General features: G+C 72.7%; 43 protein-coding genes (1 of these 43 only partly in view). 22 read left to right on the plus strand and 21 right to left on the minus strand.

Annotated features, from left to right (window positions below; genetic code table 11):
- Positions 1 to 111: 111 nt before the first annotated feature.
- Complete coding sequence (locus NMK44_RS28855; protein ID WP_254748497.1) at positions 112 to 1761, plus strand: PucR family transcriptional regulator; 1650 nt, start codon at positions 112 to 114, stop codon at positions 1759 to 1761.
- Here NMK44_RS28855 and NMK44_RS42465 read toward each other — a convergent pair.
- The 8 genes from NMK44_RS42465 to NMK44_RS28895 form a co-directional block, all read right to left on the minus strand.
- Complete coding sequence (locus NMK44_RS42465) at positions 1735 to 2973, minus strand: cytochrome P450 (protein WP_254748499.1); 1239 nt, start codon at positions 2971 to 2973, stop codon at positions 1735 to 1737. The genes NMK44_RS28855 and NMK44_RS42465 overlap by 27 nt on opposite strands.
- Positions 2970 to 3755 (minus strand): hypothetical protein, encoded by a 786-nt coding sequence (locus tag NMK44_RS28865; protein WP_254748501.1) that lies wholly within the window; start codon positions 3753 to 3755, stop codon positions 2970 to 2972. Before NMK44_RS28865 ends, NMK44_RS42465 begins: the two co-directional genes overlap by 4 nt.
- Positions 3752 to 4432, minus strand: a complete 681-nt coding sequence (locus NMK44_RS28870) for a helix-turn-helix transcriptional regulator (RefSeq protein WP_374215360.1) — start codon at positions 4430 to 4432, stop codon at positions 3752 to 3754. Before NMK44_RS28870 ends, NMK44_RS28865 begins: the two co-directional genes overlap by 4 nt.
- 245 nt (positions 4433 to 4677) lie before the next feature.
- Positions 4678 to 7497 (minus strand): ATP-binding protein, encoded by a 2820-nt coding sequence (locus NMK44_RS28875; protein ID WP_254748505.1) that lies wholly within the window; start codon positions 7495 to 7497, stop codon positions 4678 to 4680.
- Positions 7487 to 10243 (minus strand): AAA family ATPase, encoded by a 2757-nt coding sequence (locus NMK44_RS28880; protein ID WP_254748507.1) that lies wholly within the window; start codon positions 10241 to 10243, stop codon positions 7487 to 7489. Before NMK44_RS28880 ends, NMK44_RS28875 begins: the two co-directional genes overlap by 11 nt.
- Before the next feature lie 58 nt (positions 10244 to 10301).
- Positions 10302 to 13202, minus strand: coding sequence for a helix-turn-helix transcriptional regulator (locus NMK44_RS28885; protein ID WP_308358599.1), 2901 nt, complete (start codon positions 13200 to 13202; stop codon positions 10302 to 10304).
- A 287-nt stretch (positions 13203 to 13489) separates the two neighbouring features.
- Positions 13490 to 14044, minus strand: coding sequence for an ATP-binding protein (locus NMK44_RS28890; protein WP_254748509.1), 555 nt, complete (start codon positions 14042 to 14044; stop codon positions 13490 to 13492).
- Positions 14044 to 14235: a DUF5999 family protein gene (locus tag NMK44_RS28895; RefSeq protein WP_254748512.1), complete on the minus strand. Its 192-nt coding sequence runs from the start codon at positions 14233 to 14235 to the stop codon at positions 14044 to 14046. The genes NMK44_RS28890 and NMK44_RS28895 overlap by 1 nt, the downstream gene beginning before the upstream one ends.
- A 323-nt stretch (positions 14236 to 14558) precedes the next feature.
- On the opposite strand from NMK44_RS28895, the gene NMK44_RS28900 reads away from it, so the two are divergent.
- Positions 14559 to 16940 (plus strand): ATP-binding protein, encoded by a 2382-nt coding sequence (locus NMK44_RS28900; RefSeq protein WP_254748641.1) that lies wholly within the window; start codon positions 14559 to 14561, stop codon positions 16938 to 16940.
- A 162-nt stretch (positions 16941 to 17102) separates the two neighbouring features.
- Positions 17103 to 18995, plus strand: coding sequence for a pyridoxal phosphate-dependent aminotransferase (locus NMK44_RS28905; protein ID WP_308358600.1), 1893 nt, complete (start codon positions 17103 to 17105; stop codon positions 18993 to 18995).
- 34 nt (positions 18996 to 19029) lie between these two features.
- Here NMK44_RS28905 and NMK44_RS28910 read toward each other — a convergent pair whose 3' ends face one another.
- Complete coding sequence (locus tag NMK44_RS28910) at positions 19030 to 19494, minus strand: hypothetical protein (protein ID WP_254748514.1); 465 nt, start codon at positions 19492 to 19494, stop codon at positions 19030 to 19032.
- Between the two features lie 248 nt (positions 19495 to 19742).
- Here NMK44_RS28910 and NMK44_RS28915 point away from each other — a divergent pair, with 248 nt between their 5' ends.
- From NMK44_RS28915 to NMK44_RS28925, 3 genes are read left to right on the plus strand one after another with little or no spacing between them, the layout of a single operon-like run.
- Positions 19743 to 20603, plus strand: a complete 861-nt coding sequence (locus NMK44_RS28915) for a Sco1979 family transcriptional regulator (protein WP_254748517.1) — start codon at positions 19743 to 19745, stop codon at positions 20601 to 20603.
- Between the two features lie 5 nt (positions 20604 to 20608).
- Positions 20609 to 20845, plus strand: coding sequence for a DUF397 domain-containing protein (locus NMK44_RS28920; RefSeq protein WP_254748536.1), 237 nt, complete (start codon positions 20609 to 20611; stop codon positions 20843 to 20845).
- A gap of 60 nt (positions 20846 to 20905) precedes the next feature.
- Complete coding sequence (locus NMK44_RS28925) at positions 20906 to 21715, plus strand: SAM-dependent methyltransferase (protein WP_254748539.1); 810 nt, start codon at positions 20906 to 20908, stop codon at positions 21713 to 21715.
- A 45-nt stretch (positions 21716 to 21760) separates the two neighbouring features.
- Here the strand turns inward: NMK44_RS28925 and NMK44_RS28930 are convergent, their stop codons facing one another.
- Together NMK44_RS28930 and NMK44_RS28935 are read right to left on the minus strand one after the other, a co-directional pair.
- Complete coding sequence (locus tag NMK44_RS28930) at positions 21761 to 22921, minus strand: M20 family metallopeptidase (protein WP_254748542.1); 1161 nt, start codon at positions 22919 to 22921, stop codon at positions 21761 to 21763.
- A gap of 158 nt (positions 22922 to 23079) precedes the next feature.
- Positions 23080 to 23916 (minus strand): MOSC domain-containing protein, encoded by an 837-nt coding sequence (locus tag NMK44_RS28935; RefSeq protein ID WP_254748545.1) that lies wholly within the window; start codon positions 23914 to 23916, stop codon positions 23080 to 23082.
- 1598 nt (positions 23917 to 25514) lie between these two features.
- Here NMK44_RS28935 and NMK44_RS28940 point away from each other — a divergent pair.
- Complete coding sequence (locus NMK44_RS28940; RefSeq protein ID WP_254748547.1) at positions 25515 to 26744, plus strand: transglycosylase family protein; 1230 nt, start codon at positions 25515 to 25517, stop codon at positions 26742 to 26744.
- 141 nt (positions 26745 to 26885) lie between these two features.
- Here NMK44_RS28940 and NMK44_RS28945 read toward each other — a convergent pair whose 3' ends face one another.
- Positions 26886 to 27614 (minus strand): DUF429 domain-containing protein, encoded by a 729-nt coding sequence (locus tag NMK44_RS28945; RefSeq protein WP_254748549.1) that lies wholly within the window; start codon positions 27612 to 27614, stop codon positions 26886 to 26888.
- A gap of 115 nt (positions 27615 to 27729) precedes the next feature.
- Between NMK44_RS28945 and NMK44_RS28950 the strand changes: the two genes are divergently transcribed.
- Positions 27730 to 28356 carry a DUF4291 domain-containing protein gene (locus NMK44_RS28950; protein ID WP_254748551.1) on the plus strand — a complete coding sequence of 209 codons (627 nt, stop codon included), beginning with the start codon at positions 27730 to 27732 and terminating at the stop codon, positions 28354 to 28356.
- Here the strand turns inward: NMK44_RS28950 and NMK44_RS28955 are convergent.
- Complete coding sequence (locus NMK44_RS28955; RefSeq protein ID WP_254748553.1) at positions 28353 to 29357, minus strand: ArsR/SmtB family transcription factor; 1005 nt, start codon at positions 29355 to 29357, stop codon at positions 28353 to 28355. The two genes, NMK44_RS28950 and NMK44_RS28955, sit on opposite strands and share 4 nt — an antisense overlap.
- 152 nt (positions 29358 to 29509) lie before the next feature.
- On the opposite strand from NMK44_RS28955, the gene NMK44_RS28960 reads away from it, so the two are divergent.
- From NMK44_RS28960 to NMK44_RS28970, 3 genes are all read left to right on the plus strand, one after another.
- A complete protein-coding gene (locus tag NMK44_RS28960; protein WP_254748555.1) occupies positions 29510 to 30769 on the plus strand; it encodes an alpha/beta hydrolase family protein in 1260 nt (419 codons plus the stop codon).
- Positions 30770 to 30843: 74 nt separating this feature from the next.
- Entirely contained in the window at positions 30844 to 31269 is a 426-nt protein-coding gene (locus NMK44_RS28965) for a YchJ family protein (RefSeq protein WP_254748557.1), read from the plus strand.
- A gap of 148 nt (positions 31270 to 31417) precedes the next feature.
- Complete coding sequence (locus tag NMK44_RS28970) at positions 31418 to 34948, plus strand: phosphodiester glycosidase family protein (protein WP_254748559.1); 3531 nt, start codon at positions 31418 to 31420, stop codon at positions 34946 to 34948.
- A gap of 54 nt (positions 34949 to 35002) precedes the next feature.
- On the opposite strand, the gene NMK44_RS28975 is transcribed toward NMK44_RS28970, so the two are convergent.
- Complete coding sequence (locus tag NMK44_RS28975) at positions 35003 to 35542, minus strand: tyrosine-type recombinase/integrase (RefSeq protein WP_254748561.1); 540 nt, start codon at positions 35540 to 35542, stop codon at positions 35003 to 35005.
- A 112-nt stretch (positions 35543 to 35654) separates the two neighbouring features.
- Here NMK44_RS28975 and NMK44_RS28980 point away from each other — a divergent pair, with 112 nt between their 5' ends.
- The 5 genes from NMK44_RS28980 (at position 35655) to gndA (ending at position 40586) form a co-directional block, all read left to right on the plus strand.
- A complete protein-coding gene (locus NMK44_RS28980) occupies positions 35655 to 36161 on the plus strand; it encodes a metallophosphoesterase family protein (protein ID WP_254748563.1) in 507 nt (168 codons plus the stop codon).
- Positions 36162 to 36284: 123 nt separating this feature from the next.
- A complete protein-coding gene (locus tag NMK44_RS28985) occupies positions 36285 to 37691 on the plus strand; it encodes an MFS transporter (protein ID WP_254748565.1) in 1407 nt (468 codons plus the stop codon).
- A 69-nt stretch (positions 37692 to 37760) separates the two neighbouring features.
- A complete protein-coding gene (locus NMK44_RS28990; protein WP_254748567.1) occupies positions 37761 to 38333 on the plus strand; it encodes a DoxX family protein in 573 nt (190 codons plus the stop codon).
- A 131-nt stretch (positions 38334 to 38464) separates the two neighbouring features.
- The gene (locus NMK44_RS28995) at positions 38465 to 38965 is read left to right on the plus strand and encodes a hypothetical protein (RefSeq protein ID WP_308358602.1); all 501 of its coding nucleotides are present in this window, start codon (positions 38465 to 38467) and stop codon (positions 38963 to 38965) included.
- Between the two features lie 184 nt (positions 38966 to 39149).
- Positions 39150 to 40586, plus strand: a complete 1437-nt coding sequence (gene gndA, locus NMK44_RS29000) for an NADP-dependent phosphogluconate dehydrogenase (RefSeq protein WP_254748569.1) — start codon at positions 39150 to 39152, stop codon at positions 40584 to 40586.
- Positions 40587 to 40641: 55 nt separating this feature from the next.
- Here the strand turns inward: gndA and NMK44_RS29005 are convergent, their stop codons facing one another.
- Positions 40642 to 42000, minus strand: a complete 1359-nt coding sequence (locus NMK44_RS29005) for an MFS transporter (RefSeq protein ID WP_254748571.1) — start codon at positions 41998 to 42000, stop codon at positions 40642 to 40644.
- A gap of 104 nt (positions 42001 to 42104) precedes the next feature.
- The gene (locus tag NMK44_RS29010) at positions 42105 to 43256 is read right to left on the minus strand and encodes an XdhC family protein (RefSeq protein ID WP_254748573.1); all 1152 of its coding nucleotides are present in this window, start codon (positions 43254 to 43256) and stop codon (positions 42105 to 42107) included.
- A gap of 50 nt (positions 43257 to 43306) precedes the next feature.
- Between NMK44_RS29010 and NMK44_RS29015 the strand changes: the two genes are divergently transcribed.
- The 5 genes from NMK44_RS29015 (at position 43307) to NMK44_RS29035 (ending at position 48850) form a co-directional block, all read left to right on the plus strand.
- Positions 43307 to 43900: a 2Fe-2S iron-sulfur cluster-binding protein gene (locus NMK44_RS29015; protein WP_254748575.1), complete on the plus strand. Its 594-nt coding sequence runs from the start codon at positions 43307 to 43309 to the stop codon at positions 43898 to 43900.
- Entirely contained in the window at positions 43897 to 44898 is a 1002-nt protein-coding gene (locus tag NMK44_RS29020) for an FAD binding domain-containing protein (RefSeq protein WP_254748577.1), read from the plus strand. Before NMK44_RS29015 ends, NMK44_RS29020 begins: the two co-directional genes overlap by 4 nt.
- Positions 44895 to 47051, plus strand: coding sequence for a xanthine dehydrogenase family protein molybdopterin-binding subunit (locus tag NMK44_RS29025; protein WP_254748579.1), 2157 nt, complete (start codon positions 44895 to 44897; stop codon positions 47049 to 47051). The genes NMK44_RS29020 and NMK44_RS29025 overlap by 4 nt, the downstream gene beginning before the upstream one ends.
- Before the next feature lie 10 nt (positions 47052 to 47061).
- The gene (locus tag NMK44_RS29030) at positions 47062 to 47709 is read left to right on the plus strand and encodes a TetR/AcrR family transcriptional regulator (protein ID WP_254748581.1); all 648 of its coding nucleotides are present in this window, start codon (positions 47062 to 47064) and stop codon (positions 47707 to 47709) included.
- A gap of 250 nt (positions 47710 to 47959) precedes the next feature.
- Entirely contained in the window at positions 47960 to 48850 is an 891-nt protein-coding gene (locus NMK44_RS29035) for a lysozyme (RefSeq protein WP_254748583.1), read from the plus strand.
- Between the two features lie 67 nt (positions 48851 to 48917).
- Here NMK44_RS29035 and NMK44_RS29040 read toward each other — a convergent pair whose 3' ends face one another.
- The 3 genes from NMK44_RS29040 to NMK44_RS29050 form a co-directional block, all read right to left on the minus strand.
- A complete protein-coding gene (locus tag NMK44_RS29040) occupies positions 48918 to 49535 on the minus strand; it encodes an extensin (protein ID WP_254748585.1) in 618 nt (205 codons plus the stop codon).
- A 228-nt stretch (positions 49536 to 49763) separates the two neighbouring features.
- Positions 49764 to 51011: an acyltransferase family protein gene (locus NMK44_RS29045; protein ID WP_254748587.1), complete on the minus strand. Its 1248-nt coding sequence runs from the start codon at positions 51009 to 51011 to the stop codon at positions 49764 to 49766.
- On the minus strand, positions 51008 to 53302 hold the full coding sequence (locus tag NMK44_RS29050; RefSeq protein ID WP_254748589.1) for a glycosyltransferase: 2295 nt from the start codon (positions 53300 to 53302) through the stop codon (positions 51008 to 51010). Before NMK44_RS29050 ends, NMK44_RS29045 begins: the two co-directional genes overlap by 4 nt.
- A gap of 774 nt (positions 53303 to 54076) precedes the next feature.
- On the opposite strand from NMK44_RS29050, the gene NMK44_RS29055 reads away from it, so the two are divergent.
- The gene (locus NMK44_RS29055; RefSeq protein WP_254748591.1) at positions 54077 to 55261 is read left to right on the plus strand and encodes an FAD-dependent monooxygenase; all 1185 of its coding nucleotides are present in this window, start codon (positions 54077 to 54079) and stop codon (positions 55259 to 55261) included.
- Positions 55262 to 55322: 61 nt separating this feature from the next.
- On the opposite strand, the gene NMK44_RS29060 is transcribed toward NMK44_RS29055, so the two are convergent.
- On the minus strand, positions 55323 to 56177 hold the full coding sequence (locus tag NMK44_RS29060) for an ABC transporter permease (RefSeq protein WP_254748593.1): 855 nt from the start codon (positions 56175 to 56177) through the stop codon (positions 55323 to 55325).
- Positions 56174 to 57671, minus strand: partial view of a CocE/NonD family hydrolase gene (locus NMK44_RS29065; protein WP_254748595.1) — the 3' portion only. The gene runs 1283 nt beyond the window's last position; 1498 of the gene's 2781 nt are visible here — the last part of the coding sequence; its start codon lies beyond the right edge, outside the window — the gene reads right to left on this strand; it ends in the stop codon at positions 56174 to 56176. The genes NMK44_RS29060 and NMK44_RS29065 overlap by 4 nt, the downstream gene beginning before the upstream one ends.

Raw genomic sequence — 57671 nt, forward strand, 5'->3', positions numbered from 1 at the left:
GTTCTGTCGCTCCCTGGTGATCGGTATGGACGATCTGTCAACGACTCCTCCCCGGCCCGGCGTCAAGGGGGCCCGTTGCGCACGGGACCGGAGCTTGTCAGAGTGACCCGCATGGACGGCTCCGGCGGGATCACGTACGAGGCCGGCGCGCCGCTCACGCTCGACGCCGCGCTGCGGCTGCCGGTGCTGGCCGCGGGGCTACCGGAGGTGGTGTCCGGCCAGGGGAAGCTGTCCCGCCCGGTGCGCTGGGTGCACATCACCGAACTGCTCGATCCGGCGTCGTTCCTCAAGGGCGGGGAGCTGGTGCTCACCACCGGTATGCCACTGCCGGAGGGGGATCCCTCGCGAGTGCGGCGCTATGTGGAGGAGCTGGCGGACATCGGTGCGGCAGGGCTGGTGATAGAGCTGGTCCGGCGCTACCACCGGCCGCCGAACGAGCTGGTGCGCGCCTGTCTGGACCGGGACTTCCCGCTGGTGGTGCTCTCCCGGAGCGTGAACTTCGTGGAGGTCACCCAGATCGTCCACTCCATGATCATCGGCAGTCAGATCGAGAGCCTGCGCAGGGCCCATGACGTCCACGACGCCTTCACCGCGCTGACCCTGCGCGGCGCCGAGCCCGATGAGGTGGTGGGCATGGCGGCCGAGCTGAGCGGGCATCCGGTGGTGCTGGAGAACCTGGTGCACCAGGCGGTGATCTGCGGCCCCCCGGGGCCGGGCGTCGAGGCGGCGCTGACCGGCTGGGAGCGGCGTTCCCGCGCCACCCCCTCCCCGGACCGCACCGAGCTGAGCGGTCCGGAGCAGTGGCTGGTGACGGCGGTGGAGTACCGGGGTGAGCGCTGGGGACGGCTGCTGATGCTCCCGGACACCTCCGGCAACCCGGCCACCGGCCCCGAGCACGCGATGGTCCTGGAGCGCACGGCCACCGCCCTGACCATCGCCCGGCTGACCCAGCACACCCGCTGGGAGCGGCGGGCGCAGCGCACCCTGCTGCTGGACCTGGTCGAACGGCGCTGCCGGTCCGCCGGGGAGGCCAGGGCGCGGGCCGAGGCCCTGGGCACACCGGTGCAGGGCCGCCGGTTCATCGTCGTCCTGGTCACGCTCGCCCGGGGGCCGGACGCCCAGGAGCGGGCGGCCCTGGAGGACCGGCTGACCGCCGAGCTGGCGACGGGCGGGACGTCCGTCCTGGTCGGAGCGGTGCCCGGGGATCACATCGGGGTGCTGCTGGCCTTCGAGCCGTCCGTCCCCTGGCGACCGCTGGCGGAGCGGCTGAGCCGTGCGGTGCGGCAGTCACGGCCGGACGCGGTGGTCAGCGTGGGCTCGGAGGTGGCGGATCTGTCCCAGCTGGCGCACTCCTTCCAGCAGGCGGCCCGGGTCGCGGACGCCGCCGTCCCCGGCACCCCCGACAAACCCTTCCACGAGCTGTGCGATATCGGGCTGCGGCAGCTGCTGTACGCGCTGCGCGGGGACGTGCGGATACAGGAGTACGTGGAACGGCAGCTGGGACGGCTGGTCCACTACGACGAGCGGCACGGCACCGATCTGCTGTCGACCCTGCGCGCCTATCTGGACGCGGCGGGCAACAAGACCGTGGCGGCGAAACGGGCCAACCTGTCCCGCCAGGCGTTCTACCAGCGGCTGCGTTCGATCGAACGGCTCCTCGGCTGCGATCTGGAGTCCGGCGGGCAGCGCACCGAACTCCATGTCGCGCTCACCGCCTTCCAGGTGCTGCGGCTGTCACACGGCACCTCCTCCGCATCCTGAGCGTTCCGCCGGCCGTACGCGGTCCGCGTCACCGGGCGGACCCCAGCGGACGGTGAGCCGTTCCGGGGGCCGTTCGGCGGAGCCCGCGCGCGGCACCACCTCCTGCGATGCCATCGCCAGCCGCAGCCCGGGGAGCCGGGTGGCCAGACAGCGCAGGGCCGTCTCCAGCTCCACCCGGGCCAGCCGGGCACCGGGGCAGTAGTGCGCGCCGTGACCGAAGCTGAGGTGGCGCGGGGTGCGGCCGGGCAGCAGCCGGTCCGGCTCGGTGAAGACGGTCTCGTCGCGGTTGGCGGAGGCGAGGGAGACCAGCACCACGTCTCCGGCGGGCACCACCACCCCGCCCACGGTGACATCGGTGGTCGCCCGGCGGGAGCGCAGCGCGTCACCGAAGGTGCCCAGCCGCAGCAGCTCCTCGATCAGCGCCCGGGGGTCGGCGGGCCAGGGCGTGGGCAGCCCGCCCCGGATGAGCAGGGTCAGCGCCGCGTTGGCGACCGCGGCGACCATCGTCTCGTACCCGGTGACCAGGAAGGTGGCGGCCAGCGAGACGGCGGTGGCGTCGTCGCCGTCCCGGGCGAGCGCCGAGACCAGGTCGTCCGAGGGCACCGCGGTACGTGCGGTGACCAGCGCCGCGGTGTACGCCATGAGGTCGCGCTGGGCACGCTCGACGTCCTCCGGGGCGTGCCCGTCGACCGCGAGCACCGTCTCGGCCCAGTGCGCGAACCGGTCGCGGTCGCCCAGCGGAACGCCCAGCAGCATGCACATCACCCGCATGGCGAACGGACGGGCGAAGTCGGCCACGAGGTCGGCCTCGGCGCGGGCGGCGAAGCCGTCCACGAGCTCTTCCGCGATCTCGGCGACCGCCGCGCGCAGCCCGCCGGTCCGGGTACGGGTCAGGGCCGCCGTGGCCCGGATGCGCAGCGCGGTGTGCTCGGGCGGGTCGGTGGTGAACAGCAGACCGGGCGGCAGGGTCCCGGGCCGGATACGGGGCGCGCCGGGTTCGGTGAGCGCGGCCTTGCTCAACCGGCGGTCGGAGAGCGCGAACCGGGCGTCCCGGTACCGGCTGACCAGCCAGCCGAGGTCACCGGACGGCATCCGCACCCGGCTGACCGGACACTCCCGGCGCACCCACGCGTAGGCGGCCGGCGGTTCGGCGGGACGGTCGGCCGGGAACGGCAGCCGGGGCGGCCGGGCGGGGGCGCGGACATCGCTCACGGGATCTCCCCCGACGCGTCGAGCCCCGGCTGCCCGGCCGCCACGCCCGCGGTCCCCGCCCCGGCCGTGCCCAGGGCCTCCCGGAGGGTGATCGCCCATCCGGTCCGCAGCAGCCGCCGCGCGGTCTCGTCGGCCACCGTGTCCAGCCGCCCGGTGAAGACCGCGACGCCGACGGCGGCCGGGCCCAGAGGTAACGGCGGGGTGACCGCGGTGGCCCCGAAGACGGGCGCGGGAGGTCCGGGGGTGAGTCCGGTGAACGCGATCCGCCGCAGCCGGGAGCGCACGCTCCACCACAGACAGGCGGCGTGGGCCAGCGCCGTGGCGATCTCGCTGCCGCGCCGTCGCGGCTCCACGATCTGCCGGGCGAACATCAGCAGTTCACCGTCGCCGAGCGTCTCCTCCAGCGAACCGAAGTCCTCGTAGAGCTCGCCCTCCCCGGCCCGGCCGACGGTGACGCGCAGGGCGCCGACCGCCGTATCGCCTTCCGTGCAGAGCAGATGGACGGCGCGCTCGTCGTCCTCGTCCCAGACCGGGACGCCGAGCCGGTCCAGCGTCCGCCCGTGGTGGGCCCGGCGCAGATGGAGGACATCGGCCCGGCGCGGGGTGGTGCGGGCGATCCGCACCGTACGGACGACACCGCCGCGGGTGTAGTCGGCGACCGGCGGGTCGAGTTCGGCGAGGGCGCGGTCCGCCTCGTGGGTCCTGGAGTGGCGGCGCGGCCACAGCCGGTCGGCATCGGACCGGCTGTGGCCGCGTGTCGCCCGCTCCTCGGGCGGTATCACTTGACGAAGTCCTGGACGACCTTCGGGGGCCAGGAGCCCACATTGAGGACGCCCAGCGAGTAGGCGCGGGAGACCAGGGCCGCGCGGTTGGGCACGCGCAGCTTACGGAGCAGCCGGGTCACGTGGTACTCGACGCCCTGGCGGCTGAGGTAGAGCCGCGCGGCCAGGGGAATCGTGGACAGTCCGGCCGCGATCCCCTCCAGGATGCGCGCCTCGATCTCGGTGAGCAGCTTCTTGCGTTCGGTGACCATGTCCACCTCGCCGCCGCCCGCGGTGGGGCGCATCAGGACGAGTATGGACGCCACATGGGAGCGGCCTTCGCGCACCGCCACCGCCGTGAGCACGCTGGTGAAGGCCGAACCCTCGGGTCCGACGAGCACCGTGTGGGCGGCGAAGCGATGACGGGAGCCGTCGACGAGCCCGGTGAACTGGCGTCGCAGGGTCTGCTGGACGCTGGGGTGCACCAGATCGCAGAAGCTGCGGCCGCAAACCTCGGCCGACGCATCGTCGAACTGGCGGAAGAACTCCCGATTCGCCTGCAGGACCGTCAGGGACGGGTCGAGACATACGACACACACCCCTGGCTGGTCGAACTGGCGCAGGAGATCGGCGTACTCGGCCTGTTCACATCCGAGCTCGTGGGGGGTTGGCCGAGCCGTATCTGCTAGTGCGGACATTGCCAAGGGACTGCCATCCCTTCCTGAATTCTGAATTTTCCGGGGAAATTGCGCGCGCAATTTTTTTCGAATGTGATTTCAGAATGGAGACTAGGGAGGAGTGGCTGATCCAGTCAACGTCAACTGCGGTCCCGCCGCCCAATCCCGTGGTCGGCGGGGGGTGGGGGTTCGGTCCGCACCCCCGGGTTTCGGTGGTTCGGTTCGGTGGTTCATCCGGTGCGCCGATCGTCGCTGAATTACCGCCGTTAACCGCGGTTTTGCGGTTGAAGGCGGGGCAGCAGACGGATGAGTTCGCGGCGTCCGGAGACCTCCAGCTTGCGGTAGGCATGGGTCAGGTGCTTCTCCACGGCACGTGTGGTCACGCCGAGTTCACCGGCGATCTCCTGGTTGGTGAGCCCGCGGCCGACCAGCCCGGTCACCGTGCGTTCGGTGCGGGTGAGGCTCGCCTCCGGCCGTACGGTGGGCGCGGTCCGGCCGTTGCGGGTGCCGGCCCGTTCGGCCAGCCAGGGCGCACCGCAGGCGGCGGCGAGGGGGACCGCCTCCTGGAGTACGGCCTCCGCCTCGCTGCCGCCGCGCAGCCGTCTGCCCAGGGTCAGCAGGGCACGGGCGAGTTCGAGCTCGTTGGCGGAGGCGCGCAGGACGTCGACGGACTCGCGCAGCAGATTCACCCCCCGGTCACCGCCGTGCAGCCGCCCCTTGAGCCGCAGGGCGCGGCCGATGGCGACCGGCGCGCCCCATTCCACCGCCCGCAGATGTTCCTCCTCGGCGAGGGCGAACGCCGCGCGGGCGTCGCCGACGCGCACCTGGAGGGCGGCCGCGCCGGGCCGCCACGGGAAGAGCACGGGGTTGCGCCAGCCCGACGCCTCGAGCTGCCGTCCGCATGCGAGCAGGGTCTCCAGCGCCGCGCTCCACCGCCCGTGCCCGGTGTCCTGCGCGGCCTTGAGGAGCTGGAGGGCGGTGGTCAGCGCCAGGCTGGCGGACCGGCGGCGTCCGAGCCGGTCGAGGATCCGCTCGGTCAGCGCGGGGTCGCGCAGCTCCAGGGCGACCCCGGTGAGGGCCACGGTGGAGATGACACCGATCTCCTGCCAGTGCGCTTCGGCCAGCCGTGCGGCGCGCTCGGCGTGGTCCAGTGCCTTGGCGGGGCGGCCGCGGGCGGTGAGGACCATCGCCTGCTCCAGGTGGACGAAGGCGTCCACGACGGTGGTGTCCTGCCGCGCGGTGTGGCGTTCGGCCGACAGCCAGGAACTGATGTCGCGCACCGAGTCGGAGGCGACCAGGGCGATGACCACCAGGGGCAGCGCCGAGTGCACCCGGGCCGAGGTGGCCGGTTCGCGCTCCAGGATGCGGTGGGCGATCCCGGTGATCCGGCCCACCGGCAGCCGGGCGGTGAGCGTCGCCGCGGTGAGCAGCACCGCGGTCAGCTCGCGTTCGGCGGTGGAGCCGAGCGCAGGCTCCTCCCCCATCCCGTTCAGCCGGGCCACGGCGGCGGCCAGTTCGGCGGGGTCCTCGTGTCCGGAGTGCCTCAGCCGGGCCTCCAGCCGCAGGGACAGATCCCGTGCGGTGCCCGCCAGGTCGGCGGCCGGGCCCAGATCCTCGGCCACCTGGTGCAGCAGGTCGAGGACGGAGGGCGGTGTGAGCCCCACGATGGTCGGGGAGATCCGCAGGGCGGCGGCGGCCCGGTGCCGCGCCGAGGGCAGCAGGGGTATCGCCTGGGAGATATGGCGTTCACAGGCGGCCGGGTCGAAACCGCGCTCCGCGGTGGCCAGATCGATCAGCAGCCGGGCCCGTCCCTCTCCGGACAGCGCACCGTCCAGCAGGGCACGCCGCAGATAGCGGGCGGCGGTGTCGGGCGCGCCCCGGCGCAGCGCGGTGTCCGCGGCGGCCCGCAGCACCTCCACCGACCAGGAGTGCCGGGAGGCGGTGACGGCCATGAGCTGGGCCGCGACCAGTTCCGCGGGGCAGCCGCTGCGGTAGAGCAGTTCGGCCGCCGCGTCGTGCAGCCGCTCGCGTTCGGCCACGGTCATGGAGGACTCGACCGCGTCCTGCACCACCCGGTGGACGAAGCGGGGCTCCTGTTCGGTGGCGGTCAGTCCCAGTTCATGGACGGCACGCAGCGCGGCGGCGTAGCCGATCGCGTCCAGTCCGGCCAGCCGGGCCATCAGCCCGGGGTCGCCCTGGTCGCCGAGGACCGCGATGGCCGCGGCCAGGTCCCGCACCGGCTGCGGCTGGGTGCGCATACAGCCCGCGAGCCGCTCCCGGAGCTGGGAGGGCCGCAGTTCACGGGCGGCGTCCGCATGGCACGCGGTCGGCTGGTGCCCGTTCACGGCGAGGCCGAGCAGCACCGACAGCAGGAACAGCGGATTGCCGCCGGAGATGTCGTGACAGGCCCGGGCGAACTCCTCGTCGCCCCGTTCGCCGAAATGCTCCTGGATCATCCCCTGGGCGGCGTCCACGGTGAGCGGCGCGGGGCTCAGCACCCGTGCGGCCGCGTCGGTGACCTCGCACAGCAGCGGGTGCTGGGCGCGCGGATCCCCGTCGCGCAGGGTGCACACCAGGACGGCACGCAGTCCGTGCAACCGCTTGACCAGATAGGCGAGCCAGCGCAGCGAGGGGGTGTCCACCCACTGGAGGTCATCGACGAGGAGCAGCAGCGGACCGTCCGCGCACACGTCCGCCAGCAGGGAGCGCAGCCCGTAGAGGACGGCCTCGCTGGCGGCGGCGGCCCGCCCCTCCCCCGCCGGGACGGCGTCATCGGCGAAGACCGTGCGCGCGAAGCCGCCGTGCTCCCGCAGCCAGCGGTCGCGGAGCTCCTCCGGGGCACCGGTGAGCAGACTGTCGAAGAGCTGGCGGACCACACCGAAGGCGAAGTCCTGCTCCATCGGCGCGGCATTGGCACGCAGCACCCGTACGCCGTCGTCCTCGGTCCGCGCGGCGAGCTGGTGCAGCAGTGCGGTACGGCCGATCCCCAGCGGGCCGGTGAGCAGCAGCAGTGACGAGTCCCCCGCACGGGCCGCCGCCAGGGCCTCCGCGACCTGTGCCTTCTCGGCCTCGCGCTCAAGCAACATCCGTTCCGTACCCCTCTGTCGCCCGGATCAGCATGCGCAGTTCCGCCCGCCCGCGGATCCGCAGCTTTCGGTATGCACCGCTGAGCCGGAGCTCGACGGTGCGGGTGGTCACCGACAGCAGTTCGGCGATCTCGCGGTTGCCCCGGCCGTGTCCGGCCAGGGTCGCGGTGCGCCGTTCGGCTTCGGTCAGCGTGGCCCACGCCGGATGCGGGACGGCGCCGGAGGCGGCGGGCCGGCCCAGCCGCCCGGTGAGGACGCGCACCCGCTCGGCCAGCCTGCTGGAGGGACGGTGGGTGGTGGTGAGGGTGGCCAGCTCGGCCAGGAGCGCGGAGGCCGCGCAGCGGTCCCCGGCGTCCAGTTCGGTCCTGACCAGCTCGGTGAGCGCCCCCGCCAGGGCCAGCAGGGAGGACGTGCCGCGCAGGGTGCCCGCCGCCTCGCGGAGCCGCTCGGCGCGCCCTTCACGGGCCACCCGTCCGGCGCCGAGCTGGGCCCAGCCCAGCGCGCTCGGCGCGCCCCACCGCCGGGCCAGCGCGACCTCTTCCCGGGTCAGCCGCTCGGCCTCCTCGTGGTCCCCGGCCGCCTGGCAGGCACGGGCGGCCATGGAACGCCAGGGCATCAGGGCGGGATTGATGTGGCCGCGGCGCAGCAGCCGTCGTCCGGCGCCGCGGAAGCGCTCTCTCGCGTCGGTGATCCGGCCGTCCAGCAGATCCACCGTCCCCTGGGCGAAGAGCAGATACGCCCAGGCCGCGCCTTCCCGTTCCCCGGTGGGCGGGGCGGTCGCGGCGAGTGCCCGGGCCCGGTCGGTCTGACCGCTCTCCAGCGCGACGGTGATCTGGACGGCGGACAGATAGGGGGCGGTGTCCGGATGCCAGCGGGCGTGGGGCAGACAGCGTTCCGCTGCGGCGGCGTCCCGTTCGGCCATGTCCAGCCGTCCGCGCCGCAGATGGAGTTCGCCGCGGACGGCGAGGACGAGCGCGGAAGCGGCGCGGGCGTGCTGTCGGCGCAGTTCGGTGTGGAGGACGTCCAGCCGGGTCCCGGCCTCTTCGACGTCGTCGGTGAGCAACAGGGCGCGGGCCGCGGCGAGCCGGGGCAGGATCAGCGCGCCGCCGCCCTCCTGGCCGGTGGCCGCGCGGCGGGCCAGCTCCCGTGTCAGCGCCAGGTTCTCGGCGCGCAGGGCGAGCTGCCAGGCGCGGGCCCCGGCCTGGGCGGGACACGGCGGCCGCTCGGGCAGCGGGGGGACATCGGCCAGGGTCAGCGCGGTGTCGTCCTCCCGTCCCTCGTCGGAGAGCCAGTAGAGGGCGGCCAGTTCGGCCCGCTCCACGTCATGGGCGGTGGGCAGGGCGCTCAGCACCGCCCGGCGCAGCCCCTCGACACCGCCGCGGGTCAGGCCCAGATCGGCGGCGCGGGTGCGGGCCCGGGAGAGCTGGTCGCCCTCGGTGCGGATGATCTCCTCCAGACGGCGGTCCCCGGCCTCGGGCGCGGCCAGCACCTCGATGGCGGCCAGTTCCAGCCCCAGCCGGGCCCGCGATCCGGGCTCCATCGGCTCGTCCAGCGCCCGGGTCAGACAAGCGATGGCCTCGGCCGACCGCCCGGCGCGCAGCGCGGCGGCGCAGGTACGGCGCAGGGTGTGGACCGCCCAGGGCTCTCCGGCGGGACGGGCCGCGAGCAGCAGCCGGGTGATCTCCTCGTCGGGTACGGCGGCCCGGTGCGCCAGCTCGGCGGCGCGGGCGAAGAGGTCCGCGCGCTCGGCGGCGGTCATCTCCTCCAGGACCCGGGTCCGCACATCGGCGTTGCGCAGCCGCAGTCCGGTGCCGGAGGCGACGGTGAGCCCGGTCGCCTCCAGGGTGGCGCGCAGCCCCGGCTCCCGTGCCGCCCCCGGCCCCGCGAGCGTGTACAGCAGGGGCAGGTCCAGCAGTTCACCGCAGACCGCGAGGGCGCGCAGCACCGCCACCGCGGTGTCCGGCAGCCCGCTCAGCGCCCGGGTGGTGTGCTCGCCGGTGACCGCGGTGATGAGCGCCCGCAGTTCGGGGACCCGGGCGGCCAGCGGCCGGTGACCGCGCGCGGCGAAACGGTTCAGCGCCTCGTGCGCCACCGCGGGACTGCCCGCCGTGGCCTCGGCGGCGGCCGAGGTGAACGGCTCCTCACCCGGTTCGCCGCAGATCAGCGCCACGGCGGTGGCGATGTCCCGGTCGGTCAGCGCGGACAGGGTGAGCTGGGTGACGGGCACCGGGCCGGGAGCCGAGGTGATCCCGCTCCAGCCCGGGTGATGACCGCCGGTGCTGCCGGCCACGACCGCCGCCGGGGTACCGGGCAGCCGGCGTATCAGGGCACCGAACCAGCGCAGTGAGGCCGGATCCAGCAGCCCCACGTCCGCCACGGTCACCAGCGTGGGCTGGTCCCGGGCGCTGCGCAGCAGTTCGGCCAGTCCCGGTAAACGGGTGTCCGGGCCATGTCCGACCAGGACCTGCCGGGTGCCGTCGCCGAGCCCGTCCACGGGGGTCAGCAGCTGGTCGACGGCGCCGTAGCGCAGGGCGTGCTCACTGGGGGTGGCCTCGGCGCGCAGGACGCGGAGTCCGCGGTCGGCGGCGAGCCGGGCCACCCATCCGAGCAGTGCGCGCTGTCCGGAACCGGGGCGGCCGGCGATCGTCACGACCGCGGGCCGACCCCTGCCGAGGTCGGTGACGACCCGCGCCAGCGCTGCCTGCTCTCGTTCTCGCCCGGGGAACGGGAGCCCGTTGAACTGCATGGTGTGACTATATGTCCGGCGCATCGCCGGGGAGCCGGGCGGTGCTGTCACGTTGTGGTCAGTATCGCCCGCGCGAGGCGGAGACCCAGGCCGGTGCCCGGGGGTCGGGAACGCTCGGGGTGTGCAGCACCGAGGCCAGCTCGGTGCGCTGGCCGACCCCCAACTTGCGGTAGACACTGGTGAGATGGGTCTCCACGGTGCGCACCGTGACGAACAGCGACTCGGCGATCTCCCGGTTGCCCGCACCGCGCGCGGCCAGCCCGGCGACCGTGCGCTCGGTGCCGGTGAGCAGATCCGCCGGCGAGGCGGTGATCTCGCGCATCCGTCCGCCCGCGGCGACCAGCCGCCGCCGGGCGTCCCGGGCGAGCGCCAGCGCCCCGCAGCTCTGGGCCAGATCGGCCGCGGTCCGCAGATGCTCCCGCGCGCCGCGCGGATCGCCGTGCTCCAGCAGCGCTCCGCCGAGCAGCAGTTCCGCGCGGGCGTACTCGGCGCGGGCGGGTGAGGCGGACAGCCGGTCGACGGCCTCGGTGAGCAGCTCGACACCGGCCGCGCCGGAGGTGATCACTCCCCGGGCGAGCGCGGCGAGTCCGAGCGCCCGCGGGGTGTTCCAGCGCCGGGCCAGTTCGGTGCCGTGGTCGACGGCGTCCCGCATCCGGTCGGGGTCCTTCCCCGCGGCGCTGACACAGGCCGCCTCGACCCACCAGGGGACGAAGACGGGGTTGGCGAGCCCGGCCTCGGCCAGCGAGGCACCGCAGTCCAGCAGCAGCCGCAGCGCGGTGTCACCGTCGCCCAGCGCCCACCGGGCCCGTGCGCGGGCCATCAGATACCAGTGGTACTCCATGGCGAACCCGTCGATGTTCGGCCGGGTGACCCGCCCCAGCAGCTCCTCGGCGCGCTCGGGTTCACCACGGTCGATCAGGACGGTGGCCAGCGCGGTCTGCGGCATGGTCACGTTGGAGACCCACCGCTCCTCACCGATGATCTCCAGGGAGGTCTGGGCGTCGGCGAGCGCGTCGGCCATCGCACCGATCCCGTGCAGCACCAGGGCACGGCTGGACAGGGCCATCACATACGACCACACCGCGGCGTTCTCCTGGCTGAGCCGCAGCGAGCGGTCCAGCGCCTCCAGCGCGCCCTCGGTCTCGTCGGCCAGGCTCAGGCTGACCGAGGACAGCAGCAGCGACCAGTTGTCGACCGCCACCCCCGAGGCGCTCAGGGTGTGCCGGGCCCGGCACACCGTCCGCTCGGCGGACCCGCCGCCCAGCGCCGAGTGCAGCGTCATTACCGCGAGGATCTGGCGCTGTGCGGGGGTGTCCCCGGGCGGCTCGGGCATCCGGGCGAACCGCTCGCGGACCGCGTCGATGGTCGCCTTCTCGTCGGAGCCGGTGATCAGCAGCGCGGAGCGGACGAGGGTCAGCAACTCGGCGTCGGCCGGATCGGGTTCGGGGCCCGTCCCTGCCTCGAGCGCGTCAAGCACCTCGGTGAGCACCCGGACCGCGCTGCGCGAACGCTGTACGGGCAGACAGGTCATGCCGTACTGCACAGCGATGGGCGCCTTGGCGCGGACGTCGGAGGTCAGCGACAGCGCGTGCTCCAGCAGCCGGACCGCTTCCACCGGGTTGATCTCGGCCAGCGCCCGCGCGAGCTGCACCCGGACCGGGACACTGTCCCGCTCGGCCTCCAGGACGCGGTACAGATAGCGGGCGGTGGCCTCGGGGGCGCCCCGGTGCTCGGCCTGGGCGGCGGCCTCGCGCAGCACCACGCGCATCCACGGCTCGGGGGTACCGGGGACCAGCAGCACCTGGTTGGCCACTTCCTCGGCGGGCCGGCCGATATCGCTCAGCAGCAGGGCGGCCCGGGCGCGCAGGGTGGCCAGGGCCGGGGCACCGGCGGTCTCGAGCACCGCCGAACGCACCACGTCATGCGCCAGGTCCTGGCGGTCGGGCGCCATCACCTCGGCGTCGCGCAGCAGCGCCACGGCCTCGGCGACCCGGGCGGCGGGTACTCCGGCGAGCGCGCCGATATGCCCGGCGTCCTCCTCCCCGAGCACGGCGATCGCGGTGGCCACATCCCGGACCCAGCCGGGCCGGTGGTCGAACAGGGCGCGCACCGACAGCGCGACGACGCACTGGCCGACCTCGGCGATCTCCTGGATACCGCGTTCATCCGGCGCCACGCCCTTGGCGCGCAGCTCGCGCAGCAGACGGGCCACGGTGAGCGGATTGCCGCCGCAGACCGCCGCGGCGCGTTCGGCGAAGGCGGGCGCGACGGGGGTGGGGAAGACCAGCCGCGCCATCTCGCCCACGTCCGTGTCGGTCAACGGATCGAGACGGAGCACCGAGGTACGGGGCTGGCCGAGAATATCGGCCAGTGCGCCGGGCACGGCGGGCTCGGCCCCGGTGCGCTGGGCGAGCACCACCAGCAGCGGGAGGTGGTCGGCGCGCCGCAGCAGGAAGTCGATCCAGCGCAGCGAGCGCTCATCGCACCAATGCGCATCGTCCAGGACGAGCGCCAGCGGGCCCCGGCCCATCAGATTGGCGGCGAGCCAGTACAGGCCGTGCAGCACCGGATAGGCGGCGGCCGTCGCGCACGGTTCGTCGGGGCCGGGTTCGGGGGTGAGGGCGGGGAGGGCGCGGGCGGCGCTGCCGCGCAGCAGCGGGGAGTGCCCGGCGTTCCCGTCGGTGAGCCCCAGGGCGGCGAAGAGGGCGCGGACCCCGCCGTAGCCGGTGCCCGCGGCGACCTCGCGGCAGGTGCCGTAGAGCACGGTCATCCTGCGGCAGGCATCGCTCTCGAGGAAGGCGCGCACCAGACTGGTCTTGCCGATCCCGGCCGGTCCGGTCAGCAGCACCAGTCCGGAGTGTCCGGCGATGGCGGACTCGGCGTGGCCGGTGAGCGCTGCGAGTTCCCCGCTGCGGCCGACGAGCGTGGCACCGGAGGCCGTGGTCCGCTCGTCCACCACGGCAGCCCCCCTCGGCCCCACACACTGCTCACTGCACAAACTGCAAAAAATACGAAAACTACGCTACTCGGTGCGATCGTCAGGCTACATGAACCGTATGACGACGATCAATGACCTGCGCAAAGGCTCCCGAAAGCCCGGCGCCGGGCGCGAAGAGGCCCGGGGACGGCCGGTGCCGTGAGGGCTTACACCGTTCCGCTCCCCGGGCCATGCGGTTTCACCGTGTGGGTACGAGGCGTGGAGTTCTCTATGGCGTCTCCTTTCGTCGGGTCACGGATCTGATCGAGTCACATTTCTTTCGAGGTCACGTGGGGGCTCACGAGGTCACATGGGCGCGCGTCACCCCGGAACGGACCGGGGGCGACCGGTCCCGGCCCGATCGGGGTCAGGGCGTGGAGCTCGAACCAGACCACCTTGCCCACCGCCGTCGCGGTACTGCCCCAGCAGCGGGAGAGCAGTTCCAGCAGATGGATCCCGCGCCCGCCCTCGTCCTGTTCGCCCGCCCGGCACAGCCGGGGGATTCCGCAGTCCTCGTCCGCGACCTCGCAGCGCAGGGCGCGGTCCGCCGCGCGGAGGGAGAAGGTCAGCCGGATGGGGCCGCAGGCGTGCCGTACGGCATTGGTGACCAGCTCGCTCACCAGCAGTTCGGCGTCATCGATGTGGTCGTGGAGGGCCCAGGCGGCCAGCTGCGCGACCGTGAGGCGGCGGGCCCGGGGCACCGAGGCGGGTTCGGACGGCAGCAGCCACGAGGTCCCACCGCTGGTGGCCGGGGCGTTCCGGACCGGCCGACGGGCCGTGCTCAGGGGCGCGGGCGGGGCGATGGTGAGGGTGGGGACGTTCATCACGATGGGTCGGGGCAGGCCCGGGGGGCGGGGACGACACGCCCGTCGGGGAGCAGTTCGCCGGTGTCCGCGAAGATCACCACTCCGTTGCAGAGCAGGCTCCAGCCCTGCTCGGGATGGCAGGCCACCAGACGCGCGGAATCATGGTCGGGCGCGTCCGCGGCGGGACAAGGGGGCTGATGGAGGCACATGGCTGAACCTTCGCTCTTCCGCCGACGGTCGGCGGAACTCTTCCGAGGCGTCCAGCATGGTCCGCCGCGGAGGGACGCGGCGAGGGGAGATATCCCCGCATCGGTACCCGATACCACCCCCGGACCCCCGGGGAGGTCACACCCGGCCACCCTCGCTCACCCCGGGTACGCCACCCGCACACCGTCCGCGCCGGACCGGTGACGGAGGGGCGCGGGTACGTCCCGGGGGGCATGCGACGGCCCCCGCCCAGGCATAGCCTGGTGGTATCGGCTCGGTCCGCGTGGGCGGGGTCCCGCCCACCCGAGGCTGGTTCGAGGCATCGATGGGCGCGGTGGCAACGGACATCTCGACCGGACGGCAGACCGGCAGGCTGCCGTCGGAGGTGACGAGTTTCGTGGGGCGTCGGCACGAGGCGGCCGAGGTCAAACGGATGCTGTCCGCGTCCCGGCTGGTGACCCTCACCGGTGTCGGCGGTGTCGGCAAGACGCGGCTGGCCCTGCGGGTCGCCGAGGAGGCCAGACGAGCCTTCCCCGACGGCGTCTGGCTCGCCGAACTCGCAGAACTGGACCACCCCGCGCTGCTCGCCCAGAGCCTCACCGAGGCCCTGGAGATCCGCGACCACTCCTCCCGCCCGCCGATGGACGTACTGATCGATCATCTGCGGGAGAGGCAGATCCTGCTCGTCCTGGACAACTGCGAGCACCTGCTGCACGCCTGCGCACTGCTCACCGACCGGCTGCTGCGCGAGGCCCCCCGGCTGCGGGTGCTGGCCACCAGCCGCCAGGTACTGGGCATCGGCAGCGAGCAGACACTGGCCGTTCCCACCCTGACGCTGCCCGACCCCACCGGGCCACGGCTGTCCACCGGGGCGTTCGCGCAGTGCGACGCGGTACGGCTGTTCACCGAGCGGGCCCGCGCGGTCCTGCCCGGGTTCACCGTCACCGAGACCAACCGGGACGCGGTGGAGGGGATCTGCCGACGGCTGGACGGCATTCCGCTCGGCATCGAACTGGCCGTCGTCCGGCTGCGCGCCCTGTCCGTCCACCAGTTGCTGGACCGGCTCGACGACCGGTTCCGGCTGCTGACCACCGGCTCCCGGGCGGTCCTCCCCCGCCACCAGACGCTGCGCGCACTGATCGACTGGAGCTATGACCTGTGCACCGAGCGCGAGCAGCTCTTGTGGGCCCGGGTCTCGGTCTTCGCCGGGAGCCTGGACCTGGAGGCGGCCGAGGCGGTCTGCTCCGGCGACGGCCTGGTCCGCGAGGAGATCCTCGACCTGGTGACCGAGCTGGTGGACAAGTCGGTGCTGCTGCGCGAGGAACACGGCGCGGCGGTGCGCTACCGGATGCTGGACACACTGCGCGCCTATGGCCGGGAGCGGCTGGCGGCGGCCGGTGAGGAGACCGCCCGGCTGCGCTGCCACCGCGACTACTACCGGCAGCTGGCGGCGGACGCGCGCGCCGCGCTGTTCGGCCCCGCGCAGGTCCCGTGGTTCACCCGGCTCCAGCTCGAACACGCCAATCTGCGCACCGCGCTGGAGTTCTGCTACGAGGATCCGGCGGAGACCAGCTGCGGTCTGGGGATCGCGGCCGATCTGCTCTACCACTGGATCACCAGCTACTACCTCAGCGAGGGGCGCCGCTGGCTGGACGACGGACTCACCGCCTGCCCCGAACCGAACGAGGTCCGGGCCCGGGCACTGTGGACCAACAGCTGGCTGGCCATCATCCAGTCCGACACCGACGGCGCCTCCGCCCTGCTCGGGGAGAGCCGGGAGATCGGCGAACGGCTGGACCTGGAGCCGGTCCTCGCCTACACCGCGCTCTACTCGGGCATGGTCGCGATGTACCGGGGCGACGCCGACGCCGCCATCGCGCTCTACGAGGAGGCGGTCAGCCGCCACCGCGCCACCGGTGACCCGGTGGGTCTGGCCCTGGCGCTCATCCGGCTCTCACTGGCCCACTCGTTCATCGGGGACTCACCGCGCGCCGTCGCGCTGGGCGAGGAGTCACTGGCGGTGTGCGACGCCTACGGCGAGGGCTGGCACCGTGCCTACACGATGATGGCGCTGGGGGTCGAGGTGTGGCGGCAGGGCGACACCGGGCGCGCCACCGCGCTGGAGCGGGAGAGCCTCACGTTCAACCGCTCGCTGGACGATCCGCTGGGGGTCGGGGTCAACCTCGAGGTACTGGCCTGGATCGCGGCCACCGAAGGGGACTTCGCGCGGTCGGCCCGGCTGCTGGGTGTGGTCCGCACCGTCTGGCGGGCGGTGGGCGCCTCACTGTCCGGCTACGGACACCTCGTCCACTACCACGAGGAGTGCGAGGCCGCGGTGAGCCGTGCGTTGGGGAAACCGGCCTTCAACGCGGCGGTGAAGGAGGGCTCCCGGCTCTCCTACGACGAGGGGCTGGTCTACGCCCTGGAAGACGAACTCCCCACGGCGGAACCGGCGGTGGCCGAACGGCCGTCTCCCCTGACGCGCCGGGAGTCCGAGATCGCGCGACTGGTCGCCCAGGGGCTGAGCAACAAGGAGATCGCCGCCTCCCTGGTGATCGCCCAGCGCACCGCCGAGGGCCATATTGAGCACATTCTGAGCAAACTCGGTTTCACCTCGCGTGCGCAGGTGGCGGTGTGGGTAGCGGAACAGGGCCGGGCCACGCCCACCGACGGGGAATCCCCGTCCGACTCCACCCCTGCGCCGTAGGGGGCGGAATTTTATTCGACTCAGGTTCCCTTGTCCTCAGTTTCTTCACAGACGACACGAAAATCGTTACCTGGCCCGCGTTCGAGGGATCATGCGTCAGGCTCGAGGGACGAGCCGCAACGGTCGTGTCAGCACGACCGACGCGACCGAGGAGGTCCCGACGTGACTGTTGCCCCAGTCGGCCATACCGGCGATGCCGCGGAGCTGTTCCGCGGCACCGCCCACAGCCCGTCGTACTTCGCGCTCAACCGCGCCGGGGTGACGGGCGGCGGACAGGAGCTCGTGGACTTCTGCATCCCCTGCAACCCGTACTTCCCCACCCCCGCGATGTTCGCGGTGATGGCGGTCCGGCTGCGCGACATCCTCACGTACTACCCCAGCTCCGCGGAGACCATCACCGCCGAACTGGCCGACGTACTGGGGCTCCAGCCGCAGACCATGGCGATGGGCAACGGCTCGACCGAGCTCATCACCTGGATCGACCACCTGCTGGTCAAGGAGAGCCTGGCGGTGCCGATCCCCACCTTCGGCCGGTGGACCGACCAGCCGATGGAGACCGGCAAGCGGGTGGACATGTTCCAGCTGCCGGAGATGAACGGCTTCGCGCTCGACCCGTCGGCGTTCGTCTCCTTCGTACGCTCCCGGGGCTCGCGGGTGGCCGTCATCTGCAACCCCAACAACCCCGACGGCGGACTGCTGTCCCGGCAGGCCGTGATCGGCATGATGGACGCGCTCGCCGACCTCGACCTGATCGTGATCGACGAGTCCTTCCTGGAATTCGCGGACACCGAGGCGTATCCGAGCGTCGTGGACGAGGCCGTGCTGCGGCCCAATGTGATCGTGCTGCGCAGCCTCGGCAAGAACTTCGGACTGCACGGCGTCCGGTTCGGCTATCTGGTGGCCAACCCGGCGCTCGCGGTGCAGATCCGGTCCCGGCTGCCGAAGTGGAACCTCAACTCCTTCGCCGAGGTACTCGTCTTCATGCTGAAGCGGTACCGGCAGGAGTACATGGACAGCCTGCGCATGATCAGCCTGGACCGGCAGCAGATGACCACACAGCTTGCCGGGCTGCCCGGAGTGACGGTCTACCCCTCGCAGGGCAACTTCGTCTTCGTCAAACTCCCCGCCGGACTGGACGGCACCTGGGTCCGGGACCAACTGCTCTCCCAGCACGGGGTGCTGGTCCGCGAATGCGGCAACAAGCTGGGCAGCAGCAGCCAGTTCATGCGGCTGGTGGTGCGCTCCCAGCCGGATGTGCAGCGGCTGCTGACCGGGCTGAGCACCGTGATGTACGGGACGTCCTTCTACGCACCCCAGGTCGGCTGGGAGCAGCAGGCCCCGCTCAACCCCGCACCGCAGGCGCAGTTCGACTACCTCTACCAGCAGACCCCGCAGCTTTACGGCGCACCGGTGATGCCCGAGCAGCAGATGTACCCCGCGGCCGCCGCCCTGCCGATGGGCGGCGGGGCGGCGACCGGCTACCCGCAGGGCGATTACGGCATGGGCGCCGCGGGCTACGCGGTACAGCAGCAGCCCATGGCGGAGTTGTCCCCCGCCTATGTCGCCACGCCCCCGGTGCAGATGGCCCCGTACCCGGCGGCGATGGCACAGACACCGGCACCCCCGATGACGTCCGCGCGCAGCCAGCTCGCCCAGCTCCAGGCGCAGTTGCAGGCCGAGCAGCTGGCCCAGGTCGGCCAGCAGGCTCCGGCACCCCAGCAGCAGGGCGTCCAGGACCAGACCGGGCAGCTCGCGAGCGCGCTGGCCCAGACCTCGATGATGCCCCCGGCGCAGACCCGGACACCGGCCGCGGCCTACGCGGCCCAGGACTCCCGGGAGGACACCACCATCGACCAGATCCCGGTCTACGGGCAGCCGGACACCGCCGCGCAGGAGTCCGCGGTGGAGCGGACCCAGGCCATCTCGTACGACCCCGCGGAACTCAGGGCCACCGCCCGGCCCGTGGTGGACGACGACCCCGACGGGACCACCCCGGCCCTCCAGCGCTACCCGCGCCCGGCCGCCTACCTCCGGACCGACGACACCTCGGGCTGAGCCAGGTCCTGTCCTGCCGGTCTTCGTGGAGGGCCTACGGCCGCCGGTCCTCGCGCGGCCAGGCCGGGGCGACCCCGGCCACCGCGCAGACCGCGATGTGCAGCAACAGCGGGTGGGTGTACGGCTCGCGGTCGTCCGGCGAGTGCACCACCCGGGGATCCTCGTCCGCGGCGCCGGACCGGCCCTCGGCCGCAGCGGACACCATGCCGCCGACCGCGTACAGCGCGATCGGCGGCCACGCCACCCCGACATCCGACTGCGGGGGCACGATCCACCACCAGCGGCCGCCGTGGGCGAGCACACATCCCGCCCGGGGCAGCAGATCCATCACCCGGCGCCCGTCGCTCTCGACCAGTCCGACGGCGTCGTAGTCGCGGCCCGTCCGCAACGCCGGTGGCAGCGCCAGCCGGCGGCGGCCTCCCGGCTCCGGGCGGGATCCACGCTGCCGGAACCGGCCGCGGACGAGGCCGGGCAGCGCACCGGCGAAGGCGTGAGTCATCTACGGGCACATCGCAAAGGTCGGGCCGCTTGCGCCTGCGCGGAGTGCGGCGGCGTCACGGCCGCGGTCCGGGGCAGGGCCCGGCCACGGCTGCGCTAACGGGATCATGACGCCACTATGCGCACCGCCCCTCACACTTGGCAAGGGGCACTCTGGAATGTGCAGAGTCGCAAGTGCAGTGTGTCTGCGCCGTACTGAGCATGGCACACTGCGAACATCAGCAAGGGGGAGGTCAGGGGAGGTATCTGGTGAGCGAACCGCGGTCGGCCCCGACCGTGGGCCACGTCGTTCTCGGCAGGCGGTTGCAGGACCTGCGGGAGAAGGCCGGGCTCAAGCGTGAACAGGCGGCCAGGGTGCTGCGGGTCGCGCCCGCCACCGTCCGCCGGATGGAGACCGCCGAGGTCGCGCTGAAGGTTCCCTACGTACAACTGCTGTTGGACGCCTACGGGATCCGGGGCGCTGAGCTCGAGGCGTTCATCACCCTGACCGAGGAGGCCAACCGGCCCGGCTGGTGGCAGCGGTTCCATGACATCCTCCCGGACTGGTTCAGCGTGCATGTGAGCCTGGAGGGGTCGGCCGAGATGATCCGGGCCTACGAGCCCCATTTCGTCCCCGGACTGCTCCAGACCGAGGAGTACGCGCGCGCCGTGATGCAGACCGGCGCCATCGGCCGGGCGGCGCCGGGGGACGCCGAGCGCCATGTGGCGCTGCGGATGGAGCGTCAGACACTGCTCGCCCGCCCGGACGCGCCCCGGCTGTGGGTGGTGATGGACGAGACGGTGCTGCGCCGCCCGGTCGGCTCCGCCGCGGTGATGCGCCGCCAGGTCGACCGGCTGCTGGAAGCCACCGAGCAGCCGCGCATCACACTCCAGATCACGGAGTTCGCCTCCGGCCACCACCCGGGCACCTACGGCCCCTTCGTCCTCTTCCGCTTCGCTGTCCCCGAACTGCCGGACATGGTGTACGTCGAGTACCTGACCGGCGCCGTCTACCTCGATGAACGTATCGAGGTGGCCGCCCATCTGGAGGCCATGGACCGCATGGCCGCACAGGCGGCAACCGCACGACGCACAAAGGAGATCCTGATGGATTTCCGCGAGGAGCTCTGAACTGGATGGATCGCATCTACAACGGCATGCGCGCGTCCGACCTCGGCAGCGAGGGCTGGCAGAAACCGTGGAGCGGTGGCAACGGCGGAAACTGCGTCGAGGCCCTGAAGCTGGACGACGGGCGCGTGGCGCTGCGCCAGTCCACCGATCCGGACGGACCCGCTCTGATCTACACCCACAGTGAGATCGTGGCCTTCATCCAGGGTGCCAAGGCCGGCGAGGCCGACTTCCTCGTCTCCTGAACCCGCGCCCCGTCAACCCGTACACCTCCGCAGATCGCGCCGACCCCCATGGAGCGCAGCATGCCGGACCTGGATCCAGGGCCCAGCCGGATCGACACCAGCAGACCACACCCCGCCCGTGTCTACGACTACATCCTGGGCGGCAAGAACAACTATCCCGTGGACGAGGAACTGGCGAAGCGGATGCTCGCCATCGACCCCACGGTCACCACCTCCGCCCGGACCAACCGCGCCTTCATGCGGCGCGCCACCGAATGGCTCGCCCACGCGGGCGTCCGCCAGTACCTCGACATCGGCACCGGCATACCCACCGAGCCGAACCTGCACCAGATCGCCCAGGCCGTCGTGCCCGACGCCCGGATCGTCTACACGGACAACGATCCCATCGTGCTGTGCCACGCTGAGGCGCTGCTACGCAGCACACCGCAGGGGCTGACGCACTACCTCGAGGCGGATGTGCGCGAACCGGCGAGGATCGTGCAACAGGCCGGTGAGGTACTGGACTTCGACCGGCCCATCGCCCTCTCCCTCATCTCACTGATGCACTTCATCGGGGACGAGGACGGCGCGTACGAACTGGTGCACCGTCTGGTGGAGGCGCTCGCGCCCGGCAGCCATCTGGTGCTCTCACACGCCACGTCGGACGTCGACCCGAAGGCGGGCGAGGAGGTGGTCGAGCTCTACCGGCGGTCCGGTGTCACGCTGCGACCGCGTTCCCGCACCGAGGTGGCGCGGTTCTTCGAAGGGCTCGAACCGGTCGGCTCCGGTCTTGTCCGGGTCTCGGACTGGCGTCCGGACACCTCCGAGGAGACGCTGCTGCCCCCGGGCGAGCAGGTCACCGTGTACGCGGGCCTCGCGCGCAAGCGGTAGCCACGCTCCGGCCGCCGCCGTTCCGTACGGCGGCGGCCACCCGCGCTACGCCGCCCCCGGGTCCGCGGCCAGGGCGCTCAGCAGACCGGCGGTGAACGCGGTGCGGACCGGGACGGGAGCCAGCACGGTGTGCTCGTGGCGCGCGTGGGCGCCCGAGCCGAGGGCTCCCAGGCCGTCGAGGACCGGCCGCCCGAGCCCGGCCACGAAGTTGCCGTCGCTCGCCCCGCCGACCGCCGTCTCCTCCAGGGCCCAGCCCTGCTCGGCCGCGACGGCGCGGGCCAGCCGGTACAGCCGCCGGGACCCCTCGTCGGGGACCATCGGCGGCCGGTTCCACTCACCGGTGACGGTCAGCCGCACCCGTGGGTCGGAGGGGCTGAGGGACCGTAGCGCGGCGTCGATCCGCGCCATCTCGGCGGGGTCGGCGATCCGTACGTCGACACCGCAGCTCGCCCTCGCCGCCACCACGTTGCGGCCGGTGCCGCCGCTGATCAGCCCCACGTTCACGGTGGTTCCCCGCTCCGCCGAGCCGAGCGCGGCGATATGCGGGACGACCTCGGCCAGGGCGTGGATCGCGCTGGCCCCGGCGAACGGGTCCAGCCCCGCGTGCGACTCCACACCGCGGGCGGTCACATCGAACAGACCGACGCCCTTGCGCGCGGTCTTGACCGCCCCGTCGAGCGACGCCTCGAAGACCAGAGTGGCCAGGGCGTCCTCGCTCAGCCGCTCGATATGGCGACGGGAGGCGGGGCTGCCGATCTCCTCGTCGCCGGTGAGCAGCAGCCGCACCGAGGGGTGCGGCAGCGCCAGCTCGCGCAGTAGCCGCACGCTCCACACGGCCTGGACGATACCGGTCTTCATATCGAACACGCCCGGTCCGCTCGCCCGGCCGTCCTCCACTGCGAAGGGCCACTCGGCGAGCGTCCCGGCGGGCCAGACCGTGTCGTAGTGGCACAGCAGCAGCACGGTCCCCGGGGCAGTGCCGCGATAGGTCACCGCCAGTGTGTCGCCGTACTCCCCGCAGTCGTGCCGCTCGGTCCCGTCCGGTTCACCGAGCCGTTCGTCCACCCAGTCGCTGAGGGCGGCGAGTCCCGCGGACAGCAGCCGCTTGTCGGTGCTCGGGGTCTCCAGCTCCACCAGGGTCCGCAGGTCGTCGATCATCTCGGGGAGCGCCCGCTGGGCGGCGGTGGCAAGCTCGGTGGGCGTCATCGGGGAGTCCTTCCCGGCGGGGGCGGCGGCGATCGGCCATGGGAGGAATCATGACGGAACGCCTACCGGTTCCGGCCGTGCCGGAGCCCCGTCGCACTCGAGATGCGGTGGAGGGCAGCGCGCAGTGCACCGCGTGGCGGTGGGCGGGCCCGGCCGCCTCACTCCGCCGGAGGCGGCCCGTCCCAGCTCCGCACGTCCAGTTCGTCCCCGACGGCGAGGGTGCCGGTGCGGATCACGGAGAAGTTGGTGCCGAAGAGGGTGCCTCCGCCTTCGGGAGCCCTGCGGTAGCGGGCCAGGGTGCGCAGCGGTTCCGGACCCGCCTTGACCCCCTTGGCCTGATCGACCGTGGTGACCACACAGCGGACGGCCGATTTGGCGAATCCCAGCTCGGCGTCACCGATGGCCAGCCGGCGGACCCGGTCCTCCGTGTGCGGCCCGGTCCATCCCTCGACCACCACATTGGGGCGGAAGCGGGTTATCGGCAGCGGTTCGCCGCCCTCATCGGTGATCCTCCGGTTGAGCTCGTGCAGGCTGGACCGGGAGACGATGTGCACCGCGTTGCTGTCGGCGTAGCCCGAGGTGCCGGGGGTGAGTCCGGCCGCCACCCGGTCGTGCTCCGGCGGCACCCGCACCAGTCGGCAGCCCACGCCCAGTACGTCCGACAGCCACGCGGCCACCTCGTCACCCTGGTCGATGCCCTGGTACGGCGAACCGAACAGCTCGACATCGCGCCGGGCCGACACCGTGTCGATGCCGATGCTCAGCTCCCCGGCGCCGGGCGCGGTCAGGGTGAGCCGCTCACCGTCGTCGTCCACCCGGGGGTGGATGAGCGCGAGCACCGGATGGCGGCGCTGGGTGCGGTAGACCCCGTCCTCGTCGGTCACCATGAAGGAGCGGTCATACGGCAGACCGGCCTCCCCCATCGACGCCTCGGTCAGGGACACTCCGGCGCATCCCTTGATGGGGTAAGTGATCAGCTCAACGACTCGGGCCACACCGGCACTTTACCCGTGGCGCCGGCCAGGCCGTCATGACCTTGGTCACGCCCGCCGGACGGCCCACCGCCCGGGGTCCGGCGGGCGTGTCACGGCACACTCCGGCGCCCTGTGCGCCCCCGTGATCGCGTCCATGGCAAAGGCGTAGCGCCGAGTACGACGGCAGGCAGACCGTGGCAGATCCAGAACGACCGGCATACGGCGTAGACGCGCTACGCATCCCGACGCCGTGATCCCCCGGTGCACGGTTTCCCGGAGCGAGCGGCGGAGCCGTACGGAAATGGCGGCATCGGTTGTCGCCCGGCTCCCGATCGCGCGGGACGCGGAGGTGAAATTCTCGGGGCCCCGCCGACGGGCGGTCCCCGGGAGGAGATGGAGAAGTGGAGGTGTACCAATGGTATGACCGGCGACGTGGTTCCCGCTATACGCGGACCACGTGATTCTCCGCCAGATTCCGGCACCGCGCCGGGACTCCGTTTCCGGAGATCCGCCACCCGCACCACGGCGGCACGGACTCGCACACGGCCGACAAGCCGTCGGGACAATTGGTAAACGGTACGTCAAGTCGCTATCCCCACCTGGGGTCCGCACGACGGCCAGGAGCCCGGAACGCCTTCCCCTCCGCCCTCGGCCGGAGCAGGACGGCCCACGTACGGACGGCCGATCCCCGGACCGTGGCCCGCAATCCCGCCCCGCCCGCCAGGAGTTCCCGTCCGGAATCCTCGGCTGACACGGGTGCGTTCAGCCGGCATCGACACCCCAGGGCGCCCAGCCCCGGCCCCGGCCACCTGCCCCACTGGCGTACCGGGATCGGTCCGCGCGCCCGGCGGCGCCACCGGACCCTCAGTACTGCCGCCCTCCCGGGGACTCCCGCGCTCTCCCCGTACCGCACGGCCGTTCCCCCATTCCCGCCGCCATTCCCATCGACTCCCCTTCTCCGCTGTCCGCTCTCCCCCGCCGCAGCGGCACGGCCTTCTCCGCTCCCTCCGCACCGGACCGGCTTTCCGCGCCCCGGGCGAAGCAAGGAACGGTCGGTTCCGCCGCGGCCCGGCGGGGGTTACGGCCGGGCCGGTCCGAGCGGGCGCGCCAAGTGACCGATCTTGTCCCGGAGACCGCCGCAATTGCGCCGCGGAAGATCCAGTCCCCCGGGAACGCCCGATCCGGGAGACCGCATTGAGCCACCGAACTCCGAAGCGGGGACCAACCACCGTTCACTCACGGGTAATTCACCGACCGTCCACCGGGCATCCGTGACAGATCACCGGGAAACGAATGCGGTGGAATAGCGGGGCCGACGCACTCGGCCCGAAAATCGTTTTCATCAACGTCCGGGCCGCTGACCATGCGGAGATCACCGGCACGGCCGCGCCATCGTCCCCTCCGTCACGGCCGGGTCCGTGCGCCCCCGGCCCTCCACGCGCCCGCTCATGCACAACTGAGGGAGCATCAGCCCCACGGGGGGCGCGACCCGGCGGCGCACGACGATCCATGGGGCCCCCTGCGCCTTGTGACCGCCCGAGCCCGGCTGCGGTACTCATATCGCCCACCGGGGCCTCCGGAGGGCGAGTCGAGAGCCGTTGTGGAGAGGAACCAGCCCCATGGCCGTACGAGGAAGTCACCGTCGCTCCACGGCGCACAGCCGGGTCTCCCCGCTGCGCGCCGCGCTCACCGCGGGCAGCGTCGGCATCGTCCTGCCGATCCTCGGCACCGGCGTCGCCGCGGCGGCGCCGGTCGACACCTGGGACCGGGTGGCCAAGTGCGAAAGCGGAGGCAACTGGCGCATCAACACGGGCAACGGCTACTACGGCGGGCTGCAGTTCGCGCAGCACACCTGGGCCGCCTACGGCGGCACCGCCTACGCCCCGCGCGCCGATCTGGCCACCAAGGGCCAGCAGATCACCGTCGCCGAGAAGGTCCTCGCCGCGCAGGGCCCGGGAGCCTGGCCGGTGTGCTCGGCGCGCGGGCGGCTGACCCGGTCCGGCCCGCCCGCCGCGGTGGCGAACCGCGGCGGCTCGCGGAGCGCCAAACCGTCCCCACACCGCGCCGCGCGTCCGGCAACGCCCCCTCACAAACCCTCGGCCGGAGCTCCCGGCAAGGGTTCGGCGGGATCGTCGGGGAAGACACCGGGCCAGAACGCCAAGAAGCCGCGCGCCCAGCATCCGGCCGGACGGACCACGGCCTCCGGGTCGTACGCGGTGGTGCGCGGCGACACACTGTCCGGCATCGCACGGCGGTCCTCCGTCAACGGCGGCTGGCGGGCCCTCTACCGGGCCAACCGCTCCACCATCGGCGCGGATCCGGATGTGATCCGACCCGGGCAGCGGCTCGCCCTGCCCTCGGCCCCGGGCCGTGCGCACCGGTCCGCACCGCGGCGCGCCACACCGGCCGCCTCACGCCACTCGGCCCCCGGTAAGTCCGCCACCGGCGTCCACCGGGCCCCGGTCACCGGCCCGGTCAGCGCCGTGTACGGAACGCGTGGCGGGCGCTGGGCGTCCGGACACCACACCGGCGTGGACTTCGCCGTGCCGGTCGGCACCCCCGTCCACGCGGCCGCCGGGGGCCGGGTGGTGGCCGCCGGATGGGGCGGTGCCTTCGGCTACCAGGTGGTCATCCGCCACACCGGCGGCCTGTACACCCACTACGCGCACCTGTCGGCGGTGGGCGTACGCGCCGGACAGACCGTCGAGGCGGGCCGCCGCATCGCCCGCTCGGGGAACACCGGCAACACCACCGGACCGCATCTGCACTTCGAGGTGCGCACCGGCCCGGCCTACGGATCCGATGTGGACCCGCTGGCCTATCTGCGGGCCCACGGCGTCCACCCCTGATGCGACCGCATCCGCCCGCCCCGTGACGGCGCGGTCGCCGCGGCCCCAGAGGCCACATCCGGGGGTGGGAAGGGAGGCCGTCCGAGGCACGGCTCGGGCGGCCTCCCGCCGTCGTCACGGCGCAACCGGGGCCCGGAGGTGTCAGCACCAGATGGCGACGGGCAGCCCGGCCTCCGTCAGCTCGGGCGGATCCGGCAGGCTCCGGGCGGTCCGGCGGGCGATGCGATGGGCGCTCCAGGCCGCCGCCGCGGCGTCCAGGAGGTCGTCGGCCGGCACCCGTCCGGCCGGGCCGAGGTCCTCGGGCAGGACGATGCCCTCGGCCACCAGCAGCCCACGGCGCACCGCCTGGCCGTTCCAGCTCTTCTTGCTCCAGGCCACCGGCTGGGAGCCGTTCATGGCGGCGAAGGAGACCTCGGGATGGACCTCGTGCAGACGGTGGTCACCGCCGTCGCGGCAAGCGTTGGCCTCGCGCAGCTTCACGGCGAGACCCCAGGTCTGACGGCTCATCCCGCGCCCGGTGATACGTCGGCAGCACTGGTTGGCCGCGGCGTAGTCCTCCTCCAGCCAGACCTCGCGCGGGGGCACCGGGAAGACCCGGGACCGGTGCGGTGCCATCTCGGAGACGGCCAGTGTGTCCGCCCGCCGCTCACCGGTCTCCAGCAGCCCCAGCGGCATGTCCACGGCCACCACGGTGGCGTCCGGCACCCGGGAGAGCACCTCCGCCAGTCCGGTGGCGGTCTCGGCACCGGCGAACGCGCCCGCGCGGAGGGTCACCGCCACCCATCCGGTGGGACAGGCGTCCACCCCCACCACGGTCGGAGGGGCACCGGAACCGGGGACGGTCTGCGGAACGTCGCGTCGGGAACCCATGGGCGGTATCCGACCACGAGCCGGGCACGGGCCGATAGCCGTCAGGGCACATCGAACCCGTCCGTGTCGAAAATCGCTGGCCGGACGGTGGCGGACCGGGCCACCCTGGGTGCCCATGGAAGAACCGCACCACCACGAGCCGGTGGAACCACACCGGCCCCGCCATGAGATCCGCGCGCTCCACACCGCCACCACGGTCACCGTGTACCAGGCGTACGGACCACACATCGGCCGCCCGGCGGCCCGCGAGGGCCGGTTCCCGGCCGCATGGAAGCGCGACCGGATGACCTGGATCAAACCGTCGTTCCTGTGGATGATGTACCGCTGCGGCTGGGGTGAGAAGGAGGGTCAGGAGACCGTCCTCGCCGTCGAGATCACCCAAGAGGGTTTCGCCTGGGCGCTGCGCAACGCCTGTCTGTCGCACTACGTGCGCGGGCTGCACCCCGATCAGGGGTCCTGGCAGCGGCAGTTGCGGCGGTCGCCGTCCCGGGTCCAGTGGGATCCGGAGCGCGATCTGCGGCTGCGGCCCCTGCCGTACCGCTCCCTCCAGCTCGGGCTCTCCGGCGAGGCGGCCCGCCGCTACGCGGACGAGTGGACGGTGGCCATCACCGATGTCACCCCGCTCGCCCGGGAGATCCACGCGCTGGTGCGCGCCGATGAACTGGACGCGGCGGCCGCCCTGCTGCCCGAGGAACGCCCCGTCCCGGTGGACGACGCACTCCTGGCCCCGCTGCGCGCCTAGGCCGTGTCGTTTGGATCTTCGCGGGTCCCGTTCCCTGAACCATCGCGCCGCGTCAACAGGGCGCCCAGGGCAGTGCGTTGATGCAGCACGGCACGGCCGGCGCGGACCGTGGTGATCAGGCCCGCGCCGCGCAGCGCGGCGGCGTGGGCGGAGACGGTGGCGTTGCTGACCCGCAGTCGCCGGGCCAGACCACTGGTGGTGTGCTCCTGCGCGAGCAGGAGCAGCATCTCGACGCGGGTGCGGCCGAGCACCGCGACCAGCGGGTCGCCGTCCGCCCCGTCCGCGGAGGGCACCAGCGGAACACCCGGCCCGGCCGGGTAGGTCAGGGTCACCGGGCTGCCGGGCAGATCGGAGAGGAGCGGGCCCCCGGTCCAGTGGAAGGTGGGCAGCAGCACCAGGCCACGGCCCGCCAGGGTGATGTCCCGTTCCACGGATGCGTCGATCTCCCAGCCGCTCCCGCACCAGCGTGCGCCGGCGACGAGGGCCGTCAGCGCGGTACCGACCCCGTGTTCGGCCACGGTCAGGGCATGACGGCTGAACTCCGCCCGGTGCAGATCCTGCACCTGCGGCCACACCGGACGCACCAGGGTTTCGAACGCCGTGTGCTGGGCCCGGCGCAGCAGATGCCAGGCCCCGGCCCCGCCACGGTGCAGTTCGTGCAGCCACCCGGGGGCGCGGCGCGGATGAGCGGCGTACACCCGCTCGAGCTCGGAGCGGACCAGCTCGCGCGGTGTGGCCCGGACGGTCTCCAGACCTTCGTCGAGACTGTCGCTGAACACATCGAGGAAGCTGGGCGCGGTCGCCGCCGGGACCAGCTCGCCCAGCGGCCCGGCGGACGCCGGGAGAGAACGCAGCGCCCGCCGCCTCCACCGGCCGAAGAGCAGTTCCCCGTCCCCGCGGCACATCATGCTCAAGGCCACGTTCAGCTCCTGCAACGGGGCGGGCCGGGGCGCGAACCGCACCTGGGCCACATCGGCGGCCGTGCCATGGATCCGGATCACTACTCCCCCTGACGGCGCCGCACCAGCCTTGAGGCCAGGGCCTCAAGGATCGCCCGTCCCTCCCCTTCACGGACAGGATTCAGCTCACCGCCGGGCGCCACAAGGACCGGCATCACACCGGGTCAGCCGGATGGAACAGTGAGGGAGCGAGCATGTCGTTCAAGGATGTCACCGACGGCCAGAGCCGCGCGGTGAGCCGACGGACCGTCACCACCTCGGCCGCACTGGCCACCGCCGCACTGCTCACCGGCGCCGCGGGCACGGCCCGGGCCCGCGGCACGGGCCACGGCCGCGGTTTGACCGTACGGCTGCCCGCACCGACCGGACCGCACCGGATCGGCGTCACCACCCTGCATCTGGTCGACCACACCCGGCGCGACCCATGGGACGAGGCCATTCCGGTGCGGGAGCTGATGGTGACGGTGTGGTACCCGGCCCGCGGCCACGGCGGCCCGGTGGCGCCCCAGATGACGGCGCGCGCCGCCCGCTCGTTCCGGAAGACGGCACCGCTGCTGCGCCCGGGGCTGCCGTCGGCAGGGGTGGACTGGGCCGCCACCGCGACCCACGCCCACCCCGACGCGCCCGCGCGGCGCGACCCGTGCCCGGTGCTGCTCCACAGCCCCGGTGGCGGCGACCCCCGCACCCTGGGCACCGGACTCGCCGAGGACCTGGCGAGCCATGGCTTCGCGGTCGTCGCGATCGACCACCCCGGCGACGCGAGCGAGGTGACCTTCCCGCGCCCGGCCCCCTACCGCAGGACGCTGCTGCGCCCGACCGTCTTCCGGGGAGACCCCCGGATGAACCCGCCCCAGTTCCACACCGCGATCACCACCCGCGTCGCCGACACCCGGTTCGTCCTGGACCGGCTGGCGGCACTGGCCGCGGGCCGCCACCCCGGCACACGCCACCGCCCCCTCCCCGCGGGACTGCCCGGTCTGCTGGACCTGGAGCGGACGGGCGTCTACGGGCATTCCGCCGGTGGCACCACCGCGGCCGAGGCACTGTACGAGGACCGGCGTCTGGCCGCCGCGGTCAACCTCGAAGGCTTCCTGGACGAGGCACCGACCGCGCCGGACCGGCCGGGGGAACCGCTGCCCATCGCCCGCCACGGCACCGACCGGCCACTGCTGCTGATGCGGACCGACGGCTTCACCGAGCGGGCGGCGCTGGAACGCTCCTGGTCGCCACTGCTCGACCGCTCGCACGGACGGATCGCACAGGCGCAACTGAACGACGCGGCGCACTGGGTGTTCACCGACTACGCGGCTCTCCTCCCCCAGCTCCAGGCCGCCGGACTGATATCCGCCGAAACCCGGAACCGGCTGATCGGCACCATGGACCCGGAGTGTTCCGTCCCGGCCGTACGCGAACGGGTGCGCGCGTTCTTCGTCCGGCACCTGTCGGCCCGCTGACCGACAGCGGGGACGTCCCGGGGCCCGGCGCTCCCCGGGACGATCCCCTCGGCCCCACCCGTCACAATGGACCCATGTCCCGACGCAAGCGAGCGCCACGGCCGCCTCGCCGCACCACCCCCACCACCTGCCCCTGCGGGCTGCCCGCCGCCTACGACGACTGCTGCGGACGACTGCACCGCGGACAAGCCCGGGCAGCCACCGCCGAACAGCTGATGCGCTCGCGCTACAGCGCCTTCGCCGTCGGGGACGAGGCATACCTGCTGCGCAGTTGGCACCCCGACACCCGGCCGCCCCGGGTCGTCCTGGAGACCGGGACACGCTGGACCGGTCTGGAGATCCTGGGCACCACGGACGGCACCGCCTTCCACTCCACCGGCACCGTGGAATTCCGCGCGCACTACGCCGAAGGCGGCCGTGCGGGTGAGATGCACGAGAACAGCCGGTTCTCCCGGCACGACGGCGACTGGGTCTATCTCGACGCCCTGACCAGCGGCTGACGCCTCTCCCCCGGCCGCCTCGCCGGCCGGCCCGGACAGATGTTCCCCAGGATGTCGCCGACGCCTTCTGGTGCCCGGTCAACTCCGCCGCGATGCTGGGGCGCTGTGCGTGTGAACCACGCGAGCCCCATGGCCTCAGGGAGTTGCCATGCGTCCTGTCGCGTTCACCAGACCCCTGGCGGTGCTGGCCGCGGTCTCCGCCCTCGTGGCGGGCACCGCGGGACCGGCCGCCGCCGATGACACCCGCGCCCCGGCCCCCGAACCCCTGGCCCGCGACGCGGCCGAGATGCTGCGCCCCATCGCGCCACCACCACCCGCCGCCGCGGAGGGCGAGAAGGGCGCCGCGGACACCACCCCCGTGGCCGGCGGCGATGGTCTGCAGACCGCCCGCACCTCACGCCCCGTCGCCCCCGGCGTCGAACTGACCTCGTACGACCGCCTGGAGTCCGACAAGTGGCTGCGGGTCGACTCACTGTCGGTCGACCTCACCGCCGGGTCCAGGGTCGACTATCTGCACCCCGACAAGGTCGCCAAGCGCGAACCGGTCTCGAAGCTGGCCGCCGGACACGACCCCGGACCGGGCCGCCGCACGGTGGCCGCGATCAACGGCGACTTCTTCGACATCAACCAGACCGGAGCCCCCGAGGGCATCGGCATCGGCGACGGAGAGGTGGTCAACTCCGCTTCCGCCACCGGACCCGGCAGGGCCGTCGGCATCGGTCCGCAGGCCGCGGGCCGCCTCCTCCAGCTCTACTTCGAGGGCACCCTCACCCTGCCCGACGGCGACCACCCGCTCGCCGCACTCAACGCCGCGAACGTCCCGGCGAACGGCATCGGCGCCTACAACGCCCAGTGGGGCGAGGCGGACCGGGCCCAGACCGTGGACGGCGCACGGCGCACCGCCGAGGTGGCCGTGGTGGACGGCAAGGTCAGCCGGGCGGCCTCGGCCCCCGGCAAAGGCGCCGTCCCGGCCGGCACGACACTGCTGGTGGGCAAGGACGCCGGGGCAGACGCCCTCTCCGCACTGGCCGTCGGCGACGGCGTGCGGATGACGTACCGGCCGCGCGCCGCCGACGGCGACCTCCCCCGCACCGCCGTCAGCGGCCGGGAGCCGCTCGTCGTGGACGGCAAACCCATCGGCCACGAGGGCGAGGGCAACAACACCGCGGCACCCCGCACGGCCGTCGGCTTCTCCCAGGACGGCCACCGTATGCAGGTGATCACCGTCGACGGACGGCAGGCCGACAGCGGCGGGGTCACCCTCACCGAACTGGGCCTGATGATGAAGGAAGCGGGCTCCTACGGCGCGCTGAACCTCGACGGCGGCGGCTCCTCCACCCTGGTGGCCCGTGAACCCGGCAGCGACCGCACACAGGTGGAGAACAGCCCGTCCGACGGCAGCGAACGCATCGTGCCCAACGGACTGGCCCTCACCGCCCCCGACGGCAGCGGACGGCTCAAGGGCTTCTGGGTGGAGACGGCGACCGACCCCGCCGACGCCCCCACCGCCGACCCGGTCCGCGGTGGCCACCCCGAGCGGGTCTTCCCCGGGCTGACCCGGCGCCTCACCGCCGCCGGATACGACGAGACCTACGGACCCGCGGCCGGCGCCCCCCACTGGCGGACCGCCGACCCGCGCGTCGGCCGGGTCTCCGCCGACGGCACCTTCACCGCCCGCCACGGCGGTACGACCACCGTCACCGCCCGGCGCGGCCCCGCCCGCGGCGCGCTGAAGCTGACCGTGCTGGACCGCCTCGACCGGATCCGGCCCACCACCCGGCTGCTCGGACTGGCCGATGCCCGGTCCACCGGCCGCTTCGGAATCGTCGGACTGGACGCGCACGGCGCCGGCGCCCCCGTCGAACCGTCCGACGTCCACCTCGACTACGACCACGCGCTGTTCACCATCACCCCCGACACCTCGACCGGCACCTTCACCGTCGCGGCACGCGGCGAGGAGGCCGCGGGCCGGGTGACGGTCCGCGTCGGCAACACCAGCACAGTGCTCGCCGTCACCGTCGGACTCCGCGAACAGCGGGAGGCGGCCTTCGACGACGCCGGCCAGTGGACCTTCAGCCAGGCGCGTGCCGCCGGTTCGGCCGAGGCCACACCCGACGGGCACACCGGCACCGGGCTGAAGCTGACCTACGACTTCACCCAGTCCACCGCCACCCGCGCCGCCTACGTCACCCCGCCGCGGCCGATCGACGTGGAGGGACAGCCGCAGTCGTTCGGCCTGTGGATCAAGGGGGACGGCAAGGGCGCATGGCCGACCCTGCACCTCAAGGACGCCGCGGGCTCGGACCAGTTGCTGCGCGGCCCGTATGTGACCTGGACCGGATGGAGACATATCGACTTCACCGTGCCGGCCGGGGTCGCCTACCCGCTGACGGTCCACCGCTTCTACCTCGCCGAGACCGGCCCCGCCCGGCAGTACACCGGAGGCATCGTCATCGACGACCTGACGGCACGGGTACCGCCCGCCGTCGACCTGCCCGCACAGACACCCGACCCGGATCCGCTGATCGACAGCGCGGCACGGACCGGGAAGCGCGACTGGCGGTTCGCGGTGATGTCCGACGCGCAGTTCGTGGCACGCGAACCCAACAGCCCCATCGTCGCCCAGGCCCGGCGCACCCTGCGGGAGATCAAGGCGGCCCGGCCCGACTTCGTGGTCATCAACGGAGACCTGGTGGACGAGGGCTCGCCCGCCGACCTCTCCTTCGCCAGGACCGTGCTGACGCAGGAGCTCGGCGACTCCGTCCCCTGGACTTACGTGCCCGGGAACCACGAGGTCATGGGGGGACGGATCGACAACTTCACGGCCGAATTCGGCCCCGCACACCGCACCTTCGACCACCGCGGCACCCGCTTCATCACCCTCGACACCTCCAGCCTCGGACTGCGCGGCGGGGGCTTCGACCAGATCAAGGAGTTGCGCGCCCAGCTCGAGGCCGCCGCCCGCGACCGGGGCGTCGGCTCGGTCATGGTGATCGAGCACGTCCCGCCACGCGATCCCACCCCGCAGCAGGGCAGCCAGCTGAGCGACCGCAAGGAGGCCGCGCTGCTGGAGAACTGGCTCGCCGACTTCCGCCGGACCAGCGGCAAGGGCGCGGCCTTCATCGGCGCCCACGTCGGCACCTTCCACGCCTCACGGGTGGACGGCGTCCCGTATCTGATCAACGGCAACTCGGGCAAGTACCCGGCCACCCCGGCGGACCGGGGCGGTTTCACCGGCTGGTCGATGATCGGGGTGGACCACGTACCGCCGAAGGCGCGGGCCGAGGCGCGCCGCGCACCGTGGAAGGGCGGGCCGGACTGGGTGTCGGTCCAGACCCGGCCGCATATGGACGGACTGACCGTGACCGCCCCGGCCCAACTGCCCGCCGGACAGAACGCCACGGTGACGGCGGAGCTGATCCAGGGCGAGGGACCCAGCGCCCGGCGGGTACCGGTCCGGTTCCCGGTCAGCGCGGACTGGCGCGGTTCGGCCACCCTGTTCATCGGTGATCCGGCCCACGCCGGGCGCCGCCATGTGGCGGCGTACGACCCGGTGAGCGGCACCCTGACCGCGCTGCGCCGGGGAACCGCGACGCTCACGGTCGAGGTCAACGGCGCGACGGCACAGGCACGTTTCTCGGTGACCGCGCACGCCGTGACGGTCGCCGCGGCCGCGTAGCCCGGCCGCAAGGGGCGGGGCCGCGGCTGCGGCCCCGCCCCTTGCGCGGAACGCTCAGCCCTCCCAGGCGCGGCGGACCTGTTCGAAGCGGGTGGGCAGCGGGGGCCGCCGCGCCGCGTACCGCGCATTGGTGCGGTGGGCGAACCGGCGCCAGGAGAGCACCAGTCCCTGGCGGGTGATGGGCAGCCCCGCCGCCACCGTCACCCCGTGGTCATGGGTGTGGTGCACCGTCAGCAGCAGCGCGTCCGGCACCGACCCCTCCAGCTCGGCACAGAGCTCCCGGCGCACCCGCAGCCAGCGGCGCAGCACCAGGACCGTGCCGGGATCCAGCCCGTGGCGACGCGGCACACGGTGCTTGCCGTGTTCGAGCGTCACCCATCCGGCGTCCAGGTCGAGCGCCCGGACCGTACAGCGCAGCAGGCCCCCGTACCGGGCGCCACTGGCCCGGGCGAGCCCCACCACGACCGCGAGCCGCACGGTCTCCGGTTTGGCCCCCTCCTCCATGGCCTGGACGGACAACAGCCGCCACACCCACTCGGCCTCGGCCGCCGAGACCGGTGGCCGTGGGTACCGGTCCTCCGTGGTGTCCGCCATCGCCGCCTCCCCCTCCGTCGGTTCGCTTGGCACACTATTTCATGCCGGGGGCAGAGACGTCGGCCAGCGGCCGGATGCGGCGGGCGCGGCGTCCGCGCGGTACGGTCGCCCCGTGCGTCTGCTCCTGATGTCCGACACCCATCTGCCCCGGCGTGCCAAGGTCCTGCCGAGGGAACTCCTCGACCGGCTGCCGGACGCCGATGTGGTCTTCCACGCGGGCGACTGGGTCGACACAGCCACCCTGGACCTGCTGGAGGCGCGGTCCCGGCGGCTGATCGGCGTGTACGGCAACAACGACGGGCCCGGACTGCGGGCGCGGCTGCCCGAGGTGGCCGGGGTGGAGCTGGACGGGCTGCGGTTCGCCGTGGTGCACGAGACGGGGGCGGCGCGGGGCCGGGAGCGGCGCTGCGCGGAGCTCTTCCCCGAGGCAGATGTGCTGGTGTTCGGCCACAGCCACATCCCGTGGGACACCACGACCGAGGACGGGCGGCTGCGGCTGCTCAATCCCGGCTCCCCCACGGACCGGCGCAGACAGCCGTACTGTACGTTCATGACAGCCGCGATCGAGGCCGGCCGGCTCACCGCCGTGGAACTGCACCGGCTGCCGCCCCGCCCCTGACCGATCGCCGCTTCCCCGGCGGGCGTTCGGGCCCGCTCCTCTCGTCCGCCGTCTTCTCTCCTTCTCTCTTCCTTCTCCCTTCAGCCCCGCGTTCGTCCTGTTCCCGTGGGTGTGAAGGAGTGCATGAGGATGAGGGAAGGCGGTCCCGCCGCGCGGCGGCGGTCACTGGCGGCGGTGTCGTCGGGGGTGTTCTGCGTCCAGCTGGACGCGTTCGCGCTGAATCCAGCCCTGCCGGGGATCGGCCGTGAGCTCCACGCCACCGGTGCCGGAATGTCCTGGGTGGTCAGCGGCTATCTGCTGGCGGCTGGGGCGCTGATGCCGGGTGCCGGGCGGCTGGGCGATCTGCTGGGGCGGCGGATGGTGCTGACGGTGGGTCTGATGGTGTTCGGGGTGGCCTCGCTGGTGTGCGCGCTGGCGCCGTCGCTGCCGGTGCTGGTGGCCGCGCGGGTGGCGCAGGGCGTGGGCGGCGCGCTCACCATGCCGGTGGGGCTGGCGCTGCTGACGAACGCCTATCCGCCCGCGGCGCGTGGCCGGGCGCTGGGATGGGCGCTGGGCGCCGGGGGCGTGGCGACCGCGTGCGGTCCGTTCGCCGGCGGTGTGCTGACCGGGGCACTGTCCTGGCGCGCGGTGTTCTGGGTGAATGTGCCGGTGGCGCTGATGGCCGCGGTGTGGGCGGCGCGGGCGGCGGATTCGCGCGACACCGGGGCACCGCGGAGCGTGGACGGGAAGGGCCTGGTCACGCTCACCGCGGCGGTGGCCGGGCTCGCGGTCCTTCTCGACCGCGGGCCGGTGTGGGGCTGGCGCTCCGGCCGCGCGGTCCTCACGCTGGCGCTGGTCACCGTGGCACTGCTGGTGTTCGTCCGGTGTGAGCGCGCCGCGGCGCATCCGCTGGTGGGGCCCGGACTGTTCCGCAACCGCCCGTTCGTGGTGCTGACGGCGGCCGGGGCGGTGGCCAATGCCGCGACCGTGGTGTTCCTGGTCGTGGTGCCGCTGGCGCTCCAGGGCCCGTGGGGACTGTCGGCGGCGGTGGCCGGGGCGGTGTTCCTCGCTCCGGCCACCGCGATGGCCCTGGCCGGTCCGGTGGCCGGACGGATTCCCGGGGCCGGCGCGGTACGGGCGATGGCGTGGTGTCTGGGGCTGGGGGCGGCGGGGCTGTGCGCGGTGCCCGTGGCGCCGGCGCTGCCGGGGCGTATCGCGGCGGCCACGCTGTGCGGAGCGGCACTCGGGGTGGCCAATGCGCTGACGCTCATCGCCACGCAGGCGGCCGTGGCTCCCGAGCGCGCCGGTGAGGCGTCGGGAGTGACCAAGACGGTGATCACCGTGGCTGCCGGGCTGGGTGTGTCGCTGTGCGGTCCGCTGTCCGGTCCGCACGGCGGTCCGGTGTCCGCACCGGCCCTGGGCGGCGCCCTGACCGGCGCCGGGCTCTGCTGTCTCACCGGTGCGCTGCTGCTCGGGCTCCTGTCACGAGGGTGGTGCGCGGATCGGCAGGCCCGGGGTGGCCGGATTGAAGCCACCCGTTCAGTGGATTAAAAAGGAATTAAGGTGCATAGCGCACATCCGGCTCGGCGAGTCCGCCGGGCCCGACCAGACGAGGGCGCCATGTCTTCTTCTCACCGCGAGAACGCCGCCGCACCGGATCCGGACGCGGGCCCCGCCCACGCCCACTCCCCCCGGTCCACCGGGGCTGTGCTCACCGCCCATGACGTGGGTCTGCTGGTGGTGCGTCTCGGTGTCGGTCTGATCGTCGCCGCACGCGGCGCACAGCATCTTTTCGGCTGGTGGGACGGCCTGGGGATCGACAAGACGGCCGTGGCCTTCGCGCAGTTCGGCTATCCGGCGCCGAGAGCGATGGCGGTCATCTGCGGACTGACCGAGACCTTCGGCGGTCTCGCCCTGGCGGTGGGGCTGATCACCCCGCTCGCCGGTGCGGCCGTGGCGGGCACGATGGCCAACGCCGTGGCCGCGTCCTGGGAGCTCGGATTTTTCGGCGGCTTTGAGTTCCCCCTGCTCATCGGGGTGGTCGCGGCCGGTCTCGCGCTCAGCGGCGCGGGCCGCATCTCCCTCGACGCACTCCTCCCCGGACTGCGCTCGCAGCGGCTGATCTATGGGGTGGCGGCACTGCTCCTGGGGGCCATCCTGGCGGCGATCACGATCGTACTGAGCAAAACCTGATACCACTCCGGTCCGGATGTGGGAGATGAGTGAACGGAAAGGGCCGGTTCTCCGTATTCCTGAGTAGGCGCGCCCTGGCAGAGGGGTGCGTATTGCGCCGCGCAGGACCATCCGAGACCGGAGGACCGCACATGAACGACCGGTTCAACCCCAACGACCGGTTCACCCCACCCATCCAAGCCCTCCCCGACGGAGAGGCCGAGGTCCGGCTGGAGCTCCATCTGCCCTGGGAGGTCGTCGCCGCGCTCGGACAGGAGGCGGGCCGGCTGGCCGCCCAGCTGGGACGTCCGGTGAGCCTGGACGAATCGGTCAGCCACCGGCTGCGCAACCAGTTCGGCGGCGCCCACGCCAAGCACTCCCAGGAGCGCAGCCAGCCCGCGGCCACCGCGGGCCACACCCCGGCGCCGCTCGCCGCCCGCTCCCCCGGTGAGCAGGCCCGGCAGGCGATCGAGAAGATCAACGGCTCGAGCACCCCGCCCGGCGGCGGCACAGCGCCGTCCACGGAGACCGCGGCCGGGCCCCAGCCGATCCCGGTCCGCGAGTCGGCCCCGGCCGATGCCCGGGGCATCCTGGAGCGGCCCACCCGGGCCAGTGGCACCGTGAACGGCGCGGCGTCCGAGACATCGAGATAGGGCGGCTCCGCGGTCCACCGTGACGAGGGCGCCGTCCGCGGAGGACGGACGCCCTCGTATCCGTGGGTCCGGATCCCGCCTCCCGTCCGCGTCGTGAGTGGCGCACGGACGGGGTACCCGGGACGCTGTGCGCACGGCGCGTTTCCGAGATGACGACGACTGACACAGGCAGGAGTGGCCAACCATGGCGGAGCAGGCTCACATCGGTGTGACCGGACTGGCGGTGATGGGCAGCAACCTGGCCCGCAACTTCGCCCGGCACGGCCACACGGTGGCCGTGCACAACCGGACGCCCGCGCGGACGCGGGCGCTGGTGGAGGAGTTCGGCAGCGAAGGCCACTTCGTACCGGCCGAGACGGCCGAGCAGTTCGTGGCCTCGCTGGAGCGCCCGCGGCGGCTGGTGATGATGGTCAAGGCGGGAGCGCCGACGGACGCGGTGATCGAGGAGTTCGCCCCGCTGCTGGAGCCGGGCGACATGATCGTGGACGGTGGCAACGCGCACTTCGAGGACACCCGGCGCCGTGAGGCGGCGCTGCGCGAGCGCGGACTGCACTTCGTGGGCAGCGGCATCTCCGGCGGCGAGGAGGGCGCCCTGCACGGCCCGAGCATCATGCCGGGCGGTTCGAAGGAGTCGTACGAGGCGCTGGGCCCGCTGCTGGAGGACATCTCCGCCAAGGTGGACGGCGCCCCCTGCTGCACCCATATCGGCCCGGACGGCGCCGGACACTTCGTGAAGATGGTGCACAACGGTATCGAGTACGCCGATATGCAGCTGATCGCGGAGTCCTACGACCTGCTGCGGCGCGCCCTGGGCATGACTCCGGGCGAGATCGCGGAGGTGTTCCGCACCTGGAACGGCGGGCGCCTGGAGTCGTATCTGATCGAGATCACCGCCGAGGTGCTGGCGCACACCGACGCCGTGACCGGCAAACCCTTCGTGGACGTGGTGCTGGACCAGGCCGAGCAGAAGGGCACCGGCCGCTGGACCGTGCAGACCGCGCTCGACCTGGGTGTGCCGGTGAGCGGTATCGCCGAGGCGGTGTTCGCGCGCTCGCTGTCCGGCCACGCGGATCTGCGGGACGCGGCGCAGGGGCTGCCGGGGCCCTCGGCCAAGGGGCTCTCGGGCACGGCGGCGGAGCGGTTCGCCGATGATGTCGAGCAGGCGCTGTACGCGTCGAAGATCGTGGCGTATGCGCAGGGCATCCACCAGATCCAGGCGGGCAGCCAGGAGTACGGCTGGGACATCGACCCGGGCGCGGTGGCGCGGATCTGGCGGGGCGGCTGTATCATCCGGGCGCGCTTCCTGAACCGGATCACCGAGGCGTACGCGCGGGAGCGGACCCCGGTGACCCTGCTGACCGCCGACTACTTCGCCGAGGCGCTGGGGGCGGCCCAGGACGCCTGGCGGCGGGTGGTGGCCACCTCGGCCGAGCTGGGCGTTCCGGCTCCCGGGTTCTCGGCGGCGCTGGCGTACTACGACGCGCTGCGCTCCGAGCGGCTTCCGGCGGCGCTGGTCCAGGGGCAGCGGGACTTCTTCGGCGCGCACACCTACCGGCGCACCGACCGTGACGGCTCGTTCCACACCCTCTGGGGCGGGGACCGCAGCGAGCGCCCGGCCTGAGCGGTGCCGGCCGCGCCACCTCCGCGGCGCGGGGGTGTGCGCGACCGGGGCGGGATCAGGCGGTGTAGCGCCGGAAGGACGGTACGGCGGCGGCCAGGCCCAGGGTGCTGACGGCGACGAGCAGACCGCCCGCGGTGACCGCGGCACGCGGTCCGACCAGGGACCCGGCGGTGCCGTGCAGCAGGTCCGCCAGCCGCGGTCCGCCCGCGACCACCACGGTGAACACCCCCTGCATCCGGCCGCGCATCTCGTCGGTGGCCGCGGACTGGAGGATGGCACCGCGGAACACCATGGACACCATGTCGGCCACGCCCGCCAGCGCCAGGAACGCCGCCGCCCACCACAGGTTGGCGCTGAGTCCGAATCCGGTGATGGCCACGCCCCAGGCCACCACGGCGGCCGTCACCATGAGGCCGTGGCGGCGGGCCCGGGAGAAGGTGCCGGACATCAGCCCGCCGGTCACCGCGCCGAGCGGGATGGCCGCGAAGAGCAGACCGAGGGCGAACCCCTCGCCCCAGGGGGCGTAGACATCCGCGGCGAGCTGCGGGAACAGCGCCCGGGGCATACCGAAGACCATCGCGATGATGTCGGCGACGAAGGACAGCAGCAGGATCCGGTGGGTGGCGATGTAGCGGAAGCCGTCGGCCACGTCCCGCCATCCGGCCCGGCGCCTGCCTCCGTCGGCGCCCCCGCCCAGGGGCTCGGTGAGCGGTGGCAGGGCGGGCAGCCGCCAGACGGCCCAGAGTGCCGCGCAGAGCGCGACGGCGTCGATCAGATAGAGCACCGGCAGCCCGAGCACGGGGATCAGGGCGCCCGCGAGCAGCGGACCGACGATCATGCCGGTCTGAGCCACGGTGGACTGGAGGGCGCCGGCCGCGGGCAGTTCGTCGGCGGGCACCAGCCGGGCGATGGACGCCTGCCGCGCCGGGGAGTTCATCCCGAAGAAGCCCTGCTGGGCGGCGAGCAGCACCATGAGCAGCACCACCGAGTCCAGTCCGGCGAAGGACTGCGCCCAGAACAGCACCGAGGTCACGGCGATGCCCGCGTTGGTGATCAGCATCAGGGTGCGCCGGTCCATGCGGTCGGCGATGACCCCGCCCCACAGCGCGAAGACCACCAGCGGGAGCAGCCCCGCGAAGCTGGCGTAGCCCACCCAGGCCGAGGAGCCGGTGATGTCGTAGATCTGCTTGGGCACGGCCACGGCGGTCAGCTGGCTGCCGACGGCGGTGACCGTCGTGGAGCCCCACAGCCGCCGGTAGGGCCGGTGGCGCAGCGGCCGGGTGTCCATCACCCAGCGGCGCCAGCCGGTCTTGGGCGGGGCGGGCGGGGCGGTGCCGTCCTCGGTGCCGCTCTCGGATGAGCCGGTGTCGTCGTCCGAGCCGGTGTCGTCGTCGGTATTGCGCGCGGTCTCCACGGCGGTGGTGTGTCCTCCTGCGTCCGGGTGCCCGTCGGCCGGAGGCGGGTGTCCTCCGGCCGGGGACCATTGTGACGACCGCCCCGAGGGGCGGTGACACCGTCTCAGCCCCCGGCCGCCGAGGAGATCGGCCGGTCGCCGTGGATCCGGCCGCCGAGGGAGGTCAGCCGGGTGCCGCTGCCGCCCCAGCGGTCGGCGATGATCTCGGCGGCGATGCTGACCGCAGTCTCCTCCGGGGTGCGGGCGCCCAGGTCCAGTCCGATCGGCGATGCCAGCCGCGCCAGCCGGTCCTCGCCCAGCCCGGTGGCACGCAGCCGCCGCAGCCGGTCGTCATGGGTGCGGCGGGAGCCCATGGCGCCGACGTACGCCAGCGGCAGCCGCAGCGCCTCCTCCAGCAGCGGTACGTCGAACTTGGGGTCGTGGGTGAGGACGCAGACCACGGTGCGCTCGTCCACCCGGCCCGCCTCCGCCTCGGCACGCAGATAGCGGTGCGGCCAGTCGGTCACCACTTCATGGGCCTCGGGGAAGCGGCGCCGGGTGGCGAACACCGGCCGGGCGTCGCAGACGGTGACGTGGTAGCCGAGGTGGACGCCCATCCGGGCCATCGCGGCGGCGAAGTCCACGGCGCCGAACACCAGCATCCGGGGCGGTGCGGCGTGGACCGAGACGAACAGCGTCAGCTCCTCGTCGGTGCGTGTGCCGTCGTAGCCGTAGGCCAGGGTGCCGGTGCGGCCGCCCGCCAGCAGCCCGCGGGTGTCCTCGGCGACGGCCGCGTCCAGCCGGGCCGAGCCCAGCGAGCCCGAGGCGCCCTCGGGCCGGACCACCAGCCGCCGTCCCAGCCGCCCCTCCGGGTCGGGCCCGGTGACGGCCACACAGGTCACCTCGGCCACCGGCTCCCCGGCGGCCACCGCCTCGGCCACTCCCCCGAAGTCGGGGAAGCCCTCGGGGTCGATCCGCTCCACGAAGACGTCCATGGCGCCGCCGCAGGTCAGCCCGACCGCGAAGGCATCGTCATCGCTGACCCCGTAGCGCTGGAGCACCGGGGTGCCCCCGGCGGTGACCTCCTGGGCGAGTTCGTAGACCGCCGCCTCGACACAGCCGCCGGAGACGCTGCCCACCGCGGATCCATCGGGCCCGACGAGCATGCTCGTACCGGCGGGCAGCGGCGAGGAGCGCCAGGTCGCGACCACGGTGGCGCGGGCGAAGGGCTCGCCCTCACGCCACCACCGGTGCATCTGAGCTACGACGTCTCGCATGGATCCCCATTCTCCTCGCACCCGATGTAAGAGGTTGATACATTCAATGTATGAGCCTCTCACATCACTCACCGAGCAGCGACATCACTTTGCGGATCAATGGCACGGCCCACCCCCTGACCATCGACAACCGGACGACCCTGCTCGATGTGCTGCGCGAGCGACTCGGTCTGACGGGCACCAAGAAGGGCTGTGACCACGGCCAGTGCGGTGCCTGCACCGTGCTGATCGACGGCGAGCGGGTGAACAGCTGCCTGATGTTCGCGGTGGCCGCCGAGGAGCGCGAGATCGTCTCGATCGAGGGTGTCTCCGAGCTGGACGGCGGCACCGGACTCCACCCGGTGCAGCGGGCGTTCCTCGACCACGACGGGCTCCAGTGCGGCTACTGCACCCCGGGCCAGATCTGCTCGGCCATCGGCGCCCTGGACGAGGCCCGGCGGGGCTGGCCGAGCCATGTCACCGAGGACACCGGAGCGGGCGTGGCCGACGCCGCGGAGCTGGACGCACGGGAGGTGCGCGAGCGTATGAGCGGCAATCTGTGCCGGTGCGGCGCCTACAACGGCATCGTGGAGGCCGTCCTGGAGGCCGCGGGCGGCCCCGGTGAGGGCACCGCCGCCACGAGCCCGGCCGGGGGTGTGCGATGAAGGAGTTCGCCTACGCCCGCGCGGGCGACGCCCGGGAGGCCGCCGAGCTGATCGCGCAGCGCCCGGACGCCACCTATCTCGGCGGCGGCACCAATCTGGTGGACCTGATGAAGCTCGGGGTCACCGACCCCGGTCTGCTGGTGGACGTGTCCCGGCTGCCGTACGACCGGATCGAGCACCGCGACGACGGTTCGGTGCTGATCGGCGCCACCGTGCGCAACGGCGAGCTGGCGGGCGACCCGGGGATCCGGACCCGCTTCCCGATGCTGTCCCAGGCGCTGCTGTCGGGCGCCTCCGGACAGTTGCGCACCGTCGCCACGGTGGGCGGCAACCTGCTCCAGCGCACCCGCTGTGTGTACTTCCAGGACGTCACCAAGCCGTGCAACAAGCGTGAGCCGGGCACGGGGTGTCCCGCGGTCGAGGGCGCGCACCGCGATCTGGCCGTGCTGGGCACCTCCGACCACTGCGTGGCCTCCCATCCGTCCGATATGGCGGTGGCGCTGGTCGCGCTGGACGCCGTGGTCCATCTGCGGTCGGTGGACGGCGCCACCCGTACGGTGCCGGTGGCGGAGCTGTATCTGCTGCCCGGTGACACCCCGCAGCGCGAGACCGTCCTCGAGCGCGGCGATCTGATCACCGCGGTCGAACTGCCCGCGCCGCCGGCGGGCGCGGCGATGCGCTATCGCAAGGTCCGGGACCGCTGGTCGTATGCCTTCGCCCTGGTCAGTGTGGCCACCTCGGTGTCGGTGGCCGACGACGGCTCGCTCGCCGACGTACGGATCGCGCTCGGCGGGGTGGCGCCGCGGCCGTGGCGGGCGAGCGTGGCCGAGGAGCGGCTGCGGGGGCGGCGGCCGGACGAGGAGACGCTGCGCGAGGCGGCGCGGGCCGAACTGGCCGCCGCGCGCCCGCTCCCCGACAACGCCTTCAAGGTCGATCTGGCCGTGGATCTCATCGTCGCGGGCATCCGCGACCTCAGCACGAGGAAGGACCGCGCATGACCACCATCGAGCGGACGGTCGGCGCCCCGATGACCCGGGTCGACGGCCTGGACAAGGTGACCGGGGCCGCGCGCTACGCCTATGAGTTCCCGATCGGGGACGTCGGCTATGTGTGGCCGGTGCAGGCCACCGTCGCCCGCGGCCGGGTGACCGGTGTGGACCCGGCTCCGGCGCTGGCCCGGCCGGGTGTGCTGGCGGTGCTGGACTCCGGCAACGCCCCGCGGCTGAACGCGGAGGCCGAGGTGAGCGCGGATCTGTTCGTGCTCCAGGGCCCCGAAGTGGCCTATCACGGGCAGATCGTGGCCGCGGTGGTGGCCACCTCGCTGGAGGCGGCGCGTGAGGGTGCGGCCGCGGTGCGGGTGAGCTACGAGCGTGAGCCGCATGACGTGGTGCTGCGCGCCGACGACGAAGCCGCCGCGATTCCCGAGACGCTCACCGACGGCGGCCCGGGCTTCGCCGAGCGCGGGGACACCGATGCCGCGTGGGCGGCCGCCGAGGTCCGCGTCGACCACGTCTACACCACCCCGGTGGAGCATGTGAGCCCGATGGAGCCGCACTCCACGATCGCCCAGTGGGACGAGGACCGGCTGACCCTCCACAACTCCGACCAGGGCCCGTTCATGAGCGCCCAGCTCCTGACCGGGCTGTTCGGGCTCGAGGACGGCGCGGTGGAGGTCGTGGCCGAGTACATCGGCGGCGGTTTCGGCTCGAAGGGCATCCCGCGCTCCCCCGCGGTCCTCGCCGCGCTGGCCGCACGCGCCGTGGGCCGGCCGGTGAAGATCGCGCTGACCCGGCAGCAGATGTTCGCGCTGGTCCCCTACCGGTCGCCCACGATCCAGCGGGTGCGGCTGGGCGCCGGGCGGGACGGCCGGCTGACGGTGCTGGAGCACGAGTCGGTGCAGCAGCGCGCACGGCAGGTGCCGTTCGCCGACCAGACGGTGAGCTCGTCGCGGATGATGTACGCCGCGCCCAGCGCCCGGACGACGGTGAAGGTGGCGCCGCTGGATGTGATGACCCCGGCGTGGTTCCGCGCGCCCGGCCACACACCGGGGATGTTCGCCCTGGAGTCGGCCATGGACGAGCTGGCCGTGGAACTGGGCATGGACCCGATCGAGCTGCGGATCCGCAATGAGCCGGAGGTCGACCCGGGCACCGGCAAACCGTTCAGCAGCCGCAGCCTGGTGGAGTGTCTGCGCCAGGGAGCCGCCCGGTTCGGCTGGGAGCGGCGCGATCCGGCACCGGGGATCCGGCTGGAGGGCCGCTGGCTGGTGGGCACCGGAGTGGCCGCCTCGCACCACCCCGACTACACCTTCCCCTCCTCCGCGCTCGCCCGTGCCGAGCCGGACGGGACGTTCCTGGTCCGGATCGGCGCGGCCGACCTCGGCACCGGCGCCCGTACGGCGATGACGCAGGTCGCGGCGGACGCGCTGGGCATTCCGCTGTCGCGGCTGCGGCTGGAGATCGGCCGTGCGTCGCTGGGCATGGCCCCGTTCGCCGGTGGTTCGCTGGGCACGGCCTCCTGGGGCTGGGCGGTGGACAAGGCGTGCCGGGCGCTGCTGAAGGAGCTGGACGCCTTCGGCGGGGTGATCCCGGACGAGGGTCTGGAGGTGCGGGCGGACACCACCGAGGACGTGGTCAACCGGCCGGAGATGTCCCGGCACACCTTCGGCGCCCAGTTCGCCGAGGTACGGGTGGACCGGGACACCGGTGAGATCCGGGTGGACCGGATGCTGGGGATGTTCGCGGCCGGACGCATCATCAATCCGCAGACGGCCCGCTCGCAGTTCCTGGGCGCGATGACGATGGGTCTGTCGATGGCCCTGCTGGAGATCGGGGAGGTCGATCCGGTCTTCGGTGACTTCGCCAACCACGACTTCGCGGGTTATCACATCGCCGCCCACGCCGATGTGCCCGCGCTGGAGGTGGCGATGCTGGAGGAGCGGGACAACAGCCCCAACCCGATCGGCGGCAAGGGCATCGGCGAGCTGGGCATCGTGGGCGCGGCGGCGGCGATCGCCAATGCCTTCCACCATGCCACCGGACAGCGGGTGCGCGATCTGCCGATCCGTCTGGAGCGTTCGCGGGAGGCCCTGCGGGCGGCCCGGACCCTGGAGCACGGGCCTGCGGGGGGCGCTCCGCAGCAGGTCGGATAGGGTCGGCCGGATGGCAGCCACCGGGCGAGGACGCGACACCTACCACCACGGCGATCTGGCCGCGGCGCTGGTGCAGGCCACCCTGGAGATCGTGAACGAGGTCGGGGTGCGCGGCTTCTCCGTCGCGGAAGCCGCGCGCCGCACCCGGGTGAGTCCCGCGGCGCCGTACCGTCACTTCGCCGACCGGGACGCCCTGCTCGCGGCCGCCGCCCTGGAGGTCTCGCGGCGGCTGCGGGCGATCCACGAGGAGGCCATCGCCACCGTGGACACCCCGCAGGAGCGGCTGGCCACGGTGGCGGGCAGCTATGTGCGTGCGGCCGCCCGCTACCGCAGCGGCTTCGACATCCTCAACGCTCCCGGGCTGCGCGCCGCCCATCCCGAACTACGGGAGGCCACACGGGAGTTCGTCGACCTGCTGCTGCCGAGCGCCTTTGAGGTGCTGCCGCCCGGCCGGGGGGCGGAGACCGCGGTGGCACTGCTGGACGCGCTGTACGCCCTGGCCCGGGGCTATGTGGCCCTGCTGCTCGACGGCAGGTTCGGCGATCCCGGCGAGGTGGCCGAGGCCATCGCCCAGCGGGCGCTCCGGGGCGCCCGGGCGCTCGTCGCGGGGTACTGCATACCGGACGGGCCGCCGCCGGGCGGTCATCCGGGGCGCTGAGGGATCCCGTCATGGCCACGGATGGCGGAACAATCCGCGCAATTCTCTGACCGGGCTGTGAATTCAGGATTTCCCACCGCATGGCGGGCTATGCCCACTTGACTCCCAGTTGGTCACTACCAAAACCCCTCGTTCAGCTTCCCCTTCATGGATCTACGCGCGTACCTTCGAATGCGGAACGGAGACACGGCGTTTCCCCGGTGTCTTCGCGCCCGCTCTCCCCCACGGAGCACCCATTCCGGAGGAACACATGTCTTTAACTTCAGACAAGGGCACGCGCCGGGCCCCGTCCCGGCTCCGCTCCCCCTACGCCCTCGGCGGACTGGGGGCCGCGGTCACCGCCGTCGTCCTCGCCACCCTGGCGCCCGCCATGGCCTCGGAGCCTCCCGGCGCCCCTGCCGTCACCGGATCCACAACGCCCTCCCCCCTCGCACACCCCGAAGACGACTGGATGGGCTCGACCATCGCCGACCACGAGGCCACCGATCCCGACGCGGCCGCCAAGGCCACGCTCGCGGGCGGTCTGGAGGGAGTGGACGTCAGCAATTACCAGGGGACGGTCGACTGGGCCGCCCTCGGGAATGCGAATGTGCGGTTCGCGTACGTCAAGGCGACCGAGAGCACAGGCTATAAAAATCCCTCGTTCTCCGCGCAGTACGATGGCGCCGCACAACAGGGAATACTGCATGGCGCCTATCATTTCGCACTGCCCGATCGGTCCAGCGGCGCCGCCCAGGCGGACTACTTCATGAACAACGGCGGCACCTGGACCGACGACGGCACCACCCTGCCCCCCGCACTGGACATCGAGTACAACCCGTACGGGGCGGAGTGCTACGGGCTGACCCCGGCCCAGATGGTCGAGTGGATCAAGGACTTCAGCGGGACGGTGGCGGCGCGCACCGGGCGCGCACCGGTGATCTACACGACCACCAACTGGTGGGCGACGTGCACCGGCAACAGTCCGGACCTGGCGGAGAACCCGCTGTGGCTGGCGCGTTACGCGGCCACCCCCGGGCCGTTGCCGGCCGGATGGTCGTCCCAGACCTTCTGGCAGTACACCTCGACCGGACCGGTGGTGGGCGACCACAACCAGTTCAACGGGGATGAGGACGCCCTCAAGGCCCTGGCCGAGGGGTAACCGTCCACCGGGCGCGCCCGGGCGGCCACCACAGGCCGTCCGGGGGCGTCAAGGCCGTCCGGAGGTGTCAGCGGCCGAGCACACCGCCTATGCCGCCGATGACCCCGTCGAGGGTGTCCCCGACGCCGTCCACCACACCGCCCACGACGCCCTTGCCGTCATCGCCCTTGGTCTGCGGCGATGTCGGCCGCTCACTCGGCGTGCCCGAGGAGCCCGTCGCATCGTCGCCGGGGGCCTTGCTCGGATCGGTGTGTTCGGTGGGCACCTGATCGGCCCGCTGCGCCGGAGCGGTGGCGGCATCCGACGGCGTGTGCTCCGGGGCGCTCGTGGCCGGGGAGTCCGGCGCGGCATGGCGTCCGGAGCCGCCGTCGGTGTGTGCCGTCCGGCCGGACGACGCCGTGTCCGGTGCGTCCGGGGTGCCGGGCGTGTCCTGGACCGGCCTGGGCTCCTCGGAGGCGGACGGGGTGGCATGGCTGCCGGAGGGCGTGTCGTCCTCGGCCGGGTCGGCGTCCGGGGACTGCTTCTGCGCCGAGTTCACATCGGAGCGCGCCTCGACGGACCGGTCGCCGTTCATCGACGAGTGGAGACCGAAGGCGATACTGCCCGCCACACCGAGGGCGGCGGCCGCCTTGAGCGTGTTGGCGCGCGCCTGCTGCGCCGGTGTCGGTCGGCTGTGTCGGCCCATGGTGTCGCTGTCTCCCCGTTGTGCGTGGCTTGTCCACCGCGTGCGCATGGATCGTGCGGCGCACCAGTAAAGCCTGATCACAGCGGTGAAGGACAGCCCGATGCGCAGTTGTTACACGCTGAACAACTTGGCGGATGGTACCCCGTCGCGACACCGCGACACACCGGGTGGGGAGGACATGGTGCGCGGTTCCCGGTGTGTGAGCGCCACACACCGGGAACCGCGGATTCACGTACGGGCGGTCGCCTCCGGGTAGAACTCCCGCGGACGGCCCCGGGAGTCCTTCAGTCGGGCGAGCAGACTCGCCGGGTACTCGATGGCCCAGTAGCTCAGCAGCGCCACCGGAACGGCCACCGCGAGCACCACCACCACGGCGAGGGGGAAGCCCCCCTGGCCCGACGGGGGCAGCAGTCCGCCCCGGTAGAGCGCGAGCATGATCGGCTCATGCCAGACGAAGAGGCTGTAACTGGCCAGACCCACCATGGTGAGCCAGCGGGTCGTCAGCCACGCGCTCCACCGTCCGTGGCGCTCCACGTGGACGGTGCTGAACAGCAGCACGGTCCACAGCAGAGCGGCCAGCGGGTGGTAGAAGGTGGTGGCGGGGTCCTCCGCGTTCTCACCGGTCAGCGACAGGGTGTAGAGCCCCGCCACCGCCGCCAGCCGCAGGGTGAGGGCCGCCCGCGGGCCGAGCTTCCCCCGGTCACCGAGGGCGACGGCCGCCACCGCGAGCCCCATGCCCGCCGCGAATCCGCCGAAGCGGGCCTGCGGCCCGAAGTACACCGGCCATTCGGTGTGCGGCACATGGAACCCGTAGCGGGCCACCGCGATCCAGATGAACGGACCGATGTACAGCAGCGCACACCCGACGGCGCACACCGCGACCCGCGACGACCTCCGGCTCAGCGGCCGGGCGGCACGGGCTGCCAGGGGACCCAGCACCACCAGCGCGAAGTAGAACATGATCTCCAGCGACAGCGACCAGGTGGGGCCGATGGTGTAGAAGATCTGCTCCTTGTCGAACACCTGGGTGAAGGTGAGGTGGCGGACCAGGTCCGTCCACTCCCCCGGCAGGGTCGGGTTGCGCGTCGCCCAGATGAGCGCGACCGCCAGGAAGTACAGCGGTACGATCCGCACCGCCCGCCGGAACAGGAAGGTGCGGGCGGGCCGGGTGGACGAACCGTCGATGGCCGCCTTCGCGTACGACAGTGTCAGCAGGTACGCCGACAGGACGAAGAAGAAATCGATCACCTCCAGCGAGACCAGGGCGTTCGCGTACCGGTTGCCCACCGGTGGATGCGAACCGTCCCGGTCGTAGGTGAAGTACTGCTGCCAGACGTGGAAGACGACCGTGGAGAGCGCGGCCAGTCCGCGGAACCCCTGGATCTCACCGTTGCGGTCGCGGGCGGGCTTCTCCGGCCGCTTCCGCGGGCGGGAGGTCCGCGCGGGTGGCGCGGGCGCCGTGGACACCGTGCTCACGAGTCGCTCACCGCCTTTGCCTCGGGGCGCGGGGTGACGCGCCACTGACGGTCCCGCAGCACCTCCTTCAGCAGCGCCTGCCGCGCCACGATGTTCTTGAAGTGGCTGTAGAAGAGGGTGGACACCAGCAGGTACTGCCAGAACCACGCCTTGTGGCGACGCAGTTCGGGAACGGCCAGCCGCCACGCGAACAGCGCCTGCACCACACCCGCGGACAGCGTCAGCAACGTGGCCAGCAGGCAGATCGGCACCGTCCAGTCGAGCTGGTCCACCCCGCCCGCGCGCCACGCCGAGTACAGCAGCACCGGCAGGATCTGGAGGGTCAGCCAGGGCTGGATCTCACGCCATCCCAGCAGCACCAGCAGTCCGGCCTTCTGACGGACGGTGAACGTCTTGGAGCGCAGCGCCCGGGACAGGTACTTCAGCGACACCTGGAGCCAGCCCTGCGCCCAGCGGGAGCGCTGGTTCCACAGCGCCTTGAGGGTGGTGGGCGCCAGCTCACGCGAGACCAGGGTGCGGTCGGTGGCGAACCGGGCCCCCTCGTGCAGCGCGCGCATGGTGGAGTCGATGTCCTCGGTGAGCATCGTGCCGTGCATACGGGTGCGGGCGAGCAGATCGGTGCGCCAGAACCCGTTGGAGCCCCCGAACACACCGAAGGTGTAGAGCCGGGTGCGGCCGGGGTGGCTGACGGCGTAGATGGCCTCGAACTCCACACCCACCAGCTTGGACACCCAGGAGCTCTCACCGTTGCGCACCACGCAGTGGCCCTGGACCACGTCGTAGCCGTTGGAGAGCCAGTGCCACGCGTGCTGGAAGGCGTCGGGGGCCGGATGGTGGTCGGCGTCGAAGATACCGACCACCTCACCGCGCACCCGGGTGACCGCCGCGTTGACGTTCTGCGCCTTGGACGTGGAGCCCGCCACGGGCAGCAGCACCAGCCGGGAGTCGCGCCGGGCCATCTCCCGCAGGGTGTCCTCCACGGGCATGGGGTGCGGCGTGTTGTACGCGAGCACGATCTCCAGCTCGTTGGGGTATTCCAGGCGCAGGAACGACTCGACCGTGTCCACGATGGTGGCCGCCTCGTTCGGCAGATACGCGGCGATGACCGCGCTGGCCGGGGGGTACGGCTGCGAGGGGCGCTCGGGGCGGGGGGTCGCGTCGAGCGAGAAGAGGCACTCCAGCACGATCATCCCGGCGGAGAGCACCAGCCCGGACACCACCACCCAGTACGCCGCCGAGCCGATGTCCCAGCCCAGTGTCGCGTATGTCTGCTGGTAGACCACGAACGGAATACCGACGCCCAGGACCAGTACCAGTAAAGGCGAGAGCGCGGAGAGCAGTCCGCGGATGGCTTCGGCGAAGGCGCGGCGCACACGGGGGGCGCCGCGCATCCACGCGGCGTACTTCACCGGCCGCAGATCGCGGTGGCGCATCGCCTCGTTCACCGCGTCCCGGGCCCACTGCACGGCCAGGCCGTGGTCGGAGCAGTCGGCCAGCGGGACCCATCCGATGGCGGGGGTCAGCCGGACGTTCTCGTCCGCCACGACGAAACGGGTACCCGCCACCGCGTTGGCGAAGTTCTGCAACCTCTCACGTGCGGTGTCCTCGTCGACCCCGGGCATGAGGATCAGCAGTCGGCCTTCCTCGTCCCAGCCGAGCCGGTCGCAGAAGTCCTCCAGCTTCCCGGCCACTCCGGCCAGCCGCTCGGCCACTTCCCGGCGCACCCGCTGGCCCAGCCGGGCCTCCAGCGCGGCCATCTCGGCGACGGCCACCATGGCCATCACACCACCGGTGCGGCTGGTCTCCACCCGCCGCAGCTCACGGTCGAGTTCACCGAGGAAGTGGCGCTGGGAGTACAGACCGGTGCGCGGATCGAGCATCAGGTTCTCGACCGGCACCGGAACGCGGCGCAGTTTGGCCTCGATCCGGGCGGACAGCTCCACCGGGTCGGAGCTGGCGGGCACACAGTCGTCGGCGCCACCGCGCAGCAGGTCCGCGACATCGTCGGGGCCCGGGGTGGTGGTCACCATCACCAGGGGGAGGGCCCGGCCGGCGGGGGCGGCGCGGACCTCGCGTATCACCTCCAGACCGTGCCGGCTGTCGTCGAGCGCGACGATGGCGTCCGGGGGCGACTGACGCACCTGGCGGTCGACGTCGCCGGGCGACGCGTGGCTCACCTCGTGCCCGGTGGACCGCAGGGTGTGGGTCAGCTGGTCGAGCCGCGGTCCGGGGGTACCGACCGCCAGGACGTGTCCGCTCTGGCCCGGTGTGCCGTTGCGGGGGCCGGGCACGGCCCGTGGGGACGATTCGCGTGATCGTCGCTGGTGCGAAATGAGCACCTGTCCGTTCCTTTCTCACAGTTGTGCGTCGCCGAACGGCCGCGGGCACAGCGGATCACCGGCCGGGCGGGAGCAGACCGCCGGGCCCGTCGTTGACTGCGGACGGGCTGGGCCGGAAGACGGCGTCGCCGGGGAGGCCGGTGTGCCGGGGTGGGGGGCGGCGGACACATCGAGGTGCCGCCGCGGTCCCGGACGGTGCCGGTCTCGCGGTGTATCTGCCGTTCGGACGGGACTGGGGGCGGCTACGCCGTGGCCATGACCGATCCGCGCGAGGAGAGGTGAGGTCTCCGGCGGGGTCCGGGACAGGCGCGCGCCGTGGCATCAGGCCCTCGGGACACGCGAACGTGCTCCAGTGAAATCTTCATGTGGTCCCATCCTGTTCGGATCGTGGGGGGCGGACCGAACATCACCAGTGCGACCGTACCGGCGAGTTTGGTCTCACCGGTCGGAAACCTAAGTCTCATCGATCACAGTGGAACCACACAACACATCGGCGTAACACTCTCATTAATGGCTCACTTCCCCATGATGTCCCCACACGCCACCGTGGCCTTTTCCAACTCCGTTGTGCGGGAGGTGTGCCGAGCGTGTGGAAGGCGTGTCGGTGAGGTGTCGGCGCCACGTCGGTGGGAATTACACGGCATCGGTCCGGTGTCGGTGGCCTGTCGGTGCTTTTCCCCAGTCTTCGAATACAGGGAAAAGCCCCAGGCTGAATCGGAGAACACCATGCGTGGAACGAGGGTTCTGATTTCCGGCGCCAGTATCGGCGGACCGGCACTCGCCTACTGGCTGGAGCGCTACGGATGCGCGGTCACCGTGGTGGAACGCGCACCGGAACCACGTCCGGGCGGGCAGGCCATCGACGTACGGGGGCCGGCGCTCGAGGTGTGCGAACGCATGGGTGTCCTGGCCGGGATCCGGCGCGAGAGCACCGGGCTGCGCGGGATGTCGGTGGTCGACGACGACGGGAAGGAGCTGTACAGCACCAGCGAACGGACCGCCACCGGCGGGGAGATCGCCGGCCCCGATGTGGAGATCCTGCGGGACGATCTGTCCTCGATCCTCCGCGCGGCCGGTGGCAGGGGGATCGGTTACGTCTTCGACGATGCGATCGCCTCGATCGTCCAGGGCTCCGATGAGGTGGCGGTCACCTTCCGCAGTGGCGCCCGGCGCTCCTTCGACATCGTGGTGGCCGCGGAGGGGGTGCACTCCAGCACCCGGTCGATGGTCTTCGGACCGGAGGAGGACTTCCTGCACCACCTCGGTGTGTACCTCGGGGTGTGGACGGTGCCGAACTACCTGGGGCTGGACCGCTGGCAGGTGGTGTACCGCACGCAGGGCAGCACCTGGGGCGGGCTCGTGATGAGCGTCCGCGACAACACCGAGGCCCGTGTGTTCATCGGCTACCACTCGGACGAGCCGCCCTCCCGCGTCCTCGGCGGCTCGGCGGTGTCCGACCGCAAACGGCTGGTGGCGGAGGCATATGCCGACGCGGGCTGGGAGATGCCACGGATGCTGGAGTACATGTGGGGCGCGCCCGACTTCCACTTCGACTCGGTGTCCCAGATCCGGATGGACTCCTGGACACGCGGCCGGGTGGCACTGCTGGGGGACGCGGGCTACTGCGGTTCACCCATGTCGGGCCAGGGCACCAGCATGGCCCTGGTGGGAGCCTATGTACTGGCCGGTGAGCTGAAGGCGGCGAACGGCGATCACACCACGGCCTTCGCCGCCTACGAGCGGGAGCTGCGCGACTATGTGACGGCCAATCAGGACTTCGCCCTGTCCAACAAGAAACGGATGGAGGCCACCCTGGAACAGGATCCGGCCATCGCGGGCCCCGACACGATGGCGGAGGGCCTGGCCGAAGCCCACGAGATGATCCACTCGCTCACTCTGAAGGACTACTGACCGGCTCCTCCTGTCGTGGCCCGGGCCGCGACAGGAGGACGGCCCTCAGCGCCACGGGCACCTAGGACACCACGTCCTTACGGGCGAAGCCACGGAAGGCGAGTGCGAGGAGCACCAGCGCATAGGCGACGGACACCGCCGCCCCCTTCAGCATGCCGCCCCATTCCAGCTGCGGCTGGAGCGCGTCCACCCAGGCGAACTGCCAGTGGGCCGGCAGGAACTCACGCCAGGATTCCAGGGCGGTGACGGCGTCCAGCACACTGCCGATGATGGTCAGCCCGACCGCCCCGCCCACCGCGCCCAGCGGCGCGTCGGTGACCGTGGAGAGCCAGAACGCGAGGGCGGCGGTGACGAGCTGGGAGACGAAGAGGTAGGCCACCACCAGTCCCAGCCGGGCCAGACTGTCCCCCGTGGCCATCTCGCCACCGGTGGGGAGTTGCAGCGGTCCCCATCCGTAGGCCACCGTGCCGACCACCAGTGCCACGAGTGGCAGCAGCACCATGGCCGCCGCGCTGAACACCAGCCCGATGGTCAGTTTGCTCGCCAGCAGCCGCGCCCGGGGCACCGGAGCCGCCAGCAGATAGCGCAGCGACGACCATCCGGCCTCGGAGGCGACCGTGTCCCCGCAGAACAGCGCCACCGGCAGCACCAGCAGGAAGGCGGCGGACACGAACAGCGAGGTGGCCGCGAGGTTGGCACCGGATTCGGTCGCCGTGGTCATCACGGTGATCCGGTTGTTGCGGCCCTCGGGCGCGCCGCCGACGGCGAACGCCGCCACGAGCACGAGGGGCAGCGCGGCCAGCACCGCACCCATCACCAGCGTCCTGCGCCGCCGCAGCTGCCGTACCGCCTCGACCCGCAGCGGCAGGGTGTGGCGGGCCCGGTAGCCGGGCGCCGCATCCGTCGCGGAACTCATGCGGATCCTCCTTCGATCAGCGTCAGGAACGCGTCCTCCAAGCGCCGGTGGGGCCCGAAGCCGGTCACCGGGATCTCCAGCCGCACCAGTTCGGTCAGCAGCCGTGCCGGAGGGGCGCCGTCGAGCTCCACCAGCAGTCCGGCGTCGGTGCGGCGGGCGGACTCGACACCCGGCAGCGCGGCCACCTTGTCCACCAGGGCGTCGCTCAGCTCCCCCTCGTGGCCCACCAGCACACCGCCACCGGTACCGGTGATCTCGCCGACGGGTCCCGTCTGCACCAGCCGCCCGCGGTCCATGACCACCAGGTGGGTGCAGGACTGTTCCACCTCCGCCAGGAGATGGCTGGAGACGATCACGGTGCGGCCGGCCGCCGCGTACCGGATCATCACTTCGCGCATCTCCCGGATCTGCGGCGGGTCCAGTCCGTTGGTGGGTTCGTCGAGGATCAGCAGATCCGGCAGGCCGAGCATGGCCTGGGCGATGGCGAGCCGCTGGCGCATGCCCTGGGAGTAGGTCCGCACCGCACGCTCCAGCGCACCGCCGAGGCCCGCGATCTCCAGCGCCTCCGTCAGGTGCGCGTCCTCCGCCGGGCGCCCGGTGGCCCGCCAGTACAGCTCCAGGTTGGCCCTGCCGGTCAGATGGGGCAGGAAGCCCGCGCCCTCGACGAACGCGCCCACGCGGGAGAGGACGGGGGCGCCGGGCCGGATGGCCTGGCCGAAGACCCTGATCTCCCCGTCGTCGGGGGTGATCAGCCCCATCAGCATCCGCAGGGTGGTGGTCTTGCCCGCTCCGTTCGGCCCCAGCAGCCCCAGCACCTGGCCCTTCTCCACCCGGAAGGAGAGGTCCCGTACCGCGTACCCGTCGGCGGACCCCGCGTAGCGCTTGCTCAGCCCGGTGATCTCCAGCGGTACGTCGGCCCGTTGCGGATCGGGGGCGGGCGCGGCCGTCCGGCGCCTGCCGGTGGCCAGCAGCACCAGCGCCACCACCGCTCCGCCCAGCGGCAGTCCCCAGACCCACCAGGGCAGCGGCGCGGGCTGGGTGTGCACACCGGGTGCGGTGGGCACCGAGATCCCCCGGCCTGCCAGGGACACGGTGTACGTGGCGGGTTCGGCCGGGGAGGCGTAGCCGAGGTCGGTGGAGGCGAGCACCAGCCGCAGCCGGTGGCCCGCGATCACCTGGTGGTCGACGGCGGGCAGCCGGACGGTGACGGTACGGCCGTCCCCGGCGTGCGGGACACGTACGGGGGTGACGAGTTGGTCGGGCAGAACCTGCTTCCCGTCCGGTCCGACGTCGTACACCTTGGCGAACAGCACGGCGTCGTCCGCGTCCGCCTTCACCCGTACGGTGACCTCGGGCGAGCCGGTGATCCGCAGCGACCGGTCCAGCGGCTCGGAGTCGAAGCGGGCGAACTGACCGGGGATGTCGGCGGAGAAGCCGACGCCGAACGAGGCCGCCTGCGACAGCCCGGCCACTCCGGGCACCGAGGACACCGAG

Source organism: Streptomyces cucumeris (assembly GCF_024295805.1).
In the GTDB taxonomy this organism is placed as follows: Bacteria; Actinomycetota; Actinomycetes; order Streptomycetales; family Streptomycetaceae; genus Streptomyces; species Streptomyces cucumeris.

Excerpts from the sequence above, each read along its gene's own strand:
- NMK44_RS28855 (WP_254748497.1), top strand. The coding sequence starts at position 112 with ATGGACGGCTCCGGCGGGATCACGTACGAGGCCGGCGCGCCGCTCACG.
- NMK44_RS28870 (WP_374215360.1), bottom strand. The coding sequence starts at position 4,432 with ATGTCCGCACTAGCAGATACGGCTCGGCCAACCCCCCACGAGCTCGGA.
- NMK44_RS28875 (WP_254748505.1), bottom strand. The coding sequence starts at position 7,497 with ATGTTGCTTGAGCGCGAGGCCGAGAAGGCACAGGTCGCGGAGGCCCTG.
- NMK44_RS28880 (WP_254748507.1), bottom strand. The coding sequence starts at position 10,243 with ATGCAGTTCAACGGGCTCCCGTTCCCCGGGCGAGAACGAGAGCAGGCA.
- NMK44_RS28890 (WP_254748509.1), bottom strand. The coding sequence starts at position 14,044 with ATGAACGTCCCCACCCTCACCATCGCCCCGCCCGCGCCCCTGAGCACG.
- NMK44_RS28895 (WP_254748512.1), bottom strand. The coding sequence starts at position 14,235 with ATGTGCCTCCATCAGCCCCCTTGTCCCGCCGCGGACGCGCCCGACCAT.
- NMK44_RS28900 (WP_254748641.1), top strand. The coding sequence starts at position 14,559 with ATGGGCGCGGTGGCAACGGACATCTCGACCGGACGGCAGACCGGCAGG.
- NMK44_RS28910 (WP_254748514.1), bottom strand. The coding sequence starts at position 19,494 with ATGACTCACGCCTTCGCCGGTGCGCTGCCCGGCCTCGTCCGCGGCCGG.
- NMK44_RS28920 (WP_254748536.1), top strand. The coding sequence starts at position 20,609 with ATGGATCGCATCTACAACGGCATGCGCGCGTCCGACCTCGGCAGCGAG.
- NMK44_RS28925 (WP_254748539.1), top strand. The coding sequence starts at position 20,906 with ATGCCGGACCTGGATCCAGGGCCCAGCCGGATCGACACCAGCAGACCA.
- NMK44_RS28930 (WP_254748542.1), bottom strand. The coding sequence starts at position 22,921 with ATGACGCCCACCGAGCTTGCCACCGCCGCCCAGCGGGCGCTCCCCGAG.
- NMK44_RS28940 (WP_254748547.1), top strand. The coding sequence starts at position 25,515 with ATGGCCGTACGAGGAAGTCACCGTCGCTCCACGGCGCACAGCCGGGTC.
- NMK44_RS28945 (WP_254748549.1), bottom strand. The coding sequence starts at position 27,614 with ATGGGTTCCCGACGCGACGTTCCGCAGACCGTCCCCGGTTCCGGTGCC.
- NMK44_RS28950 (WP_254748551.1), top strand. The coding sequence starts at position 27,730 with ATGGAAGAACCGCACCACCACGAGCCGGTGGAACCACACCGGCCCCGC.
- NMK44_RS28960 (WP_254748555.1), top strand. The coding sequence starts at position 29,510 with ATGTCGTTCAAGGATGTCACCGACGGCCAGAGCCGCGCGGTGAGCCGA.
- NMK44_RS28965 (WP_254748557.1), top strand. The coding sequence starts at position 30,844 with ATGTCCCGACGCAAGCGAGCGCCACGGCCGCCTCGCCGCACCACCCCC.
- NMK44_RS28970 (WP_254748559.1), top strand. The coding sequence starts at position 31,418 with ATGCGTCCTGTCGCGTTCACCAGACCCCTGGCGGTGCTGGCCGCGGTC.
- NMK44_RS28975 (WP_254748561.1), bottom strand. The coding sequence starts at position 35,542 with ATGGCGGACACCACGGAGGACCGGTACCCACGGCCACCGGTCTCGGCG.
- NMK44_RS28985 (WP_254748565.1), top strand. The coding sequence starts at position 36,285 with ATGAGGATGAGGGAAGGCGGTCCCGCCGCGCGGCGGCGGTCACTGGCG.
- NMK44_RS28990 (WP_254748567.1), top strand. The coding sequence starts at position 37,761 with ATGTCTTCTTCTCACCGCGAGAACGCCGCCGCACCGGATCCGGACGCG.
- NMK44_RS28995 (WP_308358602.1), top strand. The coding sequence starts at position 38,465 with ATGAACGACCGGTTCAACCCCAACGACCGGTTCACCCCACCCATCCAA.
- gndA (WP_254748569.1), top strand. The coding sequence starts at position 39,150 with ATGGCGGAGCAGGCTCACATCGGTGTGACCGGACTGGCGGTGATGGGC.
- NMK44_RS29010 (WP_254748573.1), bottom strand. The coding sequence starts at position 43,256 with ATGCGAGACGTCGTAGCTCAGATGCACCGGTGGTGGCGTGAGGGCGAG.
- NMK44_RS29015 (WP_254748575.1), top strand. The coding sequence starts at position 43,307 with ATGAGCCTCTCACATCACTCACCGAGCAGCGACATCACTTTGCGGATC.
- NMK44_RS29020 (WP_254748577.1), top strand. The coding sequence starts at position 43,897 with ATGAAGGAGTTCGCCTACGCCCGCGCGGGCGACGCCCGGGAGGCCGCC.
- NMK44_RS29025 (WP_254748579.1), top strand. The coding sequence starts at position 44,895 with ATGACCACCATCGAGCGGACGGTCGGCGCCCCGATGACCCGGGTCGAC.
- NMK44_RS29030 (WP_254748581.1), top strand. The coding sequence starts at position 47,062 with ATGGCAGCCACCGGGCGAGGACGCGACACCTACCACCACGGCGATCTG.
- NMK44_RS29035 (WP_254748583.1), top strand. The coding sequence starts at position 47,960 with ATGTCTTTAACTTCAGACAAGGGCACGCGCCGGGCCCCGTCCCGGCTC.
- NMK44_RS29040 (WP_254748585.1), bottom strand. The coding sequence starts at position 49,535 with ATGGGCCGACACAGCCGACCGACACCGGCGCAGCAGGCGCGCGCCAAC.
- NMK44_RS29055 (WP_254748591.1), top strand. The coding sequence starts at position 54,077 with ATGCGTGGAACGAGGGTTCTGATTTCCGGCGCCAGTATCGGCGGACCG.
- NMK44_RS29060 (WP_254748593.1), bottom strand. The coding sequence starts at position 56,177 with ATGAGTTCCGCGACGGATGCGGCGCCCGGCTACCGGGCCCGCCACACC.